The organism is Brevundimonas sp. (assembly GCF_029946145.1).
In the GTDB taxonomy this organism is placed as follows: Bacteria; Pseudomonadota; Alphaproteobacteria; order Caulobacterales; family Caulobacteraceae; genus Brevundimonas.
Genome location: NZ_JAQSDY010000009.1, coordinates 1 through 56,201, shown reverse-complemented (window position 1 = coordinate 56,201; position 56,201 = coordinate 1). Strand labels below are relative to the sequence as shown.

55 protein-coding genes, 2 pseudogenes and 1 riboswitch (1 of these 58 running past the window's edge) are annotated in these 56,201 nt (G+C 67.4%); of the genes and pseudogenes, 29 read left to right on the top strand and 28 right to left on the bottom strand.

The features are described from left to right. The 11 genes and pseudogenes from PSV23_RS02580 to PSV23_RS02530 all read right to left on the bottom strand — a co-directional run. A protein-coding gene (locus PSV23_RS02580; protein ID WP_300465947.1) for a DUF885 family protein crosses the window boundary here: on the bottom strand, positions 1-1,584 show its 5' portion. The gene continues 210 nt to the left of window position 1, outside the view; only the first 1,584 of its 1,794 coding nucleotides appear in the window; its start codon is at positions 1,582-1,584; its stop codon lies beyond the left edge, outside the window. Positions 1,585-1,651: 67 nt separating this feature from the next. Then, positions 1,652-3,484: a DUF885 family protein gene (locus PSV23_RS02575; protein WP_300465946.1), complete on the bottom strand. Its 1,833-nt coding sequence runs from the start codon at positions 3,482-3,484 to the stop codon at positions 1,652-1,654. Positions 3,485-3,563: 79 nt separating this feature from the next. After that, positions 3,564-5,618 (bottom strand): cell cycle histidine kinase CckA, encoded by a 2,055-nt coding sequence (gene cckA / locus PSV23_RS02570; protein WP_300465945.1) that lies wholly within the window; start codon positions 5,616-5,618, stop codon positions 3,564-3,566. 168 nt (positions 5,619-5,786) lie between these two features. Beyond that, positions 5,787-6,380: a mobile mystery protein B gene (locus PSV23_RS02565; protein ID WP_300465944.1), complete on the bottom strand. Its 594-nt coding sequence runs from the start codon at positions 6,378-6,380 to the stop codon at positions 5,787-5,789. Continuing rightward, positions 6,377-6,847, bottom strand: a complete 471-nt coding sequence (locus PSV23_RS02560) for a mobile mystery protein A (protein WP_300465943.1) — start codon at positions 6,845-6,847, stop codon at positions 6,377-6,379. Before PSV23_RS02560 ends, PSV23_RS02565 begins: the two co-directional genes overlap by 4 nt. A 130-nt stretch (positions 6,848-6,977) precedes the next feature. Further along, positions 6,978-7,301, bottom strand: a complete 324-nt coding sequence (locus PSV23_RS02555; protein WP_300465942.1) for a hypothetical protein — start codon at positions 7,299-7,301, stop codon at positions 6,978-6,980. Beyond that, positions 7,298-7,414 (bottom strand): annotated as a pseudogene (locus tag PSV23_RS02550) (IS5/IS1182 family transposase); the annotation flags it as partial. The gene PSV23_RS02555 and the pseudogene PSV23_RS02550, both read right to left, overlap by 4 nt. A 53-nt stretch (positions 7,415-7,467) precedes the next feature. Then, entirely contained in the window at positions 7,468-8,559 is a 1,092-nt protein-coding gene (locus tag PSV23_RS02545; protein ID WP_300466190.1) for a Glu/Leu/Phe/Val dehydrogenase, read from the bottom strand. 126 nt (positions 8,560-8,685) lie between these two features. Further along, positions 8,686-9,591 carry an alpha/beta fold hydrolase gene (locus tag PSV23_RS02540; RefSeq protein ID WP_300465941.1) on the bottom strand — a complete coding sequence of 302 codons (906 nt, stop codon included), beginning with the start codon at positions 9,589-9,591 and terminating at the stop codon, positions 8,686-8,688. A 212-nt stretch (positions 9,592-9,803) separates the two neighbouring features. Then, positions 9,804-10,457 carry a uracil-DNA glycosylase family protein gene (locus PSV23_RS02535; RefSeq protein WP_300465940.1) on the bottom strand — a complete coding sequence of 218 codons (654 nt, stop codon included), beginning with the start codon at positions 10,455-10,457 and terminating at the stop codon, positions 9,804-9,806. Continuing rightward, entirely contained in the window at positions 10,441-10,761 is a 321-nt protein-coding gene (locus tag PSV23_RS02530) for a DUF3253 domain-containing protein (RefSeq protein ID WP_300465939.1), read from the bottom strand. The genes PSV23_RS02535 and PSV23_RS02530 overlap by 17 nt, the downstream gene beginning before the upstream one ends. A 202-nt stretch (positions 10,762-10,963) precedes the next feature. Here PSV23_RS02530 and PSV23_RS02525 point away from each other — a divergent pair, with 202 nt between their 5' ends. Next, the gene (locus PSV23_RS02525; protein WP_300465938.1) at positions 10,964-11,194 is read left to right on the top strand and encodes a DUF1902 domain-containing protein; all 231 of its coding nucleotides are present in this window, start codon (positions 10,964-10,966) and stop codon (positions 11,192-11,194) included. On the opposite strand, the gene PSV23_RS17360 is transcribed toward PSV23_RS02525, so the two are convergent. From PSV23_RS17360 to PSV23_RS02510, 4 genes are all read right to left on the bottom strand, one after another. Next, complete coding sequence (locus tag PSV23_RS17360) at positions 11,191-11,385, bottom strand: type II toxin-antitoxin system HicA family toxin (RefSeq protein ID WP_366524198.1); 195 nt, start codon at positions 11,383-11,385, stop codon at positions 11,191-11,193. The genes PSV23_RS02525 and PSV23_RS17360 overlap by 4 nt on opposite strands. 106 nt (positions 11,386-11,491) lie before the next feature. Then, complete coding sequence (locus tag PSV23_RS02520; protein ID WP_300465937.1) at positions 11,492-11,977, bottom strand: hypothetical protein; 486 nt, start codon at positions 11,975-11,977, stop codon at positions 11,492-11,494. Between the two features lie 400 nt (positions 11,978-12,377). Further along, on the bottom strand, positions 12,378-12,548 hold the full coding sequence (locus tag PSV23_RS02515; protein WP_300465936.1) for a hypothetical protein: 171 nt from the start codon (positions 12,546-12,548) through the stop codon (positions 12,378-12,380). Beyond that, positions 12,545-13,468, bottom strand: a complete 924-nt coding sequence (locus tag PSV23_RS02510; protein WP_300465935.1) for an IS1595 family transposase — start codon at positions 13,466-13,468, stop codon at positions 12,545-12,547. The genes PSV23_RS02515 and PSV23_RS02510 overlap by 4 nt, the downstream gene beginning before the upstream one ends. Positions 13,469-13,557: 89 nt before the next feature. On the opposite strand from PSV23_RS02510, the gene PSV23_RS02505 reads away from it, so the two are divergent. Then, positions 13,558-13,992, top strand: a complete 435-nt coding sequence (locus PSV23_RS02505) for a PaaI family thioesterase (protein ID WP_300465934.1) — start codon at positions 13,558-13,560, stop codon at positions 13,990-13,992. On the opposite strand, the gene PSV23_RS02500 is transcribed toward PSV23_RS02505, so the two are convergent. Then, positions 13,993-14,562, bottom strand: a complete 570-nt coding sequence (locus PSV23_RS02500; protein WP_300465933.1) for a TetR/AcrR family transcriptional regulator — start codon at positions 14,560-14,562, stop codon at positions 13,993-13,995. A gap of 147 nt (positions 14,563-14,709) precedes the next feature. Here PSV23_RS02500 and PSV23_RS02495 point away from each other — a divergent pair, with 147 nt between their 5' ends. The 3 genes from PSV23_RS02495 to PSV23_RS02485 are packed head-to-tail and all read left to right on the top strand — an operon-like array spanning position 14,710 to position 20,613. Beyond that, on the top strand, positions 14,710-15,912 hold the full coding sequence (locus PSV23_RS02495; RefSeq protein ID WP_300465932.1) for an efflux RND transporter periplasmic adaptor subunit: 1,203 nt from the start codon (positions 14,710-14,712) through the stop codon (positions 15,910-15,912). A gap of 7 nt (positions 15,913-15,919) precedes the next feature. Beyond that, positions 15,920-19,171, top strand: coding sequence for a multidrug efflux RND transporter permease subunit (locus PSV23_RS02490; protein ID WP_300465931.1), 3,252 nt, complete (start codon positions 15,920-15,922; stop codon positions 19,169-19,171). Then, positions 19,171-20,613, top strand: a complete 1,443-nt coding sequence (locus tag PSV23_RS02485; RefSeq protein WP_300465930.1) for a TolC family protein — start codon at positions 19,171-19,173, stop codon at positions 20,611-20,613. The genes PSV23_RS02490 and PSV23_RS02485 overlap by 1 nt, the downstream gene beginning before the upstream one ends. A 469-nt stretch (positions 20,614-21,082) precedes the next feature. Here PSV23_RS02485 and PSV23_RS17355 read toward each other — a convergent pair whose 3' ends face one another. Further along, the gene (locus tag PSV23_RS17355) at positions 21,083-21,517 is read right to left on the bottom strand and encodes a GSU2403 family nucleotidyltransferase fold protein (protein ID WP_366524197.1); all 435 of its coding nucleotides are present in this window, start codon (positions 21,515-21,517) and stop codon (positions 21,083-21,085) included. On the opposite strand from PSV23_RS17355, the gene PSV23_RS02475 reads away from it, so the two are divergent. The 3 genes from PSV23_RS02475 to trbB are packed head-to-tail and all read left to right on the top strand — an operon-like array spanning position 21,413 to position 23,430. After that, complete coding sequence (locus PSV23_RS02475) at positions 21,413-22,039, top strand: type IV secretory system conjugative DNA transfer family protein (protein WP_300465928.1); 627 nt, start codon at positions 21,413-21,415, stop codon at positions 22,037-22,039. The two genes, PSV23_RS17355 and PSV23_RS02475, sit on opposite strands and share 105 nt — an antisense overlap. Next, positions 22,032-22,472 carry a hypothetical protein gene (locus PSV23_RS02470; RefSeq protein ID WP_300465927.1) on the top strand — a complete coding sequence of 147 codons (441 nt, stop codon included), beginning with the start codon at positions 22,032-22,034 and terminating at the stop codon, positions 22,470-22,472. The genes PSV23_RS02475 and PSV23_RS02470 overlap by 8 nt, the downstream gene beginning before the upstream one ends. Position 22,473: 1 nt before the next feature. Next, positions 22,474-23,430, top strand: a complete 957-nt coding sequence (gene trbB / locus PSV23_RS02465; RefSeq protein ID WP_300465926.1) for a P-type conjugative transfer ATPase TrbB — start codon at positions 22,474-22,476, stop codon at positions 23,428-23,430. A 111-nt stretch (positions 23,431-23,541) separates the two neighbouring features. Here the strand turns inward: trbB and PSV23_RS02460 are convergent, their stop codons facing one another. The 4 genes from PSV23_RS02460 to PSV23_RS02445 form a co-directional block, all read right to left on the bottom strand. Further along, positions 23,542-24,864: a type II toxin-antitoxin system HipA family toxin gene (locus PSV23_RS02460; RefSeq protein WP_300465925.1), complete on the bottom strand. Its 1,323-nt coding sequence runs from the start codon at positions 24,862-24,864 to the stop codon at positions 23,542-23,544. Next, on the bottom strand, positions 24,857-25,168 hold the full coding sequence (locus PSV23_RS02455; protein WP_300465924.1) for a helix-turn-helix domain-containing protein: 312 nt from the start codon (positions 25,166-25,168) through the stop codon (positions 24,857-24,859). Before PSV23_RS02455 ends, PSV23_RS02460 begins: the two co-directional genes overlap by 8 nt. Before the next feature lie 170 nt (positions 25,169-25,338). Further along, positions 25,339-25,818, bottom strand: coding sequence for a hypothetical protein (locus PSV23_RS02450; RefSeq protein WP_300465923.1), 480 nt, complete (start codon positions 25,816-25,818; stop codon positions 25,339-25,341). Continuing rightward, entirely contained in the window at positions 25,799-26,104 is a 306-nt protein-coding gene (locus tag PSV23_RS02445; RefSeq protein ID WP_300465922.1) for a hypothetical protein, read from the bottom strand. Before PSV23_RS02445 ends, PSV23_RS02450 begins: the two co-directional genes overlap by 20 nt. A 241-nt stretch (positions 26,105-26,345) precedes the next feature. On the opposite strand from PSV23_RS02445, the gene PSV23_RS02440 reads away from it, so the two are divergent. After that, positions 26,346-27,518 carry a Fic family protein gene (locus PSV23_RS02440; RefSeq protein WP_300465921.1) on the top strand — a complete coding sequence of 391 codons (1,173 nt, stop codon included), beginning with the start codon at positions 26,346-26,348 and terminating at the stop codon, positions 27,516-27,518. A 135-nt stretch (positions 27,519-27,653) separates the two neighbouring features. Here the strand turns inward: PSV23_RS02440 and PSV23_RS17450 are convergent, their stop codons facing one another. Then, on the bottom strand, positions 27,654-27,908 hold the full coding sequence (locus tag PSV23_RS17450; RefSeq protein ID WP_370460981.1) for an integrase core domain-containing protein: 255 nt from the start codon (positions 27,906-27,908) through the stop codon (positions 27,654-27,656). 136 nt (positions 27,909-28,044) lie between these two features. On the opposite strand from PSV23_RS17450, the gene PSV23_RS02430 reads away from it, so the two are divergent. Further along, positions 28,045-29,121: a type IV toxin-antitoxin system AbiEi family antitoxin gene (locus tag PSV23_RS02430; protein WP_300465920.1), complete on the top strand. Its 1,077-nt coding sequence runs from the start codon at positions 28,045-28,047 to the stop codon at positions 29,119-29,121. Here the strand turns inward: PSV23_RS02430 and PSV23_RS02425 are convergent. Then, positions 29,023-29,478: a HipA domain-containing protein gene (locus PSV23_RS02425; protein WP_300466189.1), complete on the bottom strand. Its 456-nt coding sequence runs from the start codon at positions 29,476-29,478 to the stop codon at positions 29,023-29,025. The genes PSV23_RS02430 and PSV23_RS02425 overlap by 99 nt on opposite strands. A gap of 143 nt (positions 29,479-29,621) precedes the next feature. On the opposite strand from PSV23_RS02425, the gene PSV23_RS02420 reads away from it, so the two are divergent. Continuing rightward, positions 29,622-30,593 (top strand): hypothetical protein, encoded by a 972-nt coding sequence (locus tag PSV23_RS02420; RefSeq protein ID WP_300465919.1) that lies wholly within the window; start codon positions 29,622-29,624, stop codon positions 30,591-30,593. Then, entirely contained in the window at positions 30,584-31,339 is a 756-nt protein-coding gene (locus PSV23_RS02415) for a hypothetical protein (protein WP_300465918.1), read from the top strand. The genes PSV23_RS02420 and PSV23_RS02415 overlap by 10 nt, the downstream gene beginning before the upstream one ends. 249 nt (positions 31,340-31,588) lie before the next feature. Here PSV23_RS02415 and PSV23_RS02410 read toward each other — a convergent pair whose 3' ends face one another. Both PSV23_RS02410 and PSV23_RS02405 read right to left on the bottom strand, forming a co-directional pair. Next, entirely contained in the window at positions 31,589-32,857 is a 1,269-nt protein-coding gene (locus tag PSV23_RS02410) for a type II toxin-antitoxin system HipA family toxin (RefSeq protein ID WP_300465917.1), read from the bottom strand. Continuing rightward, positions 32,854-33,174, bottom strand: coding sequence for a helix-turn-helix transcriptional regulator (locus PSV23_RS02405; RefSeq protein WP_300465916.1), 321 nt, complete (start codon positions 33,172-33,174; stop codon positions 32,854-32,856). The genes PSV23_RS02410 and PSV23_RS02405 overlap by 4 nt, the downstream gene beginning before the upstream one ends. A 660-nt stretch (positions 33,175-33,834) precedes the next feature. Here PSV23_RS02405 and PSV23_RS02400 point away from each other — a divergent pair. The 11 genes from PSV23_RS02400 to PSV23_RS02350 all read left to right on the top strand — a co-directional run bounded on the left by PSV23_RS02400 (position 33,835) and on the right by PSV23_RS02350 (position 45,134). Next, positions 33,835-34,155: a TrbC/VirB2 family protein gene (locus PSV23_RS02400; RefSeq protein ID WP_300465915.1), complete on the top strand. Its 321-nt coding sequence runs from the start codon at positions 33,835-33,837 to the stop codon at positions 34,153-34,155. Further along, a complete protein-coding gene (locus PSV23_RS02395; protein ID WP_300465914.1) occupies positions 34,155-34,430 on the top strand; it encodes a VirB3 family type IV secretion system protein in 276 nt (91 codons plus the stop codon). Before PSV23_RS02400 ends, PSV23_RS02395 begins: the two co-directional genes overlap by 1 nt. Before the next feature lie 7 nt (positions 34,431-34,437). After that, positions 34,438-36,876 (top strand): conjugal transfer protein TrbE, encoded by a 2,439-nt coding sequence (gene trbE, locus PSV23_RS02390; protein ID WP_300465913.1) that lies wholly within the window; start codon positions 34,438-34,440, stop codon positions 36,874-36,876. Beyond that, the gene (locus PSV23_RS02385) at positions 36,827-37,576 is read left to right on the top strand and encodes a conjugal transfer protein TrbJ (protein ID WP_300465912.1); all 750 of its coding nucleotides are present in this window, start codon (positions 36,827-36,829) and stop codon (positions 37,574-37,576) included. Before trbE ends, PSV23_RS02385 begins: the two co-directional genes overlap by 50 nt. A gap of 12 nt (positions 37,577-37,588) precedes the next feature. Further along, the gene (gene trbL, locus PSV23_RS02380) at positions 37,589-38,917 is read left to right on the top strand and encodes a P-type conjugative transfer protein TrbL (protein WP_300465911.1); all 1,329 of its coding nucleotides are present in this window, start codon (positions 37,589-37,591) and stop codon (positions 38,915-38,917) included. 2 nt (positions 38,918-38,919) lie between these two features. Further along, the gene (trbF, locus tag PSV23_RS02375) at positions 38,920-39,603 is read left to right on the top strand and encodes a conjugal transfer protein TrbF (RefSeq protein WP_300465910.1); all 684 of its coding nucleotides are present in this window, start codon (positions 38,920-38,922) and stop codon (positions 39,601-39,603) included. A gap of 314 nt (positions 39,604-39,917) precedes the next feature. Beyond that, on the top strand, positions 39,918-40,724 hold the full coding sequence (trbG, locus tag PSV23_RS02370; RefSeq protein WP_300465909.1) for a P-type conjugative transfer protein TrbG: 807 nt from the start codon (positions 39,918-39,920) through the stop codon (positions 40,722-40,724). After that, positions 40,721-41,938 carry a TrbI/VirB10 family protein gene (locus PSV23_RS02365; RefSeq protein WP_300465908.1) on the top strand — a complete coding sequence of 406 codons (1,218 nt, stop codon included), beginning with the start codon at positions 40,721-40,723 and terminating at the stop codon, positions 41,936-41,938. The genes trbG and PSV23_RS02365 overlap by 4 nt, the downstream gene beginning before the upstream one ends. An 8-nt stretch (positions 41,939-41,946) precedes the next feature. Next, entirely contained in the window at positions 41,947-42,450 is a 504-nt protein-coding gene (locus tag PSV23_RS02360; protein WP_300465907.1) for a S26 family signal peptidase, read from the top strand. Continuing rightward, complete coding sequence (locus PSV23_RS02355; RefSeq protein WP_300465906.1) at positions 42,444-43,061, top strand: lytic transglycosylase domain-containing protein; 618 nt, start codon at positions 42,444-42,446, stop codon at positions 43,059-43,061. The genes PSV23_RS02360 and PSV23_RS02355 overlap by 7 nt, the downstream gene beginning before the upstream one ends. A 144-nt stretch (positions 43,062-43,205) precedes the next feature. Further along, positions 43,206-45,134 (top strand): DUF3363 domain-containing protein, encoded by a 1,929-nt coding sequence (locus PSV23_RS02350; RefSeq protein WP_300465905.1) that lies wholly within the window; start codon positions 43,206-43,208, stop codon positions 45,132-45,134. A gap of 172 nt (positions 45,135-45,306) precedes the next feature. Here PSV23_RS02350 and PSV23_RS02345 read toward each other — a convergent pair whose 3' ends face one another. Further along, positions 45,307-46,245: a HEPN domain-containing protein gene (locus PSV23_RS02345; protein ID WP_300465904.1), complete on the bottom strand. Its 939-nt coding sequence runs from the start codon at positions 46,243-46,245 to the stop codon at positions 45,307-45,309. 543 nt (positions 46,246-46,788) lie between these two features. Further along, positions 46,789-47,475 carry a polysaccharide biosynthesis/export family protein gene (locus PSV23_RS02340; protein ID WP_300465903.1) on the bottom strand — a complete coding sequence of 229 codons (687 nt, stop codon included), beginning with the start codon at positions 47,473-47,475 and terminating at the stop codon, positions 46,789-46,791. A gap of 290 nt (positions 47,476-47,765) precedes the next feature. Beyond that, a riboswitch (SAM riboswitch) is annotated at positions 47,766-47,888 on the top strand. A gap of 104 nt (positions 47,889-47,992) precedes the next feature. Here PSV23_RS02340 and PSV23_RS02335 point away from each other — a divergent pair. The 6 genes and pseudogenes from PSV23_RS02335 to PSV23_RS17445 all read left to right on the top strand — a co-directional run. Beyond that, a complete protein-coding gene (locus tag PSV23_RS02335; protein ID WP_300465902.1) occupies positions 47,993-48,982 on the top strand; it encodes a homoserine O-succinyltransferase in 990 nt (329 codons plus the stop codon). Then, positions 48,979-50,181 (top strand): cystathionine gamma-synthase, encoded by a 1,203-nt coding sequence (gene metB / locus PSV23_RS02330; RefSeq protein WP_300465901.1) that lies wholly within the window; start codon positions 48,979-48,981, stop codon positions 50,179-50,181. Before PSV23_RS02335 ends, metB begins: the two co-directional genes overlap by 4 nt. A gap of 9 nt (positions 50,182-50,190) precedes the next feature. Beyond that, complete coding sequence (locus PSV23_RS02325) at positions 50,191-51,417, top strand: Gfo/Idh/MocA family oxidoreductase (protein WP_300465900.1); 1,227 nt, start codon at positions 50,191-50,193, stop codon at positions 51,415-51,417. A 178-nt stretch (positions 51,418-51,595) separates the two neighbouring features. Further along, on the top strand, positions 51,596-53,281 hold the full coding sequence (locus PSV23_RS02320) for an MFS transporter (protein WP_300465899.1): 1,686 nt from the start codon (positions 51,596-51,598) through the stop codon (positions 53,279-53,281). 114 nt (positions 53,282-53,395) lie between these two features. After that, positions 53,396-54,118, top strand: coding sequence for an acetoacetyl-CoA reductase (gene phbB, locus PSV23_RS02315; protein ID WP_300465898.1), 723 nt, complete (start codon positions 53,396-53,398; stop codon positions 54,116-54,118). 105 nt (positions 54,119-54,223) lie between these two features. Next, positions 54,224-54,427: pseudogene (locus PSV23_RS17445) on the top strand (acetyl-coenzyme A synthetase N-terminal domain-containing protein); the annotation flags it as partial. Positions 54,428-54,600: 173 nt separating this feature from the next. On the opposite strand, the gene PSV23_RS02305 reads toward PSV23_RS17445, so the two are convergent. Beyond that, entirely contained in the window at positions 54,601-55,938 is a 1,338-nt protein-coding gene (locus PSV23_RS02305; protein ID WP_300465896.1) for a hypothetical protein, read from the bottom strand. Between the last annotated feature and the right edge of the window lie 263 nt (positions 55,939-56,201).

Sequence of the window (56,201 nt, the reverse complement as noted above, 5' to 3'; positions counted from 1 at the left end):
GCCGCATTCGTCGATCATGTAGCGGATGGCCTGATCGCGGCTCCAGCGCTTATGATGCAAGCCGGTGTCGACCACCAGGCGGACGGCGCGGAACAGGTAGGATTGAAGATAGCCCACCCGGCCCAGCGGATTGCCCGCATAGACGTCCAGGTCGTCCGCGGCGACGCGCTCGGCGTACAGGGCCCAGCCTTCATTGAAGGCCGAATTGCCGGCGACGCGGCGATAGATGGGCAGGCTGCCCGCCTCGCGCGCCACGGTGATCTGGAAATGGTGACCGGGCGACGCCTCGTGATAGGTCAGGGTCGGCAGACCCCATTTGGGCCAGTTCGCGGTGTTGGACAGGTTGATGTAGTAGGCGCCCGGCCGTGAACCATCCAGCGACGCGGCCTGATAATAGCCGCCCGGCGCTCCCAGCTCGATGGCCGGCGGCACGCGGCGAATTTCCACGGCGGCCGTGGGCAGGGTGTTGAACACGCGCGGGAGCAGCGGCTTGAGCGCCGCCATCTGCTCGTTCAGCGAACCGATCAGCTCGACCTTGGCCTCGTCCGTATTGGGCCACAGGTATTGCGGGTCCTCGCTGAGCCTCTTGATCCGCTCGCCGACCGAGCCTTCGGCCATGCCCAGTCCCTTCAGGATCGTGTCGATCTCGGCCTGGATGGAGGCGACCTGCTCCAGGCCGATGTCGTGGATGGCCTGGGCGTCGTAGTCGGTAGTGGTGTAGGCGCGCAGGGCCAGGGCATAGGTCTTGTCGCCCTGCGGCAGTTTCCAGGCGCCCGCGTCCTCCGTGGCGTTCGGGCGCTGAGCCTCGAAGACCGCGATCTGGCGAGCGAGGGCCGGCTTGATCTCGGTATCGACCACACTGGCCGCCTGGGCGCCCCAGTCGCCGATCATGTCGCGCTCGTCCGTCTTGCGGATCAGCGCCTGGATCATGGACATGTCGTAGGCCGGAGTGTCGCGCAGCGTCCGCAGCTGGGTCAGGGTCTTGTCCATCAGGAAGCCGGGCAGCATGACGCCCAGGGCCGCGTCGGCCGTGATCCGCTCGGTCTCCTGATCCAGCACCCGGGCGAAGGCGGACAGCCGCGAGATGAAGGCTTCCGCGTCGGCCTCGGTCTCAAGCCGGTGCTGGTTGGCCATGAAATCCGGCACGGAGAAATAGGCCCCCGACCGCTGGGTCACGACATAGGGACCGATGCCCCCGCCGTACGGGATGTCCGCCGCCCGCGCCGCGCCCTCCGCCGTGAAGCGATAGACGGCCAGCGAGACCTTCGCCTGATCCGACAGCCCCTCCGCCGACACCGTCTGTATCTCTGCCCAGCGGGCGCGGGAGCGAACGCGGTCGGCCTCGGCATCGGCCAGCCCGACCTGCCGCAACTGGCCCGACAGAGGCGCGCGGGCGTCCCGGTCGAGGCCGAGGTTGGTGGCGTATTCCGGCGACAGGTCGACGTTCTCGTTGAACCAGCGGGTCAGCATGGCGTCCAGCCGGGCGTCCGCCTCGGACATCGCCGGGGTTTGGGCGGCGACGGGCAGAGCCGCCATCAGGCCAAGGCCGGCGGCGGAAAGCATCAGGCGGCGACGGTCGATCATGGAAAACTCCTGCTTGGCGCGGCTGTCCATCCGGCCCGCTTGCGAGCCGGATGGAAGGGTCTCGGGTTCAGGCTCGCTGGGCCGCGATCCAGTCGGACATGATCTTGTCCAGTACGATCAGCGGCACCCCGCCGGCGTTCATGCCGGCGTCGTGGAAGGCGCGGATGTCGAAGCGGTCGCCGAGCGCGGCCTGGGCCCGGGCCCGCAACTCGACCCATTTATTGTGGCCGACCTTGTAGCTGGAGGCCTGGCCCGGCCAGACGCAATAACGCTCGACCTCGGTGGTCACCGCGGTTTCGGAATCGCCGAGGGTTTCGACCATGTAGCGGATGGTCTGTTCGCGGCTCCAGCGCTTGTGGTGCAGGCCCGAGTCCGCGACCAGCCGGGTGGCGCGGAACAGCAGGGATTGCAGATAGCCGATCTGGCCGATCGGGTTGTCGGCATAGACACCCATCTCGTCGGCCAGCTGTTCGGCGTAGAGCCCCCAGCCCTCGGAATAGGCCGAGAAGCCCAGCACCTTCATCAACAACGGCCGGTCGGCCTGTTCCTGCTGCAGGGCGATCTGGTGGTGATGGCCCGGCGACGCCTCATGATACGTCAGGGTCGGAAGCTGCATCCGCGGCCATTCGGCCGTGTCGCGCAGGTTGATGTAGTAGGCGCCTGGCCGCGAGCCGTCGAGCGCCGGGGAGTTGTAGTAACCGCCGGGCGCGCCCGCCTCGATAAAGGTCGGCACGCGGCGAATTTCGACCGGGGCGGTCGGGATGCGGCCGAAATACTCCGGCAGCCGTTTGGCCATGTCGGCCATCTGGGCGTTGAGGTCGAGCAGCAGTTGGGCCTTGCCCGCGTCGGTGTTTGGATAGAGCTGCGCCGGGTCCTTGCCGAGGGCGGAGATGCGTTCGCCCACCGAACCCTGGGTCAGGCCCTGGGCCTTCAGCAGCAAGTCGGCGCGAGCCGAAAGCTCGGCCACCTGTTCCAGCCCCAGGGCATGGATCTCGGCGCCCGACAGGGTCGAGGTCGTGTAGCTGCGGATGCCCCAGTCGTAATAGGCCTCGCCATCCGGCAGGCGCCAGACGCCGGCGTCATGGGTGGCGTCGGCGCGGCGGGCGCGCATGGCGTCGGCCTGGCGGCGCAGGGCCGGATAGACTTCGGTCTCGACGATCCGCTGGGCGCGCGCGCCCCAGTCGCCGGCGAGATTCTTCTCGCCGGCCCGGCGCACGATGGAGGTAGTCAGGACCGACTGGCCCGCCGGGGTATCATAGAGGTTGGCGAGCTGCAGCAGGGTCTTGTCGATGATGAAGTCCGGCGGCACGGCGCCGGCCGCGAAATCGGCCTGCATCCGCGCGGTTTCCTGGTCCAGGGCGACGGGGAAGGCGGCGACGCGCGACAGATAGGCCTCGGCGTCCTCGGCGGTCTCGATCGCGTGCTGGGTGTCGAGGAAGTCGGGCAGACCCTGATAGGAACCGGTCAGCTGGGAGATGGTGTAGGGCGCCGGGCCGAAGCCGCCGCCGCCATAGGGGAAGCGGTCGCCCATCATCTGGGTGGCGCCGAAGAAGGTCAGGGTGTCGTGATAGACGCCTTCGGTCTCGGGCAGGGCGGCCCGGTCGATGGCCTTGAGTTCGTCCATCTGCCCCTTGAACACGATCCGGTCGGCGTCGATCTTGGCCTGTGACCGGTCGTCGAGCCGGGACTTCATCGCCGCCATCGGCCCCTTGTCCATGCCCAGCGAGGTCAGGGTTTCGGGAGACTCGAGCAGGAAGGTCTGCACGACCTTGTCCATCAGGGCGGTGAGCGCGGCCGAGGCCGAGCCCGCGGCCGCGGGCGTCTGCGCCAGAACCTGGCCGCAGGCGGCGAGGCCGGCTCCGGCGGCGGCGGTGAATAACAGGCGGCGACGATCGATCATGGCGGCAGGCTCCCGGTGGTGCGAGGCGCCACAGGATGGCGCCGGATGAAGATTGGCAAGTTACGGTTGGTTCAGGCCCCTAGCCCGCGTGCAGCTCCTGCTTCACACGCTCCGCCAGGGTCTTGATGTCCAGCGGCTTGGGCAGGAAGGACACGCCGACCTCGTCCTGCAGCAGATCCGAGAAGTCGCTTTCGGCATAGCCCGAGATGAACAGGACGGGCGCATCGCCGAGGAAGGGCCGCGCCTTCTTCAGCAGGGCAGGCCCATCGAGGCCGGGCATGATTACGTCCGAGATCATCATGTCGATGGTCCCGGCGTGCAGTTCGGCCAGCTCCAGAGCCTCCTCGCCGTCGGCGGCCTCGATGACCTCATAGCCGCGCTGGCGCAGCAGACGGGCGGCGATGCCGCGCACGGCGGCCTCGTCCTCGACGAACAGGATGCGGCCCGCGCCGGACAGGTCACGCGGGGCCTTCACCTTGATCTCGACCGGCGCGACCTCGGCCAGTTCGGCCTCGGCCGCCTCGGGCAGGAAGATGCGGAAAACCGCCCCACCCCCGGCGGCGTTCGACACGTTTATGTGGCCGCCGGCCTGTTCGACGATGCCGTAGACGGTGGCCAGACCCATGCCCGTGCCCTCGTTCACCGCCTTGGTGGTGAAGAAGGGCTCGAAGATCTTGTCGAGCAGTTCGGGGGGCACGCCGGGGCCGCTGTCGGTCACCTCGATCAGGGCGACCGCGTCGGTGGCGGGATTGCCCCAGCCGAGCGCCCGCGCCTCGTCGGCGGTCAGGCGGGCGGTGCGGATGGTGACCACGCCGGCGCCGGGCTCGACCACGCCGCGCATGGCGTCGCGGGCGTTGACAGCGAGGTTCATGACCGCCGTCTCGAGCTGGCTCTTGTCGGCCAGGACCACCGGCAGGTCGCGACCGTAGTCGGTCTCCAGCCGCACGTCCTCGCGCAGCAGGCGGCGCAGCAGGACGGCGAACTCGCCGACCAGTTCGCCGAGGTCGAGGCGTTCGCGGCGCACCGTCGACTTGCGCGAGAAGGCCAGCAGCTTGCGCACCAGGTCGGCGGCGCGGATGGCCGTCTGGCGGATTTCGTTCAGGCCCTCGTAGGAGGGATCGCCGACGGGATGGCGTTCCAGCAGACCGCTGAGCTGCAGCTGGATGGCGGTCAGCAGATTGTTGAAGTCGTGGGCCACGCCGCCGGCCAGCTGGCCCACGGCCTGCATCTTCTGGGCCTGCGACAGCTGCAGCTCCATCGACTTCTGGGCCGAGACATCGAACAGCCAGATGCGCCGCTTGTCGCCCTCGGGGGCGACATAGAGGTGCAGCACCTTGTCGGGCCAGGCGCGGGCGACCAGTTCGATCGGACCCGATGAGCCCTCGTCCAGCCTGGCCCGGGCCTCGACCACCAGGGCAGGGTCAAACAGGTGGCCGAAGGCGGCGTCGCGGGCGGCGGCGGGACCGGTCAGAACCGACAGGGCGGCGTTGGCTTCCTCGACCTTGCCGGCGAACAGGTCCTCGGCGGCGATGACGGCCGAGCCGAACGGCGCGCCGGCGGCCATGGCGCGGCTCTCCAGGGCGTTCGAAACGGTGGCGGGCCGGTTGGTCGACATGGCGCCGACAGGCAGGACGGACTCCGGTGCGGCGCGAACGAGGAAGCGGCCTTCCCCGGCCTGACCGATCAGCACCTCCTGCTCGCGGTCGCCGATAACGACGATGGCGCGGCCCTGCTCGCCGGCGCGGGCCTGGGCGAAGGCCATGTAGAGGGCCGAGGCGGACTTGCCCTTGGGCAGGGCGGTGGTGGCGCCATTGGCTTCCGCCCAGGCGCCGTTGAAGGCCAGCACCTGGCCGGTGGCCCAGACCAGGGCGGCGGGCTCGGCCATGGCGTCCAGCAGGTCGACGGCGGCGTCGGCCATCGGCTTGCGGGACTCGCCGCGGGTGAAGGAGAACAGGCCGATCAGGGCCACGGCCCCGACCGTGAAGATCAGCACCAGCCCCGGCGCGCTCATCGGATCCGATCGGAAGGCGGGATAGGCCAGGGCCCCGACGGCGACGACGAAGCCTACCGCCATCAAGAGCAGCAGCGGATCGAAGGCTCGGGCCGGGGATGCGGTCCTGGTGGTTGCGGTCATGGCGCCTCGGCCCGAATCAGAAGGGGCGGTTCAGGCGATAGTGATCCGTATGCCCCCTGCGCGCGAATCCGGGGGGCGATGCAAAAAACACAGTCTGAAGAGTCTGACTAAAGGTACGGTAAGCGCTTGATTTATAAAAGTTACGACGACCGCGCGGCGCGCCGGCCTTTAGGTGCGCACGAAGGCGAGCAAGGGCTCGATGTCGTGCTCGTCGGCGGCGCGAAGCGCGGCGACATAGCGCTGTCGTGTCGCTTCGGCTTCCACCAGATTGGCGCTGCCCCATGTGAAGCGCGGCCGGCCGAGCTGAACGAGCAGGAGATCCGCCGCCATGCGCGACATCCGTCCGTTGCCGTTTGGGAACGGATGAATCCAGGTCAGCTTGTGATGGAAGCGCGCGGCGATCTCATCGGGCGGAAAGCTCTCATGCTCGATCCAGTAGCGAACGCTATCGAGCAGTGCGCGCAGCTCTGGCTCGATTAGCCAGTGGTCGACTCCAATCCTGCGATCATGGGCCTGGCTCCAACTGCCGGCCCATCGCCACACTTTACCGAGCATGCGTTTGTGCAGCGTACGCAGGAAGGTATCGCTCAGGACATCGCGCTTGGCTTTGAACGCCCAGCCCTCCGCTTCGGTGATGTTGAGCTGTTCGGCCTCGTTGAGTTCGCCGCGCCTCGTGATGTGCGTGAGAAGGAGGCCGTCGCGGTCTGCGGGTTCGAGCGGCGTCGCCGCGTCATCCAGCGGATCGAACAACGCATCCGTCATGCGTCGTCCCACAGGCGGCGCGGGTCGGTGCGCAGCAGCTCCTCGGCAAGGCGTTCGCGCTCGGCTGCGAGTTCGCCTTCGCCCATCGCCTGATCTTCGAGGCGCATGGTGTGATGGACTCGGTCGAGCTGCTTTTGCGCGACCACACGAGCGCGGTCGCGCAGTGTGCTGTCGAGGGATTTGTTCGGCACGATTGCATAGACGAGCGTGCAATCCAGCGCCTCGGCGGCGCTGCGAAGTGAGGCCAGGGTGATGCTGTTTTCGGCTTCGCCCTTTTCAAAGCGCGCATAGGTGGGCTGGCTGACGCCCATCCGGTGCGCCGCCTGCCTCGTGCTCATGTCCAGGGCGTTGCGGATGGCGCGCAGCCATCCATGCGTCGGCCGCGCCAACGCCTGGACGTCCACCGTCTTGAGACGGCGGTCGATCTGTTTGCGCGCGAGCGCTGTGGGGTCCATGCGATGCGCCATATGCTATCAGCTTCCCGGATGGCGATAGCGTATAACACATCACTTAGCAACATCTTGATAGCGTATGAAACATCAAAATAGGAATTTTCGATAGTCCATATGCTATCGACGCAACCTCTCTACAACCCCTCTAGCAGGCTGTTGAAGAAGTCTCACGGCGGGCGACGAAGTTGGCTTCGTCGCCGTTGTGGAAGCAGATGGCGCCCGTGATTGAGCCGTCAGGCTGGAGTTCGGCCCAGCCGTCACCCTGGGCTTCGTCCATCTCGTCGTTTCCCGTCCATGAGAAGGCGATGGAGGCGGTGTCGCCCCCGCCGAGGATCTGGCCGGTGACACAGCCGAAGGCGAACTCGCCGCGACCGGCTTCGAAGAGGATGTAGGCGGGCTCCATCATGTCAGGATAGTCGTCGGTGTAGTCCGGCATCTCGACGATTCGCCAGCGGCCCAGGACGCTCACGCCGGCGCCGCCAGCAGCCTGGGAAGCCGGATCAGGTTGTAGACCGCCAAGGCCAGGGCGAAGGCGGCATCGACCTTGCGACGTCCTCGCAGCTTGACCTTGGCCAGCCGGTGTCTCGCAGTCACCGGCAGCCCCTCCTGATGCGCTTTTTGGGCTAGCGTTGCGCTCAGGCCGCCTTGCGCTGCTCGGCCTTCTGGTCGCGGGCCGCGTTGATGCGGGCCTCGGCGATGGCGTCGGCGATCTGGTGCGTCGGGCGCTTCTCGGCGGCCGAGCGGTCCATGATCTCCTCCAGCGTGTCCATCAGGCGCGACAGCTTGGTCTCGACCCAGGCGGGGTCGTAGGCGCCGCCGGTCTGGCGCGCCTTCAGTTCCGAGGCGACGTTGATGATGCCGCCGCCGTTGACGACATAGTCGGGGGCGTAGAGCACGCCGCGCTCGAACAGGGTCTGGCCGATGTCCGGCGTGGCCAGCTGGTTGTTGGCGGCGCCGACGACGGCCTTGACCGTCAGACGGTCGAGCGTCTGCGGGTTCAGCGTCGCGCCGAGGGCGCAGGGCGCATAGATGTCGGCCTTGACGTCATAGATGGCGTCGGGGGCCACGATCTCGGCGTTGGTGCGGGCGGCGACCTCGGCCAGCAGGGCGGTGTTGACGTCGGTCATGATCAGCTTGGCGCCGGCGGCGTACAGCTTGTCGGCCAGATAGCCGCCAACGTGGCCGATGCCCTGGACCGAGACGGTCAGGCCGGTCAGGTCGTCCTGGTTCCACAGGCGCTTGGCGGCCAGCAGCGTCGAGCGATAGACGCCCTCGGCGGTGACGGGGCTGGGATCGCCCGAGGCTTCCGGACCGTCGTTCAGGCCCAGCACATAGGGGGTGACCTTGCGGGCTTCGGCGATGTCGGCGACCGAGACGCCGACGTCTTCCGCCGCATAGTAGATGCCGCCCAGCGTATCGACGGCGCGGCCGAAGGCGCGGAAAAGCTCGGGGGATTTCTGGGTCTTCGAGTCGCCGATGATGACCGACTTGCCGCCGCCCATCTCAAGGTCCGCGACCGCGTTCTTGTAACTCATGCCGCGCGACAGACGCAGGACGTCTTCCAGCGCTTCGGCGCTGGAAGCGTAGTTCCACATCCGGGTGCCGCCAACGGCCGGGCCGCGCGCGGTTGAGTGAACAGCGATAATGGCGCGCAGGCCGGTCTTTTCGTCAAAGACCGCGTGGACGCCCTCGTGGTTCGCGAAGGACGGGGAATCAAACAGCGTCATGCTCACTTGAGCGTCTCCCGGGGTGTTTTTTTGTTGGGCGGGTGCTTACGCTCCGGCGCTTAACACCGCAAGCATGGCGGTTTCACGACTGAGCGGCGGGGCCGGCCGTGGCGGAGTCACGCCCGCTCAATCCTGTCTTCCCTGGCCCCTCGTCTCTCGCCCCTCGTCCCTGAGCTCTGGCAAAACCGGCCCCGCCCCCGACGGCAGCGGCGCGGACGCGTCCCTCAGCCAGGCCTCGACGTCGCGGTAGAGGGTCTCGGCCTGGAGGTCGCGGTTCAGGATGTGCCAGCCGTCCGGATAGAAGCCGGTGCGCAAGCCCGCCCTGTCGCCCGCCCGTTCCAGCGCCCGGCGCATGGGGTCCTTCCGGATGACATTGTCGTGGCCGCCGTAGAGCAGCAGGGTCGGCGCCCGGATGTGGCCCAGCCCGACCGAGGCGCTCTCCATCAGATCCACCAGGCCGTACAGGGCGTCGAACCGCGTCGGCAGGATGCTGTTCGGGTCGCGGCCGTTGCGGATCAGCTCCAGCCGATTGTCCGAGGCCGGCAGGTCCTTCACCGCCCATTCGGGAGCGCCGACGGCGCGGTCGCCCATGGCGCGGGCCGCGATCCACAGGCCGATGGCGTTGACCGGCCCCTGCGCCGTCCAGCCCCAGACCGCCGGCGCCAGCAGGATGACACGGTCCGCCGCGGGCGGACGGTTCGAACCGAAGGCGGCGACGGCGACGGCCCCGCCCATGCTTTCCCCCGCGACGGCGATCACCGCGCGCGGATGGCGCGCCCGGGCCAGGGCGACGGCGGTGCGCAGGTCCTCGGTCAACCGCGCCTCGCCGGCCCAGACGCCGCGGCCGGGCGCCTGGCCAAAGCCGCGCTGGTCGAACGCCCAGGTCTCGATGCCGCGCTCGGCCCACCAGGGACCGGCGAGCCGGAAGGAGGCCCGGCTGTCGTTCATACCGTGCAGGCCGATGATGACGGCCCAGGGCTCGCCGTTGTCGGGGCCCCAGCGGACGAGCGGCAGACGCGCGCCGTCGTCCATGATGAGCGCATGAGCTTCAATCGCGGGCCCGTCGAACCCGGACGGCGGGGTCAGGGGAGGCTGAACGGCAGGCGTGGCGCAGGCTGAGAGGGTGAGGGAAAGCGCGAGCGCGACGCCCCAATTCCGTGCATCCCCGCGAAGGCGGGGACCCGGTGCTTTGGGCGACCGGCGCCAGAGCATGCGCACCAACGGCGATCCCATAGCGGCCTGCCTCACGAAAAACCTGGGTCCCCGCCTTCGCGGGGATGCACGGATGTGGATGGCGCGAGGATAGCCGCGACCCGTTCACGCAGCCAGGGCAGCACCTCTTCCTCGAACCACGGGTTCCTCCGCAGCCACGCCGTGTTGCGCCACGACGGGTGCGGCAGGGGCAGGATATCCGGGGCGTAGTCGCGCCACGCCCGCACGGTTTCGGTCATGTTGACCTTCGCCCGGTCGCCAAGCGCCCAGACCTGCGCATAGCCGCCGACCAGCAGGGTCAGTTCGATCCCGGGCAGCTCGGCAAGCAGTCGTGGTCGCCACAGCTCGGCGCAACGGCGCGGCGGCGGATAGTCGCCGCCCCTTGGGGCCGTGCCCGGATAGCAGAAGGCCTGGGCCGCCACGCCCAGCCGGTGGTCGGCGTAGAAGGTCTCGTAATCGACGCCCAGCCACTGGCGCAGCCGATCGCCCGACGGGTCGGTGAACGGCAGACCGCTCTCGTGCACGCGTCGGCCCGGCGCCTGGCCGCAGATCAGCAGGCGGGTTTCCGGAAACACCTGCACCACCGGGCGCGGCGTGTGCGGGAGATGGCCGAGGCAGGCCCGGCAGGCGCGGATGTCGTCAAGGACGGTCCTCAGACCGTCCGTCGGATCAGGCGAAGTCGTCATCATCCTCGAGGGCGGGCGGCAGGGCGGCCAGGGCCGCGGCCGTTTCGGCCTCGGTCGGCAGGCGCAGACGGATCACGCCCTTGAAGGCGTTGGGATCGATCGCCTTGCCCTTCTTGGTGATGGTCAGCCTGCCCTGTCGCATCAGGCCCAGGGCGCAGTGCCGCACCTTGGGCAGCATCCGCTGCCACTGTTCGGGCTGCAGTTCCTTCGCCACGTCGGACGGTTCGATGCTCTTGCCGCCGACGCCCTTGGGGTCGGCCTTCGCCAGTTTTTCGAGGATGGCGGTTTCGATGGGGTCGCTCATCGCGCCTATATGCTGCATTGCGAGAGCGATAGTAAGGGGGACCTATATACGTGTGTGACCTAGAGTGATGTTGCGCTGCAACATGGGATGAAAGCGACTGCCAAAATGCAACTCCGCCTTAATCAAGGTCCTTTAGCTATATATATTACGTTGACACCCAGCGGGGTGCCCCGCACACGTTGGCGTCGGGGGGAAGGTACGGATGCGTAAGCCACCTTATTTTGTAAAAGCCTCTTGGGACGACCAGGCCAAGGTTTGGTACTCCAACAGCAACATCCCCGGCCTTGTGATCGAGGCCGACACGCTCGCCGAGTTTGAGCGCCTGATGAACGAGTTGGCTCCGGAAATGCTGTCTGCCAATGCTGACGTGCATCAGGTCAACGTCCCCTTCGAGTTCTCGGCTTGCCAGAAGCGCGAGCTCGCGGTCGCCTAAAAACCCTTCTTTAGGCCAGCCTGCTTTAGCACTTCGTTGGCTGTGTGGCGGCTTTTCGAGCGCGGGACCGTGAACACGCGCCCGCTAATCGGACTACACCACTTGTCGTGGCTCCCCTTCCCGCCGTCGATCTGCCAGCAGCCTGCCGCCCGCAGTCTCGCGACGATCTGGTCATAAAAGTCCTTCGCCACCGCACTCTCCGTTCGTCTGCCGCAGAGACTGAGGCCGACTTGATAGGATAGACATACCGACGCACGGTTAACGCCCGGTTAGTGATTATGAACGGGCGTGCCGTAGCTAGCCTTGAGTGTTGGTGGAGCCCAAGAGATCGGCCAAGTCCGCCAAATAGCCCGCACGAGCGTAAGGAGCCTTCTTCGGCCAGTAGCCGTAGCCATCCAGTTGGACGACGTCGTTGGTGGCGCGCCAAAGGATGGTCCCTAGCGTCTTGACCGGGTCTCTGCCGCGAACCTCAACTCCCCGCGCCCAAAGGGCCTCGTGCAGGGCTCGCCGGGTCATCGGGTGTCCGCGCTCGTTCAAGACCCGAATCGCCTCTTCAACCACTACTCGCGTCGGCGGATTCACCGCTCGCGTTCGTGTTTCCGGGGCGTCCAGGCGTTCGCCCACAGCCTCATCCACAGATTCCGTAGCGGTTGCGGGCGCATCATGATCGCTGTTCAGGTAGTCGGCTACCTCTTCCCACGAACGCAGGAAAAGTCGTAGCTTTTCCGCCTCTTGCTCTATAGCGACCAATCTTGCGCGGGCGATTTCGACCGGGTTGTTCATGGTTTAGCCCCCTAGGTATCAGGGGCTTCTACACCAAAAATATAATTAGGAACAGCAACTTAAGTCCAACCTTGGCCTTGCGTGCCGAACTCATCCGGGCGACAACATGGCGTTAGCCATAGATCGGAGTCGCCATCGTGTGATGAGATAGCCCAGAACGCGAAACGGCCCCCGGCAAGAGCCAAGGGCCGCTAGCACCGGCCGGGGCCGGGATATTTAGGTCTTCAACACCCTAATTCTCCCAAGCCCCGGCCACCCAGTCAAGCCGCTACAGGGAGGGGACCATGAGTCCGCCGAACTGGGTGACAGTGGTTGAGAGTCATCGTCGCATAAGCAAGGCCGGAAAGGTCCAGCGCGTGCGAAGTTACTTCCGACCCAAGGTCACGCCTCACCCGAGGCGCTAACCCGTTGGGCCGTCAGGCTTGGGCTTCGGCTTAGGTCTGGCGGCCTTTCGCTTTTGTCCAGGGGCCGGCGTTACCTCTTCCGGTTTGGTTTGGGCATAACGGGCCAGCGCCTCGCCGAAATCGAGGTCCAGATAAAGCGGCCTTTCAGGTTTCGGGGTGTCGTTCATGCAATGAGCGCCTTGTAGGGAAGCGGCCCGTCGATCTGGGCCAAAAGGCCGTTGACGCGCTGGCCCTTATCCAGATCGCGGCGGTTCAGGCGGAAGGTCATCTCATTCAGATACGCGTCCATGTGCTTCGGCGAAATCCAGTGATGGGTTCCAACGTACTGGCGCTTGAACAGAGCCCAGACGCTTTCAATGCCGTTGGTGGTGGCCTTTCCGCGCACATACTCGCCCTTGCGATGACCGAGACGCTGATGGTCGTAGTCATGGCGCAGGTCGTTGTAGCCTTGATGCTCGTCCGTATAGACGGTCGAGCCCTTGGCGACGTTGCGCTCAACGATGGGGCGCAGGGTCCCGGCGCGGGTGTTGTCGATCACGCCCGCGCGAACGTCACCGTCGCGCTGCTTGAAGCCCATTACGATGGTCTTTGACGCGCCGTGATGGCCGGGGCCAAGGACGCGCTTGTGGGCGGGCTTGTTGCCTTCCTTGCCGCCGACGAACGTCTCGTCAATCTCGACCTCGCCAGACAGGGGCGCGTTGAAGCTGTCCGTCCGGGCGGCATGGCGGAGGCGGTGCAGGACGAACCACGCGCTCTTCTGGGTGATGCCCAGGTCGGTCGCCAGCGTGGTGGAGGCGATGCCCTTGGGGTGGTTGGTGATCATCCAGATAGCGGCGTACCACGTGCGGAGCGGCAGCTTCGTGTCCTGAAAGATCGTGCCAACCTTGATCGAGAACCGCTTGCGGCAGGAGTAGCACTTGTGGGTGTTCGTGCCGGTCAACGTACCGATTTTCTTTTCGTCGGCGTTGCCGCAAAGAGGGCAGAACTTGCCGTTAGCCCAGCGGATCGCAGTCAGGTGGTCAATAGCCGATTGCTCGGTCGGGAAGGCCGCGAACATCTGAGGCAGGGTCTGGAAGGTCTGGAACACGGCGCAATCTCCTTGTGCCTCCTGTATCCCTCATTCTGGACTCTGGGTCAAGCACGTATATAGATCCCTAGTAAGGCGGAGCGCGAACGATGGTTCAGAAGGTCACTGTCACGGAGGGCGAGTTCGCCGGCTGGCAGATGTACGACCTGCACGGCACCTTCGACCAGGTCGTGGGTCCCTTCTATTTCAAGCCGGACGCCGACGGGCGGATGCGCTGCGCCTTCCGGGCCGAGCCCAAGCACATGAACGCCGGCAACCGGATGCATGGCGGCTGTCTGATGACCTTCGCCGACATCGCCCTGTTCCAGACCGCCTATCAGGAGATGGAGGGCGCGTCCGGGGTGACCGTGTCGCTGGATTCGACCTTCATCGACGGGGCCTATGTCGGCGAACTGGTCGAGGCGACGGGCGAGGTGATCCGCGCCGGCAAGAGCCTGATCTTCGTGCGCGGCCAGATCAACGCGGGCGACCGGGTGTTGATGACCTTCTCGGGCGTGATCCGGAAATTCCAGCCGCGCGGCTGATCAGGCGTCGATCATGTCCTGCAGGATCGTGGCCATGCGGTCGCGCATCTGCGCGCACTGGTCGGGCGTCAGGCCGAAACCGCCGGTGATCTCGCGACTGACGGCCATGCCCATGATGAAGGCCGCGGCCAGCCGGGCGCGCACGGCGCCGTCCGGACCGCCGACCCATTCGGCGAAGGGGTTGAAGAAGCGCTCGTTGCCGGTGCGCTGGACCAGTTCCATGGCCTTGGTCGAACCGACCGAGCGCAGCAGAATCAGCAGCCCCTTGAGCTTGCTCTCGCTCTTGCCCTCGTAGATCGCCTCATGCGCGATGCGGCGGCCGAAGTCCGCGCGGTCGCCCTCCATCAGCTCGGCCCCGTTCTCGCAACTGTCGAGCACGGCGACGAACAGGTCTTCCTTGGAGCCGAAATACCGGGACACCAGCGCCGCATCGACGCCGACGTCGCCCGCGATGTCGCGCATGCCGACGTCGTCATAGCTTTCGCGGGCGAAGCGTTCGCGGGCGGCGGTCAGAATCGCGGCGCGGGTCGCCTCGGCGTTCCTGGGCCGCGGCGCGACGTGGCAAAACAATTTGTGATCTCCGCAATAGCCCCAAAATCCATATGGCTTTGTCATCCGGCGTTGACAAGCAAAACCGCGATCACCATTAAGTCACCGGGCGTTGACTACCGGCTTCCTCCCCGATCGCCGCGTCGACAAGACAGGGATTCAATTTCGATGCGCACCGCGAAGATCGTGGCCGCGGCCGTCCTCATGACGACCGTGCTCAATGGCTGCTCCCAGCGAAGTGAGGCCCAGGCGCCCACGGCGCCGGCCGTGACCGTCGCCGTGCCGCTGGTGCGGGCGGTCCAGGACTGGGACGAGTTCACCGGCCGGTTCGAGGCGACCCAGTCGGTCGAGGTGCGCGCCCGTGTCGGCGGCTACATCTCCGGCGTGCACTTCCGCGACGGCGACTATGTGCGCCGCGGCCAGCTGCTGTTCTCGCTTGACCCGCGCCCGGCCCAGGCGGCCCTGGCCTCTGCCCGCGCGCAACTGTCGCAGGCCCAGGCGCAGCTGGCGCTGGCCACCAGCGAGCTGGCGCGATCCGAAACCCTGCTGGAGTCGCAGGCCGTGTCCCAGGCCGAGGTCGACACCCGGCGCGGCGCCCTGCAGACGGCCCGGGCGGCCATCGCGGCGGCCAACGCCGATGTCCGCGCCCGGCAGCTGGATCTGGAGTTCACCCGCGTCACGGCCCCGATCTCGGGCCGGGTGTCCGACCGCCGGGTTGACGCCGGAAACCTGGTCGCCGGCGGCTCGTCGGCCGCCGACGTGCTGACCACAGTGGTGTCCAGCGCGCCGATCCATTTCGTCTTCGACGGTTCCGAAGCCGTGCTGCTGAAATACCAGCGGCAGGCCCGCAACGGCGCCGCGCCGATCCAGGTCCGGCTGCAGGACGAGTCGGATTTCAGCCGCTCGGGCACGCTCGATTTCACCGACAATGCGGTGGACACGTCGTCAGGCGTGATCCGTCTGCGGGCGCTGATCCCGAACGCCGACGGCTTCCTGAAGCCGGGCATGTTCGGTCAGGCCCGTCTGGCCGGCGCCGGAACCTACAACGCCATGCTGGTGCCGGATGCGAGCATCGCCACCGACCAGGCCCGACGCATCGTCTATGTCGTCGCCGCCGACGGTTCGGTGACGCCCAGGCCGGTGGAGCGGGGACCGCTGGTCGACGGCCTGAGGGTGGTCCGTTCAGGGCTGGCGCGCACCGATCGCGTCATCATCAACGGCGTCCAGCGCATCCAGGGACCCGGCATGAAGGTCCACGCCCGCAACGGACAGATCCGTCCGGTCGCGCCGCGTCCGCAGCAGGCGCCGGTCACCCGGTCGGCCCCGGCGTCCAGCGCCACCTTCGCCAACAGCCTGTCGTCGGTCGACTGATCCGGTCATGAACATTTCCCGCTTCTTCATCGACCGGCCGATCTTCGCGGCCGTGATCTCGGTGTTCATCACCCTTCTGGGCGTGTTCGCCTATCCGCTGCTGCCGCTGTCGCAGTATCCGGAGATCGCGCCGCCGACGATCGCGGTCACCGCCGTCTATCCGGGCGCCTCGGCCGAAACCATGGCCGAGACCGTGGCCGCGCCGATCGAGCAGGAGGTCAACGGCGTGGAGCGCATGCTCTACATCTCGTCCTCCTCGACCTCGGACGGGGTGGCGACGATCACCGTGACCTTCGAGCCGGGCACGGACCTGGACGCGGCCCAGGTGCTGGTCCAGAACCGGGTCGCCCTGGCCGAACCGCGCCTGCCCGAGCCCGTGCGCCAGATCGGCGTGACGGTGAACAAGCAGCAGCAGGACTTCCTGCTGATCATCGGCCTGACCTCGCCCGACCACAGCCTGGCCAACGACTATATCGGCAACTACGCCAACTCGGTGATCCGCGACCGGATGCTGCGCCTCGACGGCGTCGGCGCGGTCCAGGTGTTCGGCGGCGGCAACTATTCGATGCGGGTCTGGATCGACCCCGGCAAGGCCGCCGCGCGCAATCTGACGGCCCAGGAAATCGTCGGCGCCCTGCGCGGCCAGAACAGCTCGGCCGCCGCCGGCGCCATCGGCCAGCCGCCCTTCCCCACCAACGCCGCCGCCTTCCAGCTGCCGGTGCAGGTGCAGTCGCGCCTGAGCGATCCGGACCAGTTCAGCGACATCGTCATCAAGACCGACGCCGAGGGCCGCACCACGCGCGTCCGTGACGTGGCGCGGGTCGAACTGGGGTCGCAGGACTACGGCATCCGGGGCTATTTCGACGGCCAGCCGGGCGTCGCCCTGGCGATCCAGCAGCAGCCCGGCGCCAATGCGCTGGAAACCGCGGAACTGGTTGAGGCCGAGATTGAGGCCGTGCGCGCCGAACTGCCTTCGGGCATGGCGATCTCGGTGCCCTACAATCCGACCGAATTCGTCGCCGAATCCGTCGAGGCGGTGCAGCACACGGTGTTCGAGGCCATGCTGCTGGTGGTGCTGGTGGTCATCGTCTTCCTGCAGACCTGGCGGGCGGCGATCATCCCGATCGTGGCCATCCCCGTGTCGCTGGTCGGCACCTTCGCCGTGCTTCTGGCGCTGGGATATTCGATCAACTCGCTGTCGCTGTTCGGCCTGGTTCTGGCCATCGGCATCGTGGTCGACGACGCCATCGTCGTGGTCGAGAACGTCGAGCGATACATCCGCATGGGGCTGACGCCCAAGGAGGCCGCCTACCGCTCGATGAAGGAAGTGTCCGGGGCCCTGATCGCCATCGGCCTGGTTCTGGTCGCTGTGTTCGTGCCAACGGCCTTCGTGCCCGGCATTCCCGGCATCTTCTATCAGCAGTTCGCCGTGACCATCGCCTCGGCCTCGGTCATCTCCCTGCTGGTGTCGCTGACCCTGTCTCCGGCCATGGCGGCGGTGCTGCTGAAGCCGCACGACCTGCATCACGAACCGGCGCGCAAGCCGGGCGTTCTCGGGACCGTCCACTACTACGGCGGCTGGGCCGGACGCCGTTTCAACGAGGGCTTCGACTGGCTGTCCGACAAATACGGCCGACTGACCGCGCGCCTGGTGCGGACGGTGGGCGTGGTGCTGGCGGTCTATGTCGGCCTGCTGGCCCTGACCGCCTGGCGCGTCGTGGATACGCCGACCGGCTTCATCCCGGACCAGGACCAGGGCTATCTGATCGGCGTCATCCAGCTGCCCCCCGGCTCGTCGCTGGAACGCACCGAGGCGGTGATGAGCCAGGCGCGGAACATCATCGAGAAGACCGAGGGCGTGGACGGGACCGTGGCCTTCGCCGGCCTTGACGGCACCAGCTTCTCGTTCGGTTCCAACGCCGCGACCATCTTCGTCCGTCTGGACGAGTTCGACCATCGCAACGCCGAGCAGTCGGCCGTCGCCCTGGCCGGCGCCATCACCGGCGCGACCTTCGGTATCGAGGACGCCAACATCTTCGTCATCGCCCCGCCCGCGGTTCAGGGTCTGGGCAACGGCAACGGCTTCCAGATGATGGTCCAGGACCGGGGCGGCGCCGGTTATCGCGGACTGGAGGGCGCGACCTTCGCCATGATGGGCGCGGCGGCACAGGCTCCGACCCAGGTGCAGCAGGTGTTCTCGACCTACAACACCGGTTCGCCCCGCATCTCGGCCGACGTCGACCGCGACAGGGCCCTGATGATGGGGGTCCAGCCGAACGACGTGTTCGAGACGCTGGGCATCTATCTGGGCTCGTCCTACATCAACGACTTCAACTATCTGGGCCGCACCTTCCGGGTGACGGCGCAGGCGGAGCCGGCCTATCGCGACGACGCCGCCGACATCGCCAATCTGAAGACCCGCTCGGCCTCCGGCGCCATGGTGCCGATCGGCTCGGTGGCGACGCTGAGGGACGATTCCGGGCCGGCGCGGGTGGTGCGCTACAACCTGTTCCCGGCCTCCGAGCTTCAGGGGCAGGCGGCGCCCGGCGTGTCGTCCGGTCAGGCGCTGGACGCCATGGAAGGCCTGGCCGCCCAGGCCCTGCCGGCCGGCTTCTCCTACGAATGGACCGGACTGGCGCTGCAGGAAAAGGCGTCGTCCGGCGGGACCACCCTGGTCTTCCTGATGGCCGTGGTCTTCGTCTTCCTGGTGCTGGCCGCCCAGTATGAGGCCTTCACCCTGCCGATGGCGGTCGTGCTGATCGTGCCGATGTGCGTGCTGGCGGCCATGCTCGGCATCGGCATCCGGGGTCTGGACAACAACATCCTGGTCCAGATCGGACTGGTGGTGCTGATCGCGCTCGCGGCCAAGAACGCCATCCTGATCGTGGAGTTCGCCAAACAGGCCGAAGAGGACGAAGGACTGAGCCGCTGGGATGCGGCCATCAAGGCGGCGCGGATCCGTCTGCGCCCGATCCTGATGACCTCGTTCGCCTTCATCTTCGGCGTCGTGCCGCTGATGCTGGCCACGGGCCCGGGCGCCGAGATGCGCCAGTCGCTGGGCACGGCCGTCTTCGCCGGCATGCTGGGCGTGACCCTGTTCGGCCTGATCTTCACCCCGGTCTTCTATGTGGTCAGCCGATGGGCCGCCTCGAAGATCCCGCAGCGCCCCGAGAAACCACGCGACGCGCCCACCACCCACGGCCTGCCGCCTCATGACGCCGATCCGGCGCCCGCGACGCCCCGGCCGGGAGACGCCTGATGACCACCCGATCCCCCCTTCGGTTCCTGACCGCAACAGCCTTCGCCAGTCTTGCGCTGGCGTCGTGCGCGGTCGGGCCGGGGGCGCCCGACGCCACCCTTCCCCCCTCGGCGTCGGGCGCCTTCGTTGGCGGAGCCACGCCCGCCGTGACCGCCCAGGCGGCGCGTGACGACTGGTGGCGGCTGTATGACGACCCGACCCTGGACGCCCTGATCGGTCAGGCCCTGACCGGGAACAACGAGCTGGAGGCCGCCTCCGCCAACCTGCGCCGCGTCCGCGCGGCCCTGGGCGAGGCCCGCGTCGGCCGCTTCCCGACCACGACGACCTCGGCCGGCTTCACCAACAGTCGGCCGTCGGCGGCGACCCAGGAGCCCGGCTCCCTGCCGCCGGGCGCCAATGCGCCGGAAAGCGAGACCTGGGACGCCGGTCTGGACGTCTCGTACGAGATCGACCTGTTCGGCCGCGTCGGGTCGACCATTCGCGCCGCCCGCGCCGACGCGGACGCCGCCGCCGCGGCCCTGGACGTGGTGAGGGTTTCCGTCGCCGCCGAGACGGCCCGCGCCTATGCCGACGCCTGCTCGGCCAATGCGCAGATCGCGGTCGCCGAACGAACCATCGAACTGCAAGCGAACAGCGTGGACCTGACCCGGCGCCTGCTGGACGCCGGATCGGGCAACGGGCTGGACACCGCGCGCGCCCGCTCGGCGCTGGAAACCAGCCGCGCCAGCCTGCCGCCCCTGCGGGCCCAGCGCGACGGAGCCCTGTTCCGTCTCGCCACCCTGACCGGCCGCACACCGGCCGAGGCCAGCGAAGCGGCCCGCGCCTGCCGGCGTCCGCCGCAGCTGTCGCAACCGATCCCGATCGGCGACGGCGCCCAGTTGCTGGCCCGCCGTCCCGATGTGCGTCAGGCCGAACGCGAGCTCGCCGGCGCCGCCGCGCGGGTCAATGTCGCGACCGCCGACCTGTATCCACGCATCACCCTGGGCGGCTCGCTCGGGGCCACGACGGGGGAGGCCGACGGCTTGGGGGACAGCGAGAATTTCCGCTTCTCGGTCGGCCCGCTGATCAGCTGGTCCTTCCCCAATGTGTTCGCCGCCCGCGCGCGGATCGAACAGGCCAGCGCCGGCTCGGACGCCGGCCTCGCCAATTTCGACCAGACCGTGCTGGTGGCGTTGCAGGAGACCGAAACAGCCCTGGCCAACTACGCCAACGAGCTGGACCGGCGGGCGGCGTTGCAGGCGGCGCGGGATCAGGCCGCCACGGCCGCCCGGCTGTCGCGCCTGCGCTTCGACGCCGGCGCCGACAGCTTCCTGTCCGTGCTGGACGCCGAACGGACCCTGGCCTCGGCGGACGCCCAGCTGGCGGCCTCGGACGCCCTGGTCACCACATGGCAGATCGCCCTGTTCAAGGCGCTGGCGGGCGGCTGGGCCGGCATGACCTGAGGAGCGATGGCGCTTCAGGACCGGAACGCGCGCATCGGCTTGGCGCCAGCACCGTCGCGTCTGTCGTCCCGGGCCGACCGCGACTCTCAATCCCCAGGAACCCGCGCAGGTCGATGTCGCCTTCGCTCACGATCTCCAGCGCCTCGATCTCGTAGCCGTGCAGGGCGCAGAGCGCGGTGAGCCCACCGTCATGCAGGCGTTCAGCGCTGCTAGCAGGTACGCTTGCGGGTTGGCATGGAGATTGGTCCCACCCACAGCATCAAAAGCAGACGTCGCGAACATCCGCTACAGGTCGATTTTCGGATCGAGGGGCCGGTCGCCGATTTCGGGCCGCCCTATGCCTTCTGTGGGCGACTCGCTCCCTTGGTGGGCCAATCACGGGCTGATCTGACCCGAACACCCGACCAAATAGTCGCCCGCAGCGAGCACGAAGGGACCCGCTCCAAATTAAGCGGGCGCCGCTGTGGGGTCACAGTCCGTCCAGCAAGGCTTTGAGATCGGGACGTCGACCCAGGGTGGCGTCAAGAGCCGCGCGCCAGTGCGGCCCTGCATCGCATGCGACCCTGTAGGCCTCCGTGAGAAGATGCGGTCGGTCGTCAGCCAAAACCGTGATGAGGGCTTCGGCCTGGGCCAGATCCTTTCGCGCCTTGGCGCGGGCCGAAGCCGGCCGGCGGTTGGCGACGATCAACTTGTGAACCGCGTAACGTTCGGGTCTTGGGATCTGGACGAGCACGCCACTGCGATAGAGGCCGACAGCCGCGACAGGCTCGGCGATGAGGAAGTTCAGGAATGATAGGGCGTGTGCGTGGACGCCGAGGGGTTCGAGCAGACGAGTCTCTCCGTCGCCGCCAACGACATCGTCGAGACCTACGGGGCCAGCAACACCATCCTGGACAACTGCCACGTCTACACCGCCTTCAGCGCGCTCGACCCGCTCACCCAGGACAAGGTCTCCAGACTGACCGGGACGGTGCTGGAGACGCGGACAAGTCGCAGTTCGCCTGCCGGCCTCGGCGCGGGCCGCAGTTCGGTCTCGCGATCGCAGGTGGAGCGGCCGTTGCTTGAACCGGGCGAGATCCGCGCCCTGCCGGACGGGGACCAGCTGATCTTCGCCGCCGGCTCCAGACCCTTGCGGACGCGCAAACTCCTCTACGACAGCCGCGAACCCTTCCGGACCCGGGCGCGGGACGCCGCGCCGGACCAGGCCGCCCGCAAGGATACGCCGCCACCTGCGCCGCATCCCTGGTCCGGCCGACGCGGCCTGGGCGAGGACGCCACAGGCTTGCCGCCGTCCGAAGAGGCGGCGGACGCGATGGACGACAACAAGGCCACGCCGCGCCCCGCCGACATCTATGGGCGAGTGGCGCTGGAGATGGCGGCCCGGCAGGCCGCCCTGGATCAACTTCAAGGATTGGGCGATGCCTAGAAAAGACGCAGCGACGTGCCGGGTGCAGGTCTATCTCAACGACCCCAGGATCATCACCGGCCTGAACCGTGAGGCCCGATCGGGCCGGATGCCGCTGAGCCAGGCCGCCGGGCGGGCGATCGCCCGGGGGCTGCAGAAAAGCCCGCAGGCGGACCCGGATGATCGGCTGCAGCTGCTGGAACGGTCGCTGCGCGACCATATGCGGGCGACGGCGCGCGACATGCAGATCGTGCAGGAGCTGTTGATAGAGGTGGCGCGCGCCTTTTTCCCGACGCTCCCTGACGCCGTCGCGGATCAGGACCCGACGGTCCAGGCCGCCGTGGACCGCCGGATCGAGCGGCTGCTCGACGCGACGGCGGCGCGCATCGTGGCGGGCCGCTCCCAGCGGGACGCCGCCGGCCCGCAGGACCGATCGTTCGGCTCCGCGAACTGAGGTGGCCGCCCACCCCGTCATAGCGGAGCGCAAGCTCGAGGCCCTGCGTCATGCCTTGGGCGACACTGTGCTGTCCGCCCTCGCCGACCCGGAGGTCGTGGAGATCCTCGCCAATCCGGACGGGCGACTGGTGCTGGATAGAAGCGGCCAGGGTCGCCGGGACACCGGACAGACGCTGGCCGCCGAGGCGCGCGAGCGGGTCATTCGCCTGATCGCCGACTATGTTGGAGAAACCGTGACCTGGGACGACCCGCGGCTGTCGGGCGTCCTGCCGGGAACAGGCGAGCGGTTCCAGGGCGTTCTGCCGCCGGTCAGCGCGGCTCCGGCGTTTTCGATCCGCAAGCGGCCGGCGGTGATATGGACGCTCGACGACTATGTCCGAGCCGGCGTGATGAGCGAGGCCCAGGCCGCCGCTCTCAGGGAGGCCGCCGCCGGCCGGCTGAATATCCTCATCTCGGGCGGTACGGGGTCGGGCAAGACGACTTTGGCCAACGCCGTGCTGGCCGAGCCCGCCTTCGCCGGCGACCGGGTGTTTCTGGTCGAGGATACGCCCGAGCTGCAGTGTTCCGCCTGGGACCTCGTCTCGGTCCTGACGCGCCGCCAGCCGGTCGCGATTGGCGTGGTCGATCTGGTGCGCGACGCGCTGCGCATGCGCCCGGACCGGATCGTCGTCGGAGAGATGCGGGACGGGGCGGCCGCTCTGGAGACGCTCAAAAGCTGGAACACCGGCCATCCCGGCGGCCTGTCGACGATCCACGCCAACTCGGCCGCCGATGTCCTGTCCCGCGTGGAGGACCTGATTGGCGAGGTCCTCGTCCAGCCGCCTCGCAGGATGATCAGTCAGGCCGTTGACCGCATCGTGCATATCCGGCGGACGGCGTCGGGTCGTCGGGTCGAGGCAGTCCTGTCCGTCGATGGCCTGATCGGAGACGCCTACCAGCTGCGGTCGCTCGCCTGACGCCTCGAGGGTCCAGCGGCTGGCTTTCGGGCGCATCGGCGCGTCTGCGAATCAAGCGGCTGCCGCGCCGCCCGCTGCTCCGGATCCGAACCGGATTTTCAGACTGTTTCTTCAGGCCGCCGGGCGTGGCTTCGCGGCGGCCTCTTCAGGCGTCCATGCAGCCAACAGCGCCTCCAGAGTCCTCGCCCGGTCGGCGATGGTCTCGGCGAGCCGCCCGACGATCTCGTGGTCAAGGCCGGAGGCCCGCATTTCCTCCGCGACATCGTTGACCGCCGCGGGCGTTTCCCGGGCGAGCTCACGGGCGCGCTCGACCCACCGCTTCGGAGACTGGCGCACCTCGGCCGCCATCCGGCCCACATGCCGCGCCCCGATGTCCCTCAGCCGGTATTCGCCGCCGAGCTTCATCGCCAGCTTGAGCTTCTGATAGTCGAGACCGGGGTACGGCAGGGCGCTGGCGATGTCGTAGAGCGGGGCCAGGCGCACCCGCCCCTCTCCGGACAATAGCAGTGAGTAGTTCTTGGCGTGGGCGTCGGTGCCAACGACGATCCAGTTGAACAGGACAGCGTCCAGGAAGGTGTCTATGTCCTCGCCCGGTGCGCTCGACTGGTCCGCCAGGACCTCCACGCAGTCGCGCACGCCCGGCCCGCCCTCGTTCTGATACTTGTCGGTCGGAAGGCGGGCGAGGGCCTGGCAGAAGTCTTCCTGATGCACCCGCGCGATCCGGTCGCCGACACGCTGACGATCATAGCGTTCGACCACGATGGCGATCTCGTCCCCGAAGCGTTCGACGCGCGTCGCCGCCGCCGGAATGCCGAGGCGTCGCGCGAGCAGCAGGCAGAGGTGCTCGTTCTCGGCGTGGCCGTCGAAGGCCACGCTGGGCGGTTTGAGGATGTGGGTCGTGGGCAGCCGGCCCGACGGCACGCCCCATCGACCGTTCTCCCACATCAGGGCGGTCTTGGGCTGGGCGCCGGCGAGGCTGAACTGGCCCGTATCCCGCGCCGCCCGCCAGGCCGCCGGATCGTCCCTGAGCGCCTTCAGCCGTTCCGCGACCTGATCCGGCTCCAGCCAGTCGATGGCATCCTCGATGCCGCCTTGAAGGGCTTCCAGTCGCTCAGGACGAACGAACTGCACGGCGCCGGCGCAATCCTCACCGACCGCGCCGATCAAGGCGAAGGGATTCTTTGGCGAGACCTGGAAATGGCGGGCCCAGCGCTCGATGACGACATCGTTATCCGGCAGCAGACCCCAGAGAAAGGCGTTCACCGGCGTATGCGGATGCTCCGCCATAGCGAGCGGCATCGACAGGGACAGGGGGTAGGCGTCGGATCTCAGACGCCATGCGTCGTCGTAAACCAGAGACAGGCGGCCCTTGCGGCGGTGAAGGGATCCGATGGTCCGGCCGTCGAGCAGGAGGATGAGGGTTTCTTCAGCCACCCTGGCGAGCCCGCGCCACGATCGCATCGATGTCTACCGCCGGCCCCTCGCCCTCGCGCGCCAACAGCGGCTCCCCGATCGCCAGCGGCAGTTCCAGCGTCCGAAGGGTCCGCAGCACAAGGGCGAGCTCGGCGCCAGGCTTGCCCTGCTCGAGGGCCCCGATCCACTGACGGCTGACACCGACCTTGGTGGCCAGCGATCCCTGGTCCAGACCCAGCGCCTTACGGCGCGCCTTGACGGCCGCTCCCAGATCCTTGGACGAACGCACGATCATCGCAGCCACCTCGTCAGCATACGCTGACATTTATCACTGTCAGCGTTCGATGACAATACGAGATGTTAGCGTACGATTACAAACCATATTGTCATCGAACGCTGACAGTCATTTGGGACTTTAAGCCGGCGAAGCGAGCCGCTTCGCCCGGAAAGCCATAACTCGCTCAATCCGATCAACAAGCCAGACTCTGTAGCCGTTCAGAAGCTCGCGATCGCGGCCCTCCCCACCAAAGGAAGCAATCTGTCCGTCTCGGCCAGGGCGGCGGTCAGTGTCAGCCCGCCGGATTCGTCCCCTAAAAGACGATCCGTCAGCGCACGCTCCGCTTCGGCGGCAAGCACTTCCGGAAGAACGGCGCGGTTCCCGAGATAGATCAGCCGCAGGCCGAATGTGCGCAGCCGGTCGTCGTCGAAATGCTCGACAATCCTGACAGCCTCAGCCCACCCCGCTTCGTGGAAGTCGTCACGCCGCAGTTCGTCGTCCGGCCCGGGGAAGCCGTCATGCGTGCGACGCTCTGGATGAGGGGATCGCTCGTAAGCGGTCCGCCCGGCCGCCCAAGCGGCAACGATCCGGGCGCACAGAGCAGCATCGCCCTTCACCCGCCGGGCGACGGCCTCCAGATCGTCCACCGTGCGCCCATTGAGCAGGGCGTCCGGCACATCATAGAGCGGCGTCAGCACCCTTCATGGTGAGCCGCAGTCGCAACGCCGATTCCAGCGCGGCGAACGCTTGCGCTTCCGCCAGAGGCGCGAGTTCATAGTCAAACCATGCGTACAGGAAGGCATGTTGGGCGCGCCTGAACAGCGTAGCCACTTCATCAGGCACTGACGCCGGGATGACGATCGCAGCCACGATGGCGTGGTGATCACCGAGCGACAGCGCGCGCCACTCTCCGGCCGGCTCCTCGATGAGGAGATCCTGATAGCGCGGATCGGCTTCAAGCATCTGGTCGAGGGGCTTGATCATTGTTTTGACCGGTCGCGGGCCGCTCGCCCTTGCGGCGTGGGGGCGTCGAATCTGTAGACCTTCATGCCTCGGAAGATGGCACATCCGCATCAGCGCGCCGAGGAAGCTCCTGACCAGACGCACTGGCCCCCAATTTCACTCCGCCTGTTGCCCCCGTCCTTCTCCCATGGCGATAAGTTCGCTCTTTATCGATCATAATGTCGTGGAAATTGATCGATAAACGGTGTAAATATCGATCGTCATGTGGAATTGGCAACAGGATGCCTGGCCGGAATTCAGCTGGGATCGACATAAGCTTATACGTGCCGAAGCCCTCTTCGCCGAGGGCGCGGGCGTAGTCGTCGGCGCATCAAAACACCTGAGCGCCGACGAGCGCAACCGCCTCACCATCGAGCTCATGAGCCACGAGGCCGTGGACACCTCGGCCATCGAGGGCGAGCCGCTGGACCGCGATAGCGTCCAGTCGTCCATCCGCAGGCGCCTGGGGCTGGGCAGCGACCATCGCCGCGCTTCCCCCGCCGAGGCGGGCATCGCCGAAATGATGGTCGATCTCTACGAGCAATCCGCCGCGCCGCTAACCGAAGCGACCCTCTTCCACTGGCACCGGCTCATCACCAATGGCCGCACCGACCTAAAGGACATCGGGCGCTACCGCACCCACACCGATCCCATGCAGATCGTCTCTGGACCTTTGCATGCGCCCAAGGTGCATTTTGAAGCGCCGCCTTCCGACGAGGTCGCCCGCGAGATGGCGCGCTTCTGGCAATGGTTGGAGCGGAGCGCACCCACCGGGAGCGCGCCCCTTCCGGCGGTGACACGCGCGGGGATGGCCCATCTCTGGTTTGAGAGTATCCACCCGTTCGAGGACGGCAATGGGCGTGTCGGCCGGGCCATCAGCGAGAAAATCCTCGCCCAGGGCCTTATCACGCCAGCGATTACCGGCATGGCGAGCACCCTGCTCACACACCGCAAAGCCTACTACGTCGAGCTGGAGCGCGCCCATCGGGAACTGGAAATCACCGACTGGCTCCTGTGGTTCGCCGCCAGGATCCTGGAGGCCCAGAAGCACACCCTGCGTCAGGTTGAGTTTGTTCTGGAGAAGTCGCGCCTGCTGGATCGCTTTGGCAGCCAACTCAATGCGCGACAGGAGAAGGCCCTGTTGCGCCTCTTTGCAGCGGGACCGGCAGGCTTCCTCGGTGGCATGAGCGCCGCCAACTACATGAAAATCACCGCCGCCCCTCCAGCAACGGCGACCCGTGACCTGGCGGCGCTGACCACCATGGGAGCGCTACGGCGCACCGGCGAGAACAAGTCCACACGCTATCACTTGAACGCCGCAGCAGAGCCGCTGGCGGCGTTGGAGATTGCCGATATTGTCAGCGACGCTGGCAGCGCGGGCGTGTTCAACTCATGAGACGTTGATGGCTCGCCATCGTACGCCTCTCTATGCCCGAAAACCCAAAGCGCCCGAACAGGTGCTCCCCTCGCCAGTATGCTCCGCCAGCGGCAAGGTCGCTATCGGCTGACCTGCCCCCCTCTGGTCCCTCGGTCATAATGGGAGCCCGCGGGCTTCATAGCTGATCTGTTGCTCGGGTGGGAGCGGGCGGTCGGCGCAGCTATTGACGTCGCGCAGCCGACTGTCCGCGTGGTTCAGCCGCACGGTCTCCGGCGCGAGGCCGCCGTGAGCGGAGTGCGGTCGGACGTGGTTGTAGTCGTGCCGCCACCGGCCGATGACGGCGCGGGCCTCCGCCAGCTGAGGTGACAGATTTTCGAACTCGTCGAGGGCAGCGGGCCTCTCGGGCAATTCAGGCCTTCCGGATTGAGGATTTCATCAGCGTAAATCGACACTTTCAGCATGTTGGCATGTTTCAACATGTGTTGAAAACAGAAGCTCTAGTGAAAACTCTTGCAAATTTCATCGAAAGAGCTATTTTCATCGTATGTTGAAAGTGCAGGAAGCGGTGAAATTCGAGTCAGACGCGACGAGCGCGCTGACCGACCTGTTCGACCGCATCCCGATCACATGGATCGAGGGCGTCCGCACCCACGTCCGGCAGGGAGAGTCGGAAATCGACGCGATCTACGATCTTCGCGTCGGCGAACAGCCCTTCCAGCTGGTGTGCGAGTTCAAGACGAATGGGCACCTGCTCGCGGCGAGGCGGGCGATTGACCAGCTCAAGCGATCCGGCCGCGGCGCCAAGACCGAAGCGCTGATGTTCGTCGCCCCCTACATCTCGGAGCCTGCCCGCGCCGCCTGCACCGATGCCGGCGTGAACTATTTCGACCTCTACGGAAACTTCCGCATCTTCATGGGCAGCCTCTTTGTCGAGGCCTCGGTCGCCGACAAGCCGGCGGTGGAAAAGCGCGATCTCCGATCCCTCTTCAAGCCCAAGTCCTCCAGGGTCCTGCGGTGGCTGCTGCGCCATCCCGGCACGCCCATGCGTCTCAAGGAGATCGCCGAAGGCGCTCACGTCAGTCTCGGACAGGTCCACAACGTCAAGGAAGGCCTGTTGGCCAGGGAGTGGGCGACGGCCACGCCGGACGGGGTGGTTCTAACCGACGGGGACAATCTGGTGGACGCCTGGCGACAGGAATACGAAGCGCCGCCGCACAAGACGCGCTTCTACTACACGGTCCTGCATGGCGACGCCCTGATCGACAAGCTCAAGGGTCTGATGGCCCCCGACAAACGCGAACCTGTCCTGGCCCTCGGATCCTATTCGGCGGCGAACTGGTTGGCCCCCTACGCCCGGACCGAAACGACGATCCTGTACGCCTGGCCGGAGGCCTTGCCGGCCCTTGAAGCGGCGCTTGGGCTTGAGCCCGCGGCGAAGGGGGCCAACGTCGTCGTCAAGGTGCTCGACGAAGAGACCGTTCTTCGCGACGCGATGGAGGTGGTCGACGACCTCATGGTCACCTCACCGATCCAGACCTATCTCGACCTGTACGCGTCTGGCGACCGGGGTCGCGAAGCGGCTGAATTCCTGCGTCACGGCGGCTTCGGATGGCCGCGATGACCGACGCCTCTCATGGCCAAGGCCGGACGTCCGCATTTCGTCCGCGACTTCCCTGACCGTCTCAGGCGTCTTCCCTGGGAGCTCGCGGGCGCGCTCGACCCACCGTTTCGGAGACTGGCGCACCTCGGCCGCCATGCGTCCCACATGCCGCGCCCCGATGCATCCCAGCCGGTATTCGCCGCCGAGCTTCATCGCCAGCTTGAGCTTCTGATAGTCGAGGCCGGGGTACGGCAGGGCGCTGGCGATGTCGTAGAGGGGGGCCAGGTGCACCCGGCCCTCGCCGGACAGCAGCAGCGAATAGTTCTTGGCGTGCGCGTCGGCGCCGACCACCATCCTGTTGAACAGGACGGCGTCCAGCCCTGCGTGAAGGGCGCATCAAGGTTGCCGATGGACTCCAGCGGAGTTTCACATCAAAGTTGCTTTTAACATTGGCGGTGTTAAATTCGATTTCGATGTTAGAATCAAAGCAAGATGCTTGGGAGAAAACGCTCGCGAGCAAGGTGGAAGCCTATCTGCGCGAGATGTTCGGCGCCTCGCCCGATCTGCAACGCGCGCACCTGCCGCAGTTGCCGTATTTCATACCCGACCAATACACGATCTGGTCGGCCGACCTCGTCGGCCGCGCCTGCCTGTTGATGGCGCCCAAGCCAGGCTCAGACGCTAGCGTTGAGGAAATGGGCCGGCATGCCGATCTCGTACGGGACAGGAGCGACGGCCGCCTGGTCGTTCTGCTGTTCGAGGCGGTAACGCCCGCCCGCCGTCATGCGCTGCTCGTTCGGCGCATGGCCTTCATGGCGCCAAGGGCCCAGATATTCATACCCGAAGCGCTCATGGACCTGCGCGAACGCACGCCGCGCCATCCGCCCAGAGATGTGGAAACCTTCTCACCCACCGCCCAACTCGCCATCTTGGGCGCCATCCTGCGTCCCGATACGCAGGCCACCAGCGCCACCCACCTCGCACGTCGCTACGGGGTGGCCATCATGAGCATGACCCGGGCCTTCGACGAACTCGAGATGGCCGGCCTGGCCGACGCCGGACGTGTCGGACAGCACCGATCGCTTCGCCTCCACCATGCCGGCCGCGCCCTGTGGGACGCGGCGTCGCCCCGGCTTCAATCCCCTGTGCGCAAGGTGCGCGCCGTCATCATTCCCCGTCCGGAAAGGTTCCCCGGAAAGGTCGCCGGAGAGAGCGCTTTGGGTCACTACACGCCGTTGGCGCGTCCACGGCGGCAATGGCTGGCCGTCGCGTCCTCGGACTGGAACCAGCTCGTGCGGGACCACGGTCTTCGCGAGACGGACGCGAACGACCCCGACGGCGCCTTCGTCGAAACATGGGCTTACGATCCGGGGGCTCTGACGCACGACAACGTCGTCGACCGGCTGTCCCTGCATCTCAGCGTCCGCGACCATCTGGACGAGCGGGTGGCCATCGCCGCCGAGGATCTGCTTGAGGGGGTCAAATGGTCATAGGCCTCAGGCGCTGGCAGGATCATTTTGACGCCTACCGCGACCGCTATGTGATGGTGGGCGGCGTCGCGTGCGACCGGTTGATGGAAGACGCCGGCCTTCCGTTCCGAGCCACCAAGGACCTGGATGTGGTTCTGCTTATCGAGGTTCTGGACGCTGGCTTCCTCGCCGCCTTCTGGGCGTTCATCGACGCTGGCGGCTACGAACAACGATCCAGGGACGACCAGGGAAAAATCTACCGCTTCGAGAAGCCTGCGATCGACGACTATCCGCACACGATCGAACTGTTCTCGCGTGCGCCGGAAGGATTCGACCTGGCGCCGAACGCCATCTTCACACCGCTCGGGGTCGAGGAGACGGCGGCGAGCCTGGCGGCCATTCTGCTGGACGACGTCTACTACGACTATCTTGCGGCCAACATGCGGGAGGTCGGCGGCCTGCCGCTGCTTTCGGAAGCCGCCCTAATCCCATTCAAGGCCCGCGCGTTCCTCGATCTGTCTGCGCGCAAGGCATCGGGCCAGAGCGTCGACAGCAAGGACATCAGGAAACATCGTAACGACGTGTTCCGCATGCTCCAGCTTCTGCCTGGCGACACCGTCCAGGACGTGCCGCCGCCCATAGCCGGCGACATGAATGAATTTGTCGCGGCTGTTCGGGGCGATGAAACCTTCGCCCCGGGGTCGTTTGAGGTGAAGATGTCCGCCGCGACCGCTTTGGCCCGTCTCTCCGCAGCCTACGGCCTGGCCTGATCTCCGCCACCGGCACACCGTCCACACCCTGCTTCAAAATGAACGCCTTCTGGGCGTCCGAAAATGCCGATGCCTTCATGGTCTTCCGCTCCTTCCCAGCCAGGGAAATCTCAGCAGAAAACTCTAACGTCCCGTGATCCAGTTTCTGGGGAGCAGATCATCGGGTCAGGCGATTCAGGTTCAGGGGGCAGTCGGATTGAGGACCCGGCGATCTGGATTGATCCGCCGCCCGGAGCGCCTCGCGGGGTTTCAGGCGAGCGCCCTCGCCGCCTCGCGCTCGCGATGTTCGAAGGCCGGGGCGAAGGCGTCCAGTTCCGGGCCGCTCAGTCCGAGGCTGGCGCCCAGATCGCGCCACAGGGACACCGCGGCCTCGACTTCCCCCAGGATCGCCTTCGCCCGGTCGCGGGTCATGCCGAAATAGGCGACCACGGACATCAGCGCGTCGACCGTGGCCTCCGGACCGGCGTCCTCGGAAATCCAGGTCTTGAGCTCGCGATCGCGGTCCGGAAAGGGATTGACGTCGAAAGCCGGAGACAGGATCCAGAAATCCCTGTCCGCGTGCAGGAAACCGTGGTTTCGCAGGTGGTCGTCGACGTTGTTGATCATGACCGAAAAGGCCATCCGTCGCCAAAGCTCCTCGATGTCCTCGGTCGGCCGGGCCCCGTGGATGCGGATGGCGTCCACGATCTCCGTATAGGCGTGATCCTCCCGGGGGTCCGCGCCCAGCAGGGAGGCGGCGGACATATAGTCCAGCCGCAGACCGTCGACCCGGTCGAACCGCCGGATGACGGCGATGGGATCGCCGTCGCTTTCGATCAGCTTCGCCCTGGCGGCGTTGATCCCCGCCTTCGCCGCCAGTTCGAGGGCCAGGACCTCGCCGGCGACGACGGCGCGCTCGTCCCCCACGCTGGGGAATTTGCCGATGGAGAGGATCCCGTCGTCGTCAATGATCGAACATTTGGGACGGCGGCCGCCGAGGGAGGTGCCGCGGCCGCGCAGACAGGCGAGGTCGGCCTCTGTCTCGGTATTGGTCTCCACCGCGCGGCTGGCCCGGAGCAGACGGCCGAGTTCGATCAGGGGCGGGGTCCCGCGCCCCTCCTCCACGTGACGCTGGAACTGACCCTCGTGCATGAAGCGCAAGGCGCCCATGCGATTGAAATCATCGACCGCGAGCAGATAGTCGAGCGCGTCCAGGGCGGCGGCGGGGGGTTCCTCTCCCCTCCGGCGTTGCGCTTGCCGGCGCTTGGCGTGGTCGCGGCTGATCACCCGCCGACCCCAGCCGTCGGGCTCCGTATCGGCGATGGCCCCGTGAAAGGCGGAGCCGCCCTCGGTCTTCCTTTGAAACTGGGGCCCGGCGATGCGCGGCAGCCCGGGATCGATGGTGAAGCCTTCGGGGTCTTTCAGCCAGTCGTCTGCGTATTCGAACGCCGAGCTCTCGCGCCCTCCTTCCCGCTTGTAGTGGAGACGGCCGATCAGACGGGCGTTCTCCCCGATATGGACGTCCACGGTCCGGCTCACAGGGGTCGCTCCGACTTCGGCCGCCGGACCCGTTGGGGCAGGCGTTCCGCTTCGAGCAGGAGGCCCTGATCGTCCAGGGAGGCGTCGACGATGTTCGACAGCGGGTCGCCGAGGCCCAAGACGAAAAAGGCCATGGCGTAGCTACCCAGGGCGACCTTGGGATCGCCCTTTTCCATCCGGTAGTAGGTGGTCTCGGCCACGCCGATGCGTTCGGCCATCATCGAGGCCGTCAGGTTGCGCTTTTTCCGGGCGATCGACAGGTCACGGCCCATTTTGAGAAGACCCTTCCGCACCCTCATCGGCAGGATGGTTGACATGGGAATCCTCTCCTGACTTGCATATAAGCGACCTTATTGTGGGATAAGCTCCTATACATGATAGCTTAAAGAATATCCAATTGACGCTGGGCAGCGCACGGCCGGGGGGGGGGGGGGGGGGGGGGGGGGGGGGGGGGGGGGGGGGGGGGGGGGGGGGCCGCCCCGGCCCCCCCCCCCCCCCCCCCCCCGCGCGCAAGCCGTTGCGCGGCCAGAAGAGAAGGAAGGGCGCCGGAGGGAGGCCCCCGGATGGGCGGCGCCGCTTGTCCGGTTCGGCGATCTCAACGGCGTCTGCGCCGCCGCCGCCGGGCGCCGACACGCCCGATCCATCGCAAACCCCGCGGCTGGCCGGGCGCCTGCGGACCCGTTCCGGGATGGCTCGCGGCCATCGGCGCCAGGACGGAAAGGCGAGCAAATTGGGGCGGAGGCTCAACGGGACGTGCAACGGCGGCCCCGCGCGCGGCGCGGCCGCTGGGGAATTCCGCGCGCCTTCACGACCTGCTCGAAACTCGATCCAAGTCATAAGCCAAGTCTTTTCGAGTTGAATACAAGTCACCAACAACTTGAGGCAGACAAGTATTTTATAGTATTGACAGCAACTAAATACGTCGCTTTGCTTGCATAACGAGAGAGCAAACAGTCTCGCAGCGAAGGACGCGCCTTATGAACCAGATCGTTGTTCGCCGCCTTTGCGGCGCATTGGCCTTCTGTAGCCTGACGGTCGCCGGGCCCGCGCTGGCCGGCGGTTCCGGAATGCCCTGGGAAGGGCCGCTACAGCAGGTGGTGGCGTCGATCACGGGTCCCGTCGTCCAGGCCGCGGCGGTTGTCGCCGTCGTCGTCTTCGGGGCCGGGATCGCCATGAGCGAGAACGGGTCGTCGATGCGGCGCGGTCTGGGGATCATGTTCGGCCTGTCGATCGCCTTCGCGGCCTCGACCTTCTTTCTGGACTTCTTCGGCTTCGCCGGCGGAATGGAAATCGGCTGATGACCGGCGCTCCGGACGCCCGGGCCGAAGGCTGGGACCTGCCCGTGGCCCAGGCCTTGGCCGAGCCGGTGCTGATGGCCGGCATGCCCCGTGACTATGCGATCGTCATGGGCACGATCGCCATGGTCCTGGGTCTCGCCCTTCGCATCTGGTGGCTCGGCCTGCTGTGGTGGGCGGTCGCCCACGCCATCGGCCTGTGGGCCGCGCGAGCCGACCGCCGGTTCTTCGATGTCCTGCGGCGTCATCTGGCGCTGCCCGCCCATCTGGACGCGTGAGGCGGAGATGCGTTTTCTTGACGAACACCGCCGCCGCCCCGCCGCCCTGGCGGATCATCTGCCCTGGGCCGCCCTGGTCGCGCCCGGCGTGGTCCTGAACAAGGACGGCTCATTCACAACGGCCTTCCGGTTCCGGGGTCCTGACCTGGAATCCTCGACGGGGGACGAACTGATGGCGGTGCGCGCCCGGCTCAACAATGCGCTGAAGCGCCTTGGCACCGGCTGGTGCCTGCATATGGAAGCCCGCCGGCGCGAAGCCGCCCCCTATCCCGAAAGCGACTTCGACATCGACGCGGCCTGGCTGCTCGACGCGGAGCGCCGCGACCGCTTCGAGGACGCCGAACCGGCTTTCGAGACCGACTTCCGGCTGGCCCTGACCTGGTTGCCCCCGGCCGACGAGACCCGGCGGATCGAGCGCTGGCTGTTCGATGGCCTGGCCAGGAGCGGAGCCGACTGGCGCCAGGTCTTGACCGCCTTCGCACGTGAAGCGGCCACCACTCTGGATCTGTTGTCCGACGCCCTGCCGGAAATCGCGGCCTTGGCCGACGACGAACTCCTGACCTGGCTGCACGACTGCGTCTCGCCCCGGGCCTTCGCGGTCGCCGCCCCCGATCAGCCCATCTATCTCGACGCCTGGCTGGCGGACGCGGGCCTCACCGGCGGGGTCGCCCCGCGTCTCGGCGACCGCTGGCTCAAGGTCGTCTCCGTCCGGGGCCTGCCGTCGGTGACCCGGCCCGGCCTGCTCGACGCGCTTGGCGCCCTGCCATTCGAATATCGCTGGACGGCCCGGTGGATCGGCCTCGACAAGCCCGAGGCCGAACGCGAGATCGTCAAGCTGAGGAAGCGCTGGTTCGCCAAGCGCAAGGGCGTCGGCGTCCTGCTGCGCGAGGCCATCACCAGGGAAGAAATCCCGCTCCTCGACACCGACGCGGCCGCCAAGACCGAGGAGTGCGACGGCGCCCTGAGCGCCCTGGGCGCCGAGGCCTGCGCGTTCGGCTATCTGACCCTGACGGTCACCGTTCTCGACGCAACGGAGGACAAGGCGGCCGCGAAGGCGCGCGCCGTGGAGGCGGCGCTCAACGCCCAGGGCCTGCTGGCCCGGATCGAGGATCTCAACGCTGTCGAGGCGTGGCTGGGGTCCCTGCCCGGCGAACCCTATGCGGACGTGCGGCGGCCCATGGTCTCCACCCTGAACCTGGCCGACCTTCTGCCGGTCTCGGCGGTGTGGGCCGGTCCCTCGGCGGACGCCTGCCTGGACGGACCGCCGCTGGCGACCGCCCGGACGACGGGATCGACGCCTTTCCGCCTGGTGCTCCACGTCGGCGATGTCGGCCATGCCATGGTCGTGGGGCCCACGGGCTCGGGCAAGAGCGCGCTGCTGTCCTTCCTCGCCCTGCAATGGTTCCGCTACCCCGGCGCCCGGGTCGTCTTCTTCGACAAGGGGCGCTCGGCGCGCGCGGCCACCCTGGCGGCCGGCGGAGTGTGGCGAGCGCTCGAACCCGGGGCCCGCTTCTCGCTCCCGCCGCTGGCGGGGATCGATGACGAGATCGAGCGGGCCTGGGCCTCGGAATGGATCGCCGAGACGGTGCGCCTGGCCGGGCTCGATCCCGTCCCCCGGGTCCGCGAGGAGATCTGGGCCGCGCTCGCCGCGCTCGCTGAAGCGCCGGTCCCGCAGCGCACCCTGACGGTGTTCTGCGCCCTGGTGCAGGACAGGGCGGTGGCCGCCGCACTCGAGCCCCTGACGCTGAAGGGGCCGCATGGCGCGCTTCTCGACGGTGAAGGCGAGACCCTCAAGCCCAGCCGCTTCGACACCTTCGAGCTTGAATCGCTGATGGCGACCCCTTCGGCGGTCGCGCCGGTCCTGTCGGCCCTGTTCCACCATCTGGAGCGCAGCTTCGACGGTCGCCCGACCCTGCTCATTCTGGACGAAGCCTGGTTGTTCCTGGGCGAGACGGCCTTCGCCGCCAGGATTCGCGAATGGCTCAAGACCCTGCGCAAGAAGCGGGTGGCGGTCGTGTTCGCGACCCAGTCGCTCGACGATGTCGCGGCCTCGACGATCGCGTCCAGTCTGATCGAGAGTTGTCCGACCCAGGTCTTCCTGCCCAACCCCCGGGCGATGGAGCCCGCCTCGGCGACCCTGTACCAGGGTTTCGGCCTGAACCGCCGCCAGCTGGAGCTCATCGCCTTCGCCACGCCCAAGCGCGCCTACTACTGGCGCCAGCCGCGCGGCCGCAGGCTTTTTGATTTGCGGCTGACCGGCGTGGCGCTGGCGTTGTGCGGCGCCGGCGCGCCCGAAGACCAGACCCTCATCGACGCCATCCTCGCCCGCACCGGATCCGACGCCGTCGGCCGGGACGGTTTCGCGCGGGAATTCCTCAAAGCCAAGGGAGTGCACAATGTCGACGCCGTCCTCGACGCCTTCGCCCATCCGCTCGCGGCCGAATAGGCCGCTGCGTATCCTGACCGCCGGCCTCGCCGCGGTCAGCCTCCTGGCCGTCGCCGCCCCCGTTCCGGCCCAGCAGGTCGTGTTCGACCCGCGCAACCATATCGAGAACGCCCTGCAGGCGGCGCGCCAGCTGGAGAGTCTGGCCAACGAGGCCCGCAGCCTGGCCGCCTCGCCCTACAGCCATCTGGCCGGCAACAGCCAGTCGTTGCGGGACATGGCCGAGCTGGCCCGGACCGCCCGCGGCATCGCCGCCTCGGCCGAGGGGCTGGAGCAGCAGTTCCGGTCTCTCTATCCCGATGATGTCTCCGGGTCGGACATCCTGCGCCTGCTCGAACAGGGCCGCGCCCGGACCGCCAACGCGCGACGGACGGCCGAGGACGTCGCGCGCACCGCGGCCGAACTCGAACGGCTTGGTCAGCAACGCGGACAGAGACTGACCGGCGCCCTTTCCGCCAGCGAAACCGCGTCGGGCCAGACCGCGGCGATCCAGTCCTCCAACCAGATGTTGGCGGTCCTGGCGGAAGATCTGGCGGCCTTGCGGACCATCATGCTGGCCCAGTCGCGCCTGCTGGCCGAACAGACGGCGCGAGAGGCCGCCGACCGGACCGCCGGAGACGAGGCCCGCCGTCGGCGCTGGTCGCGGTCGGCGACCACGCCGGCCGCCCCCGCCTTTGATCCCTTCGCCCACGCGCGGGACTGAGGAGGCGCGGCGATGTCGGTCGGGCCGGAAACCCCCAATGAGCTGATGGTGGTGTTCTCCAACACCATTTCGGCCGGGTTCGACGCCCTGCAGGGCGCGGTCAACGGCGTGTTCGGCCTTCTCATCGTGCTGGTGGTCGCCCTGACCGGCATCCAGTGGGCCCTGTCATCCAACCGCGAGGTGCTGGCCTCGGGCTTCGGCAAGGTGCTCCTGATCGGAGCCTTCGCCTGGTTGATCAACGACTGGCAGCAGCTGTCCGAGACGATCTATGCGGGCTTCATCGAACTGGGCCTGACCGCCGGGGGCGGCTCGCTGAGCCGTGCCGACTTCCTCAATCCCGGAGCCATTCTCGCCCAGGGCTGGGAGATCGTGAAGGCGCTCGGCGAGACCCCGGCGCCGGTCGACAACCCGCTCGACGTGGTCGGCAACATGTCGGACGCCCTGATCCTGGGCCTGGCCATGATCGGCATCATGCTGGCCTTCGCCGTCCTCGCCCTGCAGATCATCGTCGCCCTGCTGGAGTTCAAGATCGTCACCCTGGGCGGCTTCGTGCTGCTGCCCTTCGGCATCTGGAACAAGTCCGCCTTCCTGGCCGAGCGGCCGCTCGGTTACGTTGTCTCATCCGGCCTCAAGGTGCTGGCCCTGGCCCTCGTGATCTCCGGCGCCCGGACGATCTTCGATCAGCTCCAGCCCTCGGCCAATCCCGACATCTACGAGGCGTTGAGCATCCTGGTCGCCGCAATCCTGCTGGCCATGCTGGCCCTGTTCATCCCCAATCTGGCCGCCGCCCTTGTCACCGGTGGTCCGGCTCTGGGGGCGGGCTCGGCGGTAACTGGCGCGCTGGCGGTTGGCGGCGCGGGCGCCCTGGCGGGTGCGGGGATCGCAGGAGCGGGGTCCGCAGCCGCAGGGGCCGCCGCGCGGATGGCGGCGCCGGCGAAGGCCGCGGCCGGCGCAAACTCGGGCCGTCCCCCATCGCCGCCTTCATCAATGCCCTCATCGCCCTCCCCGTCGCGCCCGTCGTCGCCTTCGCCGTCGCCTCCGCCGTCGTCCGGCCGCGCTCCTGGCGCGTCCAAACCCTCCTCGGGTCCCGCGGGCCCCTCGTCGCCACTCAGCGGCTCCGCAGCGGGCGGCTCGCCCGAGCCCGTCTCCGGGGCGGCCGCCGGAGCCTCTTCGGCCGCCCGCCAGACCGCGACGGGACCGGCGGCGGCCAGACCGCCGCGGCCAGCTGGCCGGTCTGCCGCGCTCCAGGCCTTCTTCGTCGCCAACGCCGGCCGGAGCCTGCTGCCCTCCGGCGAAAGCAGCGGCGTCCTGTCTCCCAATCTCAAGACCGAGGAGTCCTGACCATGCACCCCTTCTTTCGGCCGAGGCGAGCGCTCACGTCCGCGCCTGACACCACGCCCTACCAGCGCGCCGGCCAGGTCTGGGACGACCGGATGGGCCTGTCGCTCGCTCACGCCCGCAACTGGCGCCGCATCGCCGTCGCCAACCTCGCCCTGGCGGCCTTCCTCGGCGCAGGTTGGTGGGTCCAGGCCGATCGGGCCGTCGTCAAACCCTTCATCGTGGAGGTGTCTGACCTCGGCCAGACCCAGAGGATCACAGCCATCGGAGGGCGCTACGAGCCGACCGAGGCCCAGATCGGCCATGCGCTCGCGGGCTGGATCCGCGACGTCCGCTCCAAGTCGATCGACCCCATCGTCATCCGCCAGAACTGGCTGGCGGCCTATGACCTGCTGACCCCCAGGGCGGCCGGCTTCCTGAACGCCTGGGCCTCGAGCCACGACCCCTTCGCCGAGGTCGGGCGCGAGGCGGTCAATGTGGAGGTGCTGAACGTCGTGCGGCGCACCGAGCGCACCTACGACCTGCAATGGCGTGAAACCCGCTTCGTCAACGGCCAGCAGGCTGGCGTGGAGCGGTGGCGCGCCCTCATCACCACGGGTCTCCAGGCCCCGCGCACCGAAGCCGAACTGATGAAGAACCCCCTTGGACTGAAAATCGAGGACATCTCATGGACGCCCGACGCCTCCTGATCCTGACCTGCGCAGGCCTCGGCCTGTCGGGCTGCGCAACCTTCGGGCGGGACGCTGCGACGCCTGCCGTCGAGGCGCACGCTGTCCACGCCCGTGCCGACGGTCCGGCGTCCCTTCCCCTCGCGGCTCCAGGTGTTTCCTTACGAGACGAAGAGGCAAACGCCCTCGGTTCAGCATTCGTCTCCGCATCTGCGTCCGGCTCCGGTCCTTCATCGGTTCATGTCCTGGATCCTGTGCGGAACGCCGGGTCGGATCCTGGGCCGCTGTCCGCACGGGTTTCCGATCGCGGGCGCCCCTCGGCCTCGCCCGCACCGGTGGTGGAGACGTATGAAGCCGGTCATCAAGAACCCGCTTCGGGTGGGACAGGACGTCGCGCCATCGCGGCGGCCAACGCCGAGGCCCGCGCCGCTTCGCGCGCGGACAGCTTTGTCGGCGGTGTCCAGATCTTCGCCTGGTCGCCCGGTCGCGTGTTCGAGGTCTGGACCGCGCCCTTGAGGGTGACCACCCTGACGCTGGGCGAGGGCGAGACCGTCGTTTCCAAAGCCGCCGGAGACACGGTTCGCTGGCAGATCGGCGAGACGACCTCGGGCGCCGGCGCCGGCGAGCGGACCCATGTTCTGCTCAAACCGCTTCAGCGCGGGCTGGAAACCAACCTCGTCCTGACGACGAGCCGCCGGGTCTATTTTCTGGAGCTCAGGAGCGGCGACGCAGACAGCTTCAACGCCGCCGTCGCCTGGGACGCGGCGCCCGCGGAGACCCTGGCGGATCGGCCGCCCGGACACGACGGGGAGATCCGGATCCCGGATCCGGTCGCCGCGCCGCAGGGACCGCTAGACGCCCGCTACCGGATCGAGCCGCGAGGGCGTCGGCCGCGCTGGACGCCGACCTCAGTGTTCAACGACGGACAGCGCACCTTCATCACCTTTGACGCCGATCTGCAGATCGACGAAGCGCCCGCCCTCTTCGTCGTCGCCCCCGACGGCGAGGCCCAGATGGTCAACTACCGCCAGTCAGAGGGACTCTACATCGTCGACCGCGTGTTCGACCGCGCCGAGCTCCGGCTGGGTGATCGCCGCCCGCAGGTCGTCCGTATCCAGCGCCTGCGGGGAGCCGCCCGATGACCGTCGAACCTCGTTTGACGCCGAACGGCTATCCCGCCGGACCGATCGACGCCGAGGCCGCCGCTGACGGGCCCGGAACCCCGGCGAAGGAACCGCCGCCGGGCCTGTCGATGCGAGCGCCCCGTCCGCCGGCGACCCGACTGCGCAAATCGGTGGTCCAGACGATCGTCATCGGCGGGGCGGTCCTGGTGTCCGGTTCCCTGACCTGGGCGTTTGTGGTTCAGCCTGAACTGCGCGAAAGCGCCCGGGCGCGCGCCGTCGAGGCGCGGGAGGACCGGTCTCGCGGCGTCGTGCGTCCTGCGGAGGCCGTCACCGACCAGCCCGCCACCTACGACCGACTGCCGCCTCCCCGAGGGGCCGGCGACGTCGATCCGACGCCGGCGACCGATCCGGCGGCTCGCGCGGCGACCGGACCGCGGTACGGGTCGGGCGGCGGCGGTTACCGGGCCGCACCCGGTGCGAACGACGCGAGGCCTGGGACGCTGACACCCCGGGAACTGGCGGCCCGATCGGGCCTGTTCTTCGACGTCGCCCCGACGGCGCAAAGCGCGCCCGGGACGCCGGGAGAGGTCGATCCCGGCCGCCCGGCCCCGGGAGATCCGGGGGCGATGTACAACGGTCACACCCTGACCGCTCCCTTGTCGCCTTATGAGCTCAAGGCCGGAGCGATCATTCCGGCCGTGCTTCTGACCGGGATCGACACCGCTCGGGAGGGGCCTGTCGTGGCCGCGGTTTCCCAGAACGTTTTCGACACGGTCAGCGGCCGCCATCTGGTGCTGCCCCAGGGCACGCGCATGATCGGCCGGCACGAGGGCGCCGGAGCCTACGGAGACCGCCGCGCCTTTCTGATCTGGGACCGGATGATCCTGCCCAACGGCAAGAGCCTGATCCTGACCGGCGAGCCCGGAGTAGACGCCCAGGGCGCGGTGGGAGTTCGGGGGCAGGTTGATCGCCGGATCCTGCCTCTTTTGGTGGGAACCCTGTTCGCCGGCGCCATCACGACCCTGGGACAGATCGCGCGGGACGACGATGGGCGCGCGTCAGGCGGCCTCCTGGGCGACGCCGGCGACGCGGCCGCGATCCAGGGGTCCCAGGTCGGCGGCCGTCTGATCGAGCGGGAGCTTGAGGTGCGTCCGTCTATCCGGCTGCGGCCCGGCGCGCCCGTGCGGGTGATGATCACCCGCGACCTGATTCTGGAGCCCTACCGACCATGAGCGCTTGCGTGAAAAACCGCCGCCGCCCCTGGGCAGTCCTCGCCAGCGCCATCGGGGCCCTGACCGGCCTGGGTCTGGTCGCCGATCAGACGCCGACCCTCGCCTTCGTAAACGAGAGCCCAAGTCTTCCTCGCGGACTCTACCTGCGCCGTCCTGGAGCCTCGGTCGCGGTCGGCGCCGTGGTCGTCGCGCCCCAGCCTCCTCTCGCCCTACCCTATCTGGCCGGTCTCGGGATGCCCCCCGAGGTGCGGCTGATCAAACGGGTGGCCGCCGTCCACGGCGATCTCGTCTGTTACGAGGACGGGCGGGTTCGCACCCCGTCGAGAACCGTCGCCCTCCTTGACCGTGACCGGCGCGGCGTGGCGCTCCCTGCGTGGGAGGAGTGCCGGCCGCTCGGCGCCGGAGAGGTTTTCCTGCTGGGCGACACGCCGTCCAGCTTCGACAGCCGGTATTTCGGGCCCGTCCGCGTGCGGGACGTGGAGGGGGTGTTTCAGGAGAGCGTCAGATGGTGAAACTCCTCATAGCCGGCCTGATTTTTGCTCTCGCGGGCGGTCAGGCTTCGGCCCAGGCCATCGACTGGCGCGACGCCGGCGGCGACCTGTTCGAGCGGACCGGGGCTCAGCCGGTCACGGGCCTTGCTGTCTCACCAAACCTCGCATCCCCGCCGCCGCCTCGACTGGAGCCCCTGTCGCAACCGTTCATGGAAGCAATCGGGGCCGCCGCCCGCCGGCATGGTCTCGACGAGAAGCTCCTGCACGCCTTGGTCATCGTCGAGTCGGGCTACCGCTCCGACGCTCTTTCTCCGGCGGGGGCGGGCGGGCTTACCCAGTTGATGCCCGGGACAGCCGCCGCCCTCGGCGTGCGGGACCGGTTCGACCCCGAGCAGAACCTTTCAGGCGGCGCCGACTATCTGGCCCGCCAGCTGCTCCGCTTCGGCGATTTGCGCCTGGCCTTGGCCGCCTACAACGCCGGGCCCGCCCGCGTAGCCCGGCTCGGCCGTGTTCCGGAGATCGCCGAGACCCGCGCCTATGTCATCAACGTCGTGGACTGTTACCTCGCGCTGACCGCGGGGCGTGGCGCGAGAACGGCCCGCGACTGCCGGCCCATGGAGAATCCGCGATGATCGCGGTCGCGGGAAATTCTCACGCAGACGATCGCAGCCGGCCCGGACCGCGGCGATCTGCAGGCGCACTCGAAAGCGGCGGTGCTGTCGGGAGGCATTTCCGGGTGCGAACCAAACGATCGGATGGCTTGGCAGGGAGCGTCCATGCCCATACCGCTTGACCCCGGCCCGGCGGACTTCGAACCCCGGCTTTCCGCCCGCCGGGAGAGCGCTCACGAGGCCGCCCCGCGCGTGGATGGATTCGCGGATGGCGCCTCTGCTCGTGTCATCGCTCGCCATTTCGCATCGACACGAAAAGCGCCCGGCATTCGCTCGGCAAGACCCGTTGTGTTGCAGCAACGCAAGGTCGTCGTTGTATGGCGCAAGATGCTCTCTGGAACCGGAGCAAGGAAGGCGCTTGCCTACCACCTCGGTTACCTGACCCGTGAAGGGGTGGAACAGGACGGCGGAGCCGCCCGGTTTTTCGACGCCGGAAGCAGCGACGTCGACCCCCGAGCTTTTATTAGCCGTTGCAAGGAACACCCCGGGCACTATCGCCTCATGGTCAACCCGGAAGACGGCCGCGAGCTCGGTGACCTGAAGACATATGCGCGCCAGTTCGTGCAGAGGGTGGAGCGAGACGTCGGGGCGCCGATCGAATGGATCGGGACCGGCCATCACGACACCGGTCGCCCCCATCTGCACCTGCTGCTCCGGGACCGCACGCCAGACGGGCGGGACCTGCGGCTAACGGGCGACTATCTGAGCGGGGGCCTGAAAAATGCGGCCGAGGGGGTAGCGACCGAGCTGCTCGGACCGAGAGCAGAGCGTACGCCGAAGCCCACTATTCAGGCTGATCGTCTCACGGATCTGGATCTCATCCTCATGGAAGCGGCGTCCGACGGCCGGGTGGAAGCGTCGGGGCTCCCGGGGCCACACCGCCCGGACGCGCTTCGGAGACTCGTTTACCTTGAGAGGAAAGGTTGGGCTCGTGCCGCGGGCACGGCTGCCTGGGAAATACCACCTGATCTGCGGACAATCCTTCGCAAGGCAGCACAACGCGATTACCGGGAGCTCGCATCGGCCAAGATATTGAGAGACAGCAATTTGTCTGGCGACGGCTCTCGGATGCGGGCCATCTCTCTGGAGCCGGGCGAGCATTTCGCCGGAGCCTTTGTGGGGGTGCGGCCGATGGGGCGTTGCACCAGTGGCTCTCAGGCCCTCGTGATTGATGGCCTTGACGGAAACCTGGGCCATATACTTGTCCGGGACGCGCGAGCGGCGATGTGCCTTGATCGGATCCCGACGGGCGCTGTGATAGAGGCTGTGGGAGCCGTCCGGGGCGTTCGACCTTCAGATCAGACAATTGCGGAAATCGCAGCGGAACGGGGCGGCGTCTGGTCGAGAGCCGACCACGCAGAAGCGCGGCCGGATGACTGGCCCAAGTTTATAGGTTTCCACCACAGCCGGGCAGAGGCGATGAGTCTGGAGGGGGCCTGCAAAGCCTTGGGCGATGGACGCTACTCGATACCTGACGACTATTGCGACCGCGCCGGCCAAGTTGAAAGGGCCTTATGGGGTCCGTCGGAAATCTCGGTACGGGTCCTGGATGACAGGCAGCTTGAGGATCAAGTCCGATCCCCGGGGCTTACCTGGCTCGATCGTTTGATGGCCAAACCCGACAGGCCTCATCTGTCAGGTCCCTTTGGCGAGGCCGTTACGGCGGCCCTGACCGAGCGGGCCAAGCGGCTCCGGATGACCGGCCTGGGAGCGGGCGAACCCCTGCTGCTTTCGGACGCCGATGTGCACCGCCTCTGGGCCATGGAAGTCAAATCGGTGTTCGAGCCGCTGGAGCGGACTGGCAAGCCGGTGTTCCTGACAAGCGAGGGCCAGAGCACCGCTGGCGTATATGTCAAACGGGTGCACGTCGCCGGATCACCCTACGCGGTGCTCGAGGGCAAGAGCGCCTATCATCTTCTCCAATGGACCCCGGGAATGGAGGCCTGCCGGGGCAAAGCCATGAACGCCGTGGTTCAGAACGCAACGGTCAGCTTCCGAAGCGTTCGGAACATGGGCGCCGAACTGGGTCTGTGATAAGTCCCCATCCTTCCATCCAAGCCTTCGGGTCGCGCGGTCACGTTCGTCAGCCTAGCCCTTGGCGACGCGTTTGGCTGGACGACCATCGCATCCTGGTCAGTTGGCTCACGCCCATTCGCGCAGTCTCGCCGGAATAATACTGCGGACCGCTGGTTCAGCGCTCAAACTCTCAAGTGAGTGTGATTCCAGCCTTTGCTTTCAGTTCGGCGGCGCGGCTCTCGCAGAGATCAGCAACGATATCCCGCAGTCGCCGCGCCCGCTCCATCAGCCATTGCAGATCCTCCGGTGAGGCGTCGTATTGATCGCTGTAGCGAGCCTCCACATAAGCGCGTTTCAGCAGTTCGAAACGGCGGCGGTCGGCGCGCTGCGCGCGCGGCCAAGCCTCGACCAAGCGCGTGTCGACGTCTTCGGCCAGCGAGCGGAGGAATTTGATGTTGTGGGAACGTGGAAAGTAAAATGTGTGGACAAGCAGGAAGCAAGCATAGGCGGTCTCGACGGCCTGATGGAGGTGGAAAGCGGCGCGTTTCCGGGCGTGTTGCCCTTCCGACGCTCGCCGCACCCAGCTTCCGGCGTCCTCAAGCCAGCCAGCTAGGTCGATGAGCTTCGACTCCGCGAAACGCTCCGCTGCAGCGACAGCGTCCACCGGCGTCATCGGTAACGGTACGGCTAGCGGATGACCGGGGACATCATAAAGCGTAACCCCATCGCGGACGATGTCGGTCCAGAAGTACTCGCCCCGTCTGAGAGCGCCATTCACCTCCTCGAAGTCATGGACGATGATATTCACCGTCCGGCCGATCGTCGGATCGCGCAGGATCTGGTCTTCAGCGTTCCACCAGTAGTCCGCGATATTGGTCAGCTTCTCATGGCTGACGACGATCAGCAGATCGAAGTCTGAGAGGTATCCGTTCTCCGGTTCATCGACCCAGTCGGCTCTCGCATATGATCCGAAGAGGATGATCTTCAGCACCATCCCACCGCGACGCCACTCCTGGGTTCCGCCTCCACCGCCGTTCCGGGCGGCCTCAAAACCGGCGAGCAGCGTGTCGCGAGCCCGCTCAAGCTCGCGCTGCTGACGCTCCGGGAGATGGTCCAGATCTGACCGCATGAGCAGAGTCTAACCGAATTTGCCGAACCTGCACCAACGAACGGCGCGCCTCCGGAAAAGCCCTCTCAAAGCACCTTTGGCGCTCCGGCCGTTCCGGCCGCGGACGAACAATGCCAGTGACGCAGCCGCCAAATGCACGTCGCCGGAGAGCGACCCGCCGGCCAAGAGTCGCGCTGATCCATTATCGCGCTCCCCGGGACGCATGGCATCTGATGGCGCGCCAGTCGTCTTTCCAGTTCACGCGAGATCGCCGTATGACCGCCCCCGCTCAAGCCCATCCCGCGCGACGCTCCATCCTGCCAGCGCAAACGGGCACTCCACGCCTGCGACCGCGCGAGGCCACATTATACCAGCGGCATTTGTAACCAGGCGTGAGCGTCGATGGATGCGCGCCGGGTGACGTTATTGCCTGACTGTCCTCCGGAGATGTCCCGGGAACCGCCGTGCCGCCGCGGAACCCTTCACCGACCGCTGGAGTGTACGAAAGAGGAGGCGGCCCGCAGACCGCCCCTTCCTTTCACATCCCGCCGCCAAGCGCCGCCTTTACAGGTAGGCGAAGACCGCCAGTCCCGGCAGAACTTCAATAATGTCTCTGTACCTTGCGCTCAGGCGAGAGGTGTCGACGACAACGACATCGTCGCCGAGTACGATCGGGTCCGCAGCCTCACCGCGACGGATGGCGGCGAGGTCGAACACAGCGACCATCGGCCGTCCCTCGGCGGACCTGAAGACGGCGACCTTTCGCAGGTCAGCGATCCGGGTGCCGCCTTCTGCCATGGCGACCGCCTGCAACAGGGTCGTGCGCCCACGCATCTCATAGACCCCGGGTTTCATCACGGCGCCATCAACGGTGATCTTCTGGCTGGCGGCTTCGGAAACCGAGACGGATACTCGGGGATTTCGAAGATATCTCTCCCCCAGCCTTCTCTCCAGATCCGTTGAGAGCTCGGCCGGTGTTAATCCGGCTGCCTGAACGGACCCCAACAGCGGCAGCTGCAGCTTCCCGGACGCGTCGACAAAAATCTCTTCGAACGACAGATCCTCAACCTGGAATACCGTCAAGGAAAGCTTGTCGGAAGGACCGATGCGATAACCGCTGGCCTCCGCCCCCGACGAAGCGGCCATGAACTGCTGCGGATCGATGGTTCCAGCTGAACTGAATCCCGCTGGACCCTGCGTTCCACATCCGGCCAGACTTGCCGCGGCAAGGAACAAGAGAAAAAATCGCATGGGTAAAGCTTCGATCCTGGGATGCTGCTCGCATCAACCGCATCTTTGAGAGGTTAGTGAGGCACGCCTAGGTAGGCCGGAGCACCCGCTGTTGTCCAGAGGTGGAGCGCCGGGGTGAGCCAGTCCGCAGTCCTCACAATCAAGCGAATTTAATTTTCGCCTTCAAGTCGGCGATCAATTCGAGCCCCGTCAAATATCGAACTGTCCGCGGAACGGGGGCCTGGAGGCCCCTTTCGTAGCCTTGGCAACAACAGGATTGACGGCTGATGATGTGTCCGCCAACGTAAGGGCACTCATCAAGACCGGCTGAGGGATAGGCCCTTTGACGCCGGGGCAACCTTCCAGGATCCACCCGATCCTGGAGATGGTGCCAACTCCTGCGAGGCCTCTTCGGAAGCCGCGAGAGATGAGTGAAGCGACGGTCCCCTCACGTCCGGGGACCGACTGACTTCACGGGTCTGTCACGCAAGGAATTGGTTCGCCCCATCGGTTTCGCTGAGCGAGACCGGAGCGGACCGTGGCGTCCACCAAGGCAACCACCGAAGACACGCCGGGGCGGGACGTCCACGCTCTCATTCCGGCCGACTTCCGGCTGGAGTCGGGGCAGCGGCTGGCGGCGACGCAGGTTGTCGGGCGGATCCACGGCCTCGACGGCGGCCCGCTGGTCGTCGTCGCGGGCGGCATCTCCAACGGCCGGTTCGCGACGTGCTGGTGGCCGTGGGCGGTCAAGGCCGGCGGGCCCGTCGACCTGGACCGCGTCCGCGTTCTGGCCTTCGACCTGGCGCCCGGCCGCGAAGAGCCCGGCGTCACCATCACCACCCACGATCAGGCGCGGCTGCTGGCCCTGCTGCTGGACGCCCTGGACGCGCCGCGCATCGACGCCTTCGTCGGCGCCTCGTACGGGGGCTGCATCGGCCTGGCCTTCGCCGCGGCCTTCCCGGAGCGGATCGGCGAACTGGCGGTGATCTCGGCCGCCCATCGGGCCCATCCGGCGGCGACGGCCTGGCGCGGAGTGCAGCGCCGTCTGCTGGCCTTCGCCCGCGACTGCGGCCGTGAGGCGGAGGGGGTCGCCCTCGCCCGCCAGCTGGCCATGACCACCTATCGCACCGCCGAAGAGTTCGCCCTGCGCTTCAGCCAGACTCCGCCCCCGGCGGCCGGCGGGCCCTGGCCGGTCTGCGACTATCTGATCGCCCGGGGCGCCGACTATGCCGGGGCGACCAGCGCCGACCGCTGGATCAGCCTGTCGGATTCGCTGGACCGCCACAGCGTCGATCCGCAGGCCGTCCGCTGCCCCCTGACCGTCGTCGGCGTCACCTCGGACGCCCTGGTTCCGATCGCCGACAGCCGCGAACTGGCCGCGCGCGTCCCGAACCTGCGACGCCTGATCGAAGCGCCCTCCGTCTTCGGCCACGACGCCTTCCTGAAGGAGCGCGAGCTGATCGGCCGCGTCCTGCACGACGTCCTCACTCCCCTCACCGCCCTCCAGCCCAGCGAGATCGCCGCATGACCGCCCCCGCTCAAGCCCATCCCTGTACGACCGCCGCGCGCCACGGCGTGAACAGCGACCCGGCGCACGGCGCAGTGATGCCGCCGCTCTATCTGTCGTCGAACTACAGCTTCGACGGCCTCGATGGAAAACGACGCTACGACTATACCCGGTCGGGCAATCCGACCCGCGACGTGCTGGGCGAAACCCTGGCGAAGCTGGAAGGCGGCTGCGGCGCCGTTGTGACCGCCACCGGCATGGCGGCGGTCGATCTGGCCCTGTTCCCGCTCGAGCCGGGAGATCTGCTGATCGCCCCGCACGACCTCTACGGCGGCACCCACCGTCTGTTGTGCGCCCGGGCCGGACGCGGTCATTTCGACGTGCGCTTCGTCGACCAGAACGACCGCGCCGCGCTGGACGCCGCCCTCGCCCTGAAGCCGAAACTGATCCTGATCGAGACGCCGTCGAACCCGCTGATGCGGGTGGTGAACGTGGCCGACATCTGCGCCCGCGCCCATGCCGTCGGCTGCAAGGCGGCGGTGGACAACACCTTCCTGTCGCCCGCCCTGCAGCAGCCGCTCGCCCTCGGCGCCGATCTGGTGATCCATTCTACGACCAAATACATCAACGGCCATTCCGACGTCGTCGGCGGCTGCGTGGTGGCGAAGGATCCGGCCGATCTGGAGCGGCTGACCTGGTGGGCCAACTGTCTCGGCGTCACCGGCTCGCCCTTTGATGCGTATCTGACGCTGCGCGGCGTGCGCACCCTGTTCGCCCGCATCGAGCGGCAACAGGCGACCGCCGGCCGCGTGGCCGAATGGCTGGCGCAGCAGCCGGCCGTGCGCGCCGTCCACTATCCGGGCCTGAAGACCCATCCCGGCCACGCCGTCGCCGCGCGGCAACAGGCCGGCTTCGGCGCCATGCTCAGCTTCGAACTGCACGACATCGAGGCCGTCCGCGCCTTCGTCGACAGGCTGGAGGTCTTCACCCTGGCCGAGTCCCTCGGCGGCGTCGAAAGCCTGATCGCCCATCCGGCCCTGATGACCCATGCGGCCATGACGCCCCAGGCGCGCGAGACCGCCGGCATCACCGACGGCCTGCTGCGGTTGTCGATCGGGCTGGAGCATCCCGAGGACCTGCTGGCCGACCTGTCGGCGGCGCTCGCCCTCGTTCCCGCCGCGGCGCCGCTCGTTGCCCCCCTCGCCGCCCACGCCGCCTGAGGACCTGAGATGACCGCCCTTCCCCTGATCCGAACCCCGGCCGCCGACGACGTCTCCTCCCCCGTCGCCGACGAGCCGGTGGCCCTGCTGCAGCTCGACCTGACCGACCCCGTCGAGGCCGCGTCCGCCGTATACCGTCAGGTCCGGCGAGGCCGCCGGGTCGTCGCGGTCGCCTGCGGCGGGGCCGAGGCTCCCGCGCGTCTGGTCGAGGCGCTGGACGCCATCGGGGTCGGCGCGATCCGCCCCGCTCCGGGCGACGCCCTGCTCGGCGCGGGCGTGGCCATCGTCGCCGGGTCCAACAGCACCCCCGAACTTAGCCCGGCGGCGCCGGGCCGGCCCCTTCGCGTCGCCCTGGCCGGATGCGGTGTGGTCGGGGGCGGCGTCCTGCCGCGCCTGCTGGCCGATCCCCGGTTCGAGGTGGTCGGCGTGCTGGTCCGGGGCCCGGCCAAGGCGCGCGATGTGGCTATTCCTTCCGGGCTGGCGCTGTCCGATCCCGCCGCCCTGCTGGCGCGCGAGCCTGACGTGGTGGTCGAGGCCATCTCCGACGCCTCGACGGGCCTGGCCCTGATCCGTGCGGCCCTGTCGCGCGGCGTCCATGTGGTCAGCGCCAACAAACAGGCGATCGGCGGCGACCTGCCCGGCCTGACGGCTCTGGCCGACAACGCCGGCGCGCGCCTGCTCTATTCCGCCAGCGTCGGCGGCGGCGCGCCCCTGATCGAGACGGTGCGCCGCGCCGCCGCGCAGGGCGAGATCGTCCGCATCGAGGCGGTGCTGAACGGCACCTGCAACTTCATCCTCAACCGCCTGGCCGAGGGCGGCGCCTTCGACGACGCCCTGACCGCCGCCCGCGACGCCGGCTTCGCCGAGGCGGACCCGAGCGCCGATCTGAGCGGCCTTGACGCCGCCGCCAAGCTGGCCATCCTCGCCCATGAGGGACTGGGCCGGCCGCTGCGGATCGAGGCTGTCTCGCGCCAGACCCTGTCCGCCGACGCGGTCCTGCCCGCCGGCCGCGTCCGTCAGATCGCCCGACTCGACGTCGCTTCGGGCCGGACCGGTGTGGCCTTCGAAGCCGTGGACGGCGACGCCCTGTTCGCGGCGCTGCCCGACGAAGCGAATGCGCTGCGAGTCACGCTGGCGGACGACCGGACCTTCACCGCAGCCGGCCGCGGCGCCGGCCGCCGTCCCACCGCCGAAAGCGTCCGCGCCGATCTGGAGGATCTGATCGAGTTGCAGTGACGGCAGCCGCGGGTTTGAACTGCAACGGAACCGCAAGAACGAACCGCCGCTCGGGCAAACGCCGCGGATGACGCAAACGCCTCGTTCCGCGCCCTTGCGGGATATGGCCGGGCTATATCCGCCCCTCGACACCGCCGCTTTCGCCCTTCAGGTTCATCCCGCACCCTGGGGAGGACGCATGACCGAGGCGGCCGAACACACCGTCGACCGCAACGACCGTCTGGTCATCCTGGCCTCGTCGGTCGGGACGGTGATCGAGTGGTACGACTTCTATCTGTACGGGTCGCTGGCGGCGATCATCACCAGCCAGTTCTTCTCGGGCGTCAACGAGACCACCGGCTATATCTTCGCCCTGATGGCCTTCGCCGCGGGGTTCGCGGTGCGGCCGTTCGGAGCCATCTTCTTCGGCCGTCTGGGCGACCTGTGGGGGCGCAAGAACACCTTTCTGGTCACCATGCTGCTGATGGGACTGTCGACCTTCGTCGTCGGCCTTCTACCGTCCTATGCGGCCATCGGCGTCGCGGCTCCGGCCATCCTGATCGCCATGCGGCTGGTGCAGGGTCTGGCGCTGGGCGGCGAGTATGGGGGAGCGGCCACCTATGTCGCCGAGCATGCGCCGCCCGGAAAGCGCGGCTTCTACACCTCCTTCATCCAGATCACCGCCACCGCGGGCCTGATGCTGAGCCTGCTCGTCATCCTCGGCGTGCGCACCGCGATCGGCGAAGAGGCCTTCAAGGAGTGGGGCTGGCGCATCCCCTTCCTCGTCTCGATCCTGCTGCTGGGCGTTTCGTTGTGGATCCGGCTGAAGCTGGCCGAAAGCCCGGCCTTCGCCCGCATGAAGGCCGAAGGGCGCGGATCGCGGACTCCGCTGAAGGACAGCTTCGCCCGCTGGCCGAACCTGAAGCTGGTGCTGCTGGCGCTGATCGGGCTGACGGCCGGACAGGCGGTGGTCTGGTACACGGGCCAGTTCTACGCCCTGTTCTTCCTCGAGAAGACGCTGAAGGTCGACGGACCGCTGGCCAACATCCTGATCGCGACCGCCCTCCTTCTGGCCACGCCCTTCTTCGTCTTCTGGGGCTGGCTGTCGGACAAGGTGGGGCGCAAGCCGATCATCCTGACCGGCTGCCTGCTGGCGGCGCTGACGTACTTCCCGCTGTTCCACGCCCTGACCCAGGCCGCCAACCCGCAGCTGGCCGCCGCGACCGCCACGGCGCCCGTCAGTGTCCACGCCGATCCCGCCGACTGCGCCCTGCAGTTCGATCCCGTCGGCAAGACCGTGTTCGACAGCTCCTGCGATCTGGCCAAGTCGTATCTGGCCAAGGCGGGTGTCACCTACGCCAACGTCGCCGCCCCGGCTGGATCGACGGCCGAAGTCCGGATCGGGGTGGTGGTGGTCCCGAGCTTCGTCGGAGCCGCCCTGCCCCGCCCGGACTTCACCGCCCGCAAGACGAAATGGGAGGCCAGCCTGGGTTCCGCCCTGACCTCCGCCGGCTACCCCGCCAAGGCGGATAGCGCCCTCGTGAACAGGCCCATGGTCGTCGCCATCCTGTTCCTACTCGTCCTCTATGTGACCATGGTCTACGGCCCGATCGCGGCGGCGCTGGTGGAAATGTTCCCGACAAACATCCGCTACACCTCCATGTCCCTGCCCTATCACATCGGCAATGGCTGGTTCGGCGGCTTCCTGCCGACCACCGCCTTCGCTATGGTGGCGGCCACGGGCAACATCTACTACGGCCTGTGGTATCCGGTGGTGGTGGCGCTGGTCACGGTCGTGGTGGGGTTCCTGTTCGTCCGGGATCGGAAAGACGTCGACCTGGATGCCTCTGAGGGTATTGCGACCCCGCCAGGGACCGCGAGTTGACGATACGAATTTTGGGAGATTGACTGGTCGCATGACAGAATTCTGGCTCTGCCGATCGAGGATGCGCGAATTACGGATCACGGGGACCGCGAACCCCTCTGGAACCGGACGCAAATGACCCGCACGGCGCTGGTAACCGGAGGAAGTCGGGGGATCGGGGCCGCGATCTGCCTAGCGTTACAACGACAGGGGGTTCAGGTCGCCGCCAACTATCGCGGAGAGGTTAGCAACGCCGAGCGATTTTACGCCGAAACTGGTATTCCCGTGTTTCGGTGGGATGTTGCGGACGCGGACGCCTGCACGACCGGTGTCGCCGCCGTCGTAGAACGCTTGGGCCCCATCGACATACTTGTGAACAACGCCGGCATCACGAGAGACGCCTCAATCACCAATATGTCCTCCGAGATGTGGAACGAGGTCATCCGTACGAACCTCGGCGGCTGCTTCAACATGTGCAAGGCTGTCTTCCCCCAGATGAAGGCTAGGGCCTGGGGCCGGATCGTCAACATCGGTTCGATCAATGGACAGGCGGGCCAGTTCGGCCAGGTCAACTATTCCGCCGCCAAGGCGGGCATCCAGGGATTGACCAAGGCGCTGGCGCAGGAAGGTGCGCGGGCCGGAATCACCGTGAACGTCGTCGCTCCAGGCTATACCGACACGGAGATGGTGACGGCCATTCCGGCGAAAATCCTTGAGCAGATCATGGCCCGGATCCCCACCCAACGCCTCGGCCGGCCCGAGGAGGTCGCCTCCGCCGTAGCCTATCTCTGCCATGAGGAGAGCGGTCAGATCACCGGGTCGACATTGAGCATAAATGGCGGCCAACACATGTATTGAGGCCCCCGAGTTTTGCGGGTTGTTTTCCAGGATTGCCCACAGATGTCCACACAAGCCGACCCCAACCTCTATCCCGTACCCTCCGAATGGGCGCAGCGCGCGCGCATGAACCATGCGTCCTGGGAGGCCGCCCGCACCTCCGCCCGTGAAACGCCCGACGCCTTCTGGCGCGAGCAGGCGCGCCGCCTCGAATGGGTGACCGCCCCGACCCGCATTAAGGACGTGTCATTCGACAAGGCGGACTTCCGCATCCGCTGGTTCGAGGACGGCGTCCTCAACGTGGCCTGGAACTGCCTCGACCGGCATCTGGCCGAGCACGCTGGCGGACCCGGGGGTGGTGGAGGAACTGGTGCGGAACCGGGCGGAGGCCTGAATCGCGTCCACCACGCCTGTGACAGCTCACCTAACCAGATCACTGACCGGGAGTAGAGCTCGCCAGATACGCATATGATCTGGATGCGGAGAATGTCGATTCATTCCGGTCACGTCACCCGAACGACCAGGAATTTGACCTCGTTCGCGTTCACCGCATTCCCTGCCACATTGCGCACGGTCAGTCTCACAAAGCCGACCCCGCCGAGATCACACTGTACGGACCCGCCGGGGTAGTTGGACGAGGCCAATACCGTGAAGCTCGCCCCTCTCGGCGCGCTGCGAGACAGGGAGATGTTGTAGCTCCCCGTCGAGTTTCGGGTGATGCTGGTGGTTCCAAAGCACGCGTCTGTGGTCGGTCTCGCCAGCGACCCGTCGAAACTTCCGCCCGCAACGTTGGCCCCAATGGCCAGCGGCGGCTCCGGCTGTATCGTAACAGGCGTGTCATAGAAGACGGTTCCAAGGCCGCCGGCCCGGTTGTCCTTGACGAGATTGGTGGCCCCGCCCCGAATGCATCCCTGCATCGTGAGGGAGCCGGTAAAGGTCGGGGCGATTTCCACGAGATTTTCGACCGTATTCGCGCCCGTGCAGCCGATCAGCACATGATGGCCGACGCCATCAAGGTAGATGGCCGAGGTAACGTCCTCAAAATGTACCGCCTCACAAATGGAACTGTCGTTCTCGAAGTAGATGCCATGGGGCATTTCAAACCCGCGGCCGCCGCCGACGACGGTGGTGTTGACCACGCGAAGCACGAAGTTTCCGATGGAACTGACCTCTTCAACGTAGATGCCGCATTTGGCGGCGTCGCGGGCCGAGCCCATGACCTCGCTATCCTCGATCAGGCAAGTGGCCGCGCCGCCATATCCGTTCCTGATATGGACGCCATTGGTGGTGAAGGCGTAGATCAGCACCTTCCGCAGTCCTCCCCCTTCCTGCCATGCGTCCGCGACGACGCCGCCCAGTCCCGCGACGTGATTGCAGTGCAGGGTGAGGCGTTCCAACGCATTGTCGAACGTGCTGATCCTGCCGTTTTCGGCCGTCGCCATGTAGTCGCCCGAGAACCCGGACACAGCCTTGAGCACCGTGCCGCGCTTGTTCATTCCAACAATCGAAACCCGGTTCACGCAGTTGAACGGCGCGGCGATTTCGATTTCGCCGCGTGGGAGCTGGATCATGTGCCCAAGCCCGCCATCGCGGTCGACGCCAGCTTCAGTAATGGCCCGGAGAAGCCGCTGCTCGGGGGTTCCCGTAAATTGCGACGGCATGAGAGGGCCGCCATCACGTGATCCATCTCCGATCCCGGGACGAAGAGGGGAGTCTTCGGGAGCAGGATTGGGCCGGGTCAGCGTTCTGACCTGGTCCGCCAGCAGCGGCGCGGCCAGCGCGGCTCCGGTAATGGTGAACACCGCGCGGCGATTGGGCTCCTCGTCCTTGGGATTAGGCATTGCACTTTTGTTCCTGCGGCGATGACGAGCCGTCAGCCTATCTCTGGCGAAGGGGGATTTCACCCAGGGTATCCGGGAACCGCCGGCCCGTCACCAGATCAACTTCCAGGGAGTTGGGTCGATCGCTCCGGCCTCGGTACAGGTCGCACGCGCCGAAGGCCCGGGCCGCCGGTCCTCGAAAGAGGACCGGCGGTTTTTGAAAAGGGCGGGGGTGGCCAAGGCGGCGGCCGCTCGCTATCCCGAGCGACTGTTTCAACGGATGA

Coding starts and splice junctions, on each gene's coding strand:
- PSV23_RS02575 (WP_300465946.1), bottom strand. CDS start 3,484: ATGATCGATCGTCGCCGCCTGTTATTCACCGCCGCCGCCGGAGCCGGC.
- cckA (WP_300465945.1), bottom strand. CDS start 5,618: ATGACCGCAACCACCAGGACCGCATCCCCGGCCCGAGCCTTCGATCCG.
- PSV23_RS02565 (WP_300465944.1), bottom strand. CDS start 6,380: ATGACGGATGCGTTGTTCGATCCGCTGGATGACGCGGCGACGCCGCTC.
- PSV23_RS02560 (WP_300465943.1), bottom strand. CDS start 6,847: ATGGCGCATCGCATGGACCCCACAGCGCTCGCGCGCAAACAGATCGAC.
- PSV23_RS02545 (WP_300466190.1), bottom strand. CDS start 8,559: ATGACGCTGTTTGATTCCCCGTCCTTCGCGAACCACGAGGGCGTCCAC.
- PSV23_RS02540 (WP_300465941.1), bottom strand. CDS start 9,591: ATGGACGACGGCGCGCGTCTGCCGCTCGTCCGCTGGGGCCCCGACAAC.
- PSV23_RS02535 (WP_300465940.1), bottom strand. CDS start 10,457: ATGACGACTTCGCCTGATCCGACGGACGGTCTGAGGACCGTCCTTGAC.
- PSV23_RS02530 (WP_300465939.1), bottom strand. CDS start 10,761: ATGAGCGACCCCATCGAAACCGCCATCCTCGAAAAACTGGCGAAGGCC.
- PSV23_RS02525 (WP_300465938.1), top strand. CDS start 10,964: ATGCGTAAGCCACCTTATTTTGTAAAAGCCTCTTGGGACGACCAGGCC.
- PSV23_RS02520 (WP_300465937.1), bottom strand. CDS start 11,977: ATGAACAACCCGGTCGAAATCGCCCGCGCAAGATTGGTCGCTATAGAG.
- PSV23_RS02515 (WP_300465936.1), bottom strand. CDS start 12,548: ATGAACGACACCCCGAAACCTGAAAGGCCGCTTTATCTGGACCTCGAT.
- PSV23_RS02505 (WP_300465934.1), top strand. CDS start 13,558: ATGGTTCAGAAGGTCACTGTCACGGAGGGCGAGTTCGCCGGCTGGCAG.
- PSV23_RS02495 (WP_300465932.1), top strand. CDS start 14,710: ATGCGCACCGCGAAGATCGTGGCCGCGGCCGTCCTCATGACGACCGTG.
- PSV23_RS02490 (WP_300465931.1), top strand. CDS start 15,920: ATGAACATTTCCCGCTTCTTCATCGACCGGCCGATCTTCGCGGCCGTG.
- PSV23_RS02485 (WP_300465930.1), top strand. CDS start 19,171: ATGACCACCCGATCCCCCCTTCGGTTCCTGACCGCAACAGCCTTCGCC.
- PSV23_RS02470 (WP_300465927.1), top strand. CDS start 22,032: ATGCCTAGAAAAGACGCAGCGACGTGCCGGGTGCAGGTCTATCTCAAC.
- PSV23_RS02455 (WP_300465924.1), bottom strand. CDS start 25,168: ATGTCAGCGTATGCTGACGAGGTGGCTGCGATGATCGTGCGTTCGTCC.
- PSV23_RS02445 (WP_300465922.1), bottom strand. CDS start 26,104: ATGATCAAGCCCCTCGACCAGATGCTTGAAGCCGATCCGCGCTATCAG.
- PSV23_RS02440 (WP_300465921.1), top strand. CDS start 26,346: ATGTGGAATTGGCAACAGGATGCCTGGCCGGAATTCAGCTGGGATCGA.
- PSV23_RS02430 (WP_300465920.1), top strand. CDS start 28,045: ATGTTGAAAGTGCAGGAAGCGGTGAAATTCGAGTCAGACGCGACGAGC.
- PSV23_RS02415 (WP_300465918.1), top strand. CDS start 30,584: ATGGTCATAGGCCTCAGGCGCTGGCAGGATCATTTTGACGCCTACCGC.
- PSV23_RS02405 (WP_300465916.1), bottom strand. CDS start 33,174: ATGTCAACCATCCTGCCGATGAGGGTGCGGAAGGGTCTTCTCAAAATG.
- PSV23_RS02400 (WP_300465915.1), top strand. CDS start 33,835: ATGAACCAGATCGTTGTTCGCCGCCTTTGCGGCGCATTGGCCTTCTGT.
- PSV23_RS02395 (WP_300465914.1), top strand. CDS start 34,155: ATGACCGGCGCTCCGGACGCCCGGGCCGAAGGCTGGGACCTGCCCGTG.
- trbE (WP_300465913.1), top strand. CDS start 34,438: ATGCGTTTTCTTGACGAACACCGCCGCCGCCCCGCCGCCCTGGCGGAT.
- PSV23_RS02385 (WP_300465912.1), top strand. CDS start 36,827: ATGTCGACGCCGTCCTCGACGCCTTCGCCCATCCGCTCGCGGCCGAAT.
- trbL (WP_300465911.1), top strand. CDS start 37,589: ATGTCGGTCGGGCCGGAAACCCCCAATGAGCTGATGGTGGTGTTCTCC.
- trbF (WP_300465910.1), top strand. CDS start 38,920: ATGCACCCCTTCTTTCGGCCGAGGCGAGCGCTCACGTCCGCGCCTGAC.
- PSV23_RS02365 (WP_300465908.1), top strand. CDS start 40,721: ATGACCGTCGAACCTCGTTTGACGCCGAACGGCTATCCCGCCGGACCG.
- PSV23_RS02355 (WP_300465906.1), top strand. CDS start 42,444: ATGGTGAAACTCCTCATAGCCGGCCTGATTTTTGCTCTCGCGGGCGGT.
- PSV23_RS02350 (WP_300465905.1), top strand. CDS start 43,206: ATGCCCATACCGCTTGACCCCGGCCCGGCGGACTTCGAACCCCGGCTT.
- PSV23_RS02345 (WP_300465904.1), bottom strand. CDS start 46,245: ATGCGGTCAGATCTGGACCATCTCCCGGAGCGTCAGCAGCGCGAGCTT.
- PSV23_RS02340 (WP_300465903.1), bottom strand. CDS start 47,475: ATGCGATTTTTTCTCTTGTTCCTTGCCGCGGCAAGTCTGGCCGGATGT.
- metB (WP_300465901.1), top strand. CDS start 48,979: ATGACCGCCCCCGCTCAAGCCCATCCCTGTACGACCGCCGCGCGCCAC.
- PSV23_RS02325 (WP_300465900.1), top strand. CDS start 50,191: ATGACCGCCCTTCCCCTGATCCGAACCCCGGCCGCCGACGACGTCTCC.
- PSV23_RS02320 (WP_300465899.1), top strand. CDS start 51,596: ATGACCGAGGCGGCCGAACACACCGTCGACCGCAACGACCGTCTGGTC.
- phbB (WP_300465898.1), top strand. CDS start 53,396: ATGACCCGCACGGCGCTGGTAACCGGAGGAAGTCGGGGGATCGGGGCC.
- PSV23_RS02305 (WP_300465896.1), bottom strand. CDS start 55,938: ATGCCTAATCCCAAGGACGAGGAGCCCAATCGCCGCGCGGTGTTCACC.